The following is a 57,671-nucleotide window of genomic DNA, read 5'->3' as shown; positions in this document are numbered from 1 at the left end:
TATCACCCAACTGACAGGCCAACTCAATCGGTGTGAGATTAATCACACCTCCTAAACACCAGCCAAGCTCTGTGATATGTGTTGGCGGTAGATAGTACATGTCAGCCATAGACGCGCGAATCACTGGGGCAAAATCCCATTGCGTCTGTACTTTTACAGACGGGTGTATGCGTCCGTTTGCAAATATATGCGCTGGTGACGTTATTTGTTCGTCAGCCAGACCTGATGCAGAATTTGGTAAATTTGCTAAGCACGGCGGCGCAAATAACAACTCTTGCAGTACAGGTTTTTTATTACATAAGCCATCAGCAGGTGCTTGATACAATCGACTGGCAATGATAGCTATCTCTGGCGTTGTTTTACCAGCAGCGCTACCACTATCACTAGCAGCAAACTGCGACAGCTCATCCAGCCAGTACTGCTCGTTATCGATACGAAACATTGCCAACTGCTGTAGCTCATTTAACAGTCGCTCGTAACTGTCTGCTTGACGTTGTCCTTGTCCATTATCCCTTTGCTTTGATAACCGCCAACGTTTGAGTGCATGTGTCATATAGCGCAGCTTTAGACGTTTATTGGCTTCATCTGGCGCGACATGTCTGATGGCAGTGATGACACGATATAATTCACGGCTGCACATCAATGCTTGCAAATCTTTAGGGTCAGGCGCAAGGTGTACTAAGTAGCAGATAAACTCCCACCGCAAGTACCAACGATAATGTCTGGCGTCAAATCATGCGCTGCTAGGGCTGCATAACTGCCCAAATAATAACCAAAACGTGAGCCTCCGCCTGAGAAAAGCTGAACACGCTCATAAGGTTTAACCAGCTGATTATTCATCTATCACTCATCATCAGCTGGTACAGTTTTAATCGCTAATGACACGGTAAATATCCCAAAGCGATCGATACGCATCGTGACTTTCTTAAAGCCTGCCCGCTCAACCAATTGATCCATTTCCGCCTGCGAACGGCAACGCATCACCCAACTACTGCCACGGTGATTGTTTAGTGTTTTACTGATAAATTCCTGTTCAGGGTGCCACGGTTGGTTGGTATAAATCAGATAACCGCCCGATTTTAAACTGTCATAAATACCTGCCAAAGCCGTCGCTGGTAGCGCATTATCAGAGAACAACTCAAACAACCCAGAAGCAATAGCAAGATCTGATTTTTTTAGTATCGGTGCTAGTATCATTCGTATGTGCATTGATATAACTGGAAGGATCAAAGGCATCCTTCTGACTGGTCACTACTCGATCAGCAATCACTAACTGCTGTGCTTTTGCTTGCAGTGCCTGAATATTATGCATCTCATAATCACGCAATTCAGCATACAAATCTGTAAATTCTGTCAGCAGATCAAACGCATAAAAACCATGCCCACTAGCGATATCTAACAGTTTTGGTTGGTATGATTTATTGCTGCTTTGATTTTTATCTTCGATATCTGCAAGTGCTAAGCGTGCCAACTCCAATATATGCTCACGGCGAATACGAATACCTTGCCAGCCGATATTATTTAAATAAAACTTATCGACCGCCTGTCCAAACTTGTTCTGACCGCTGGGCTGATTGTAATAGACGTGATCCAGCGAGTGACCTGAATCAAATCCATGCTCAAGCCCTGTAGCAATTGCATCGCTGACATGACCAAATTTCTGCATCGCAAAACGGGTAATTGCAAAGTTTGGATTGAATGGTTTAATCGCCAAACGATCCACTTTATCCTTACTGGCACTGTTTAAGTGAGCCGTACTCAAATCAGGGGCTTGGACTGGTGTGCTAAATATTTCCTCAGCAAACTCAATACAGTCGGCAAAGACATCGGCTTTATTGGTCTCATGAAAGATTGCGTGATAGCTATCTGGATACAACTGCCAGCGTTTAATCGGTGTGTTAATCGCTTCATAAAACGTACGCTCAGCCTGCTTATCGACCACATAATCCTTGCCCGCACACAAGACGAACGTCGGTACGGTAATGGCACCTGCATCATCAAGTAAACGCTGACCCGTTGCATGAGTGTCGATGAGTAAGTCGGTCGAGATACTGTTGGAGATTAACGGATCAGCATTATAAGCCTGCTGCGCGTCTTTATCATGAGTCAGTACTTGTGCTTTAACGTAGCTGCTGACACGTGACATCAGACCTAGCGTACGCGCCACCTTCAACGACGGTATGGCAAAGGGCAAATACAAGCGAATACTGAGGGCAGGCGTGCCAAGTATCATCCCGCGAATATTTGGCGCATAATCGTGTACCCATGCTGCTGCCAACACTGCGCCGATACTGCTAGCGACAATCAATGTATCCTCGATAGCAATGCCTGTTTGCCCAATCACCAACTGGACGAAACCCTCTAAATCTCGCTCAAGCTCAGTGACGCTCTCTGCATGATCTTTGATACCGCCTGAGCGACCATTGCCGCGTGCATCCCAAGCAAATACTTGATATCCAGCTTTTGCAAACTGCTCTCCTAGCTCTGCCAATCGTCCTGAATGCTCATGTCCTCGGTGTAATAAGATAACTTGGCGCAACGGTTGGTTGGCTTGCTTGATAGCTGATTTTTTCATGTCTTCTAAAGGCGTCGTTAGCAATAGCGATAATAAATAGCCGTGCCGTCATAAGCGTTATAACAGCTCTCACCATTGATGATTTTAGATGCAGGCAAATCAAAACCAACACTGGCCTGTTCTTCGAATTTTTGACTATCAACGGTTGTGGTTGGCATTTCTTTGAACTCCAATGGGCGAGCGTTATCAGTAGAAGTATTTGGTAAAACAACAGTAAGAGATAGTGAGTTGTTTGTTGACTCACCCAGTACGGATCGCAGCTCAGGTGGGTTGCGCATTAAGTATAACTCTGTCATATAACGTAGTCGATTGAGACAGGTCTTTAATAGCATTATCTCTGTTAATATAAATAATTGACCCATTCTGATAGCAGGCGAAGACGACTGCGTTTTAATACCTACTGGCGCTTTGGCCTAATACCCATAAAGGCACCAAGCACCCCTAGTATGAAAGCGCGATCGCTTTTGCCTAAAGGCCCTTGGTTAGCACGAACATCTAACATAGTATTACTAGTAACGCCTAACAGTTCGGTGCCAATACTAAGGGCTATCAGACCAGTGATATGATGCTGAGAAGTTGATATGTTCGTTGGTAAGTTGGCTATTACCGTTTGCCGTTCTTTGTTATTGATATGAGGGGTCAGAATATGAGGCGCCAGACTCGCTAATAGAGCCGTATCGGCAACCATATCACCTACCTCGTTTAACACGGCTCCTAGCGTTGATGCCTGGCCATGTTCACGGGCCATCATGCCATCGATGGCATTGAGTGCCATACGTACAAACAATGATGATGGTAATAAAAGCCACAGCCGCTGCTGTTCAGCCGCTGGTTTGGCAATGATATAGGCAGTACCGATACTTAATAAAACAGCGGATACTGTCACTTGATTAGCGGTAACATTTTGCTCAACCAGCGCATTACTTATCGGGCGTAGTTGATTTTGAAACTGAGTTTTGAGCTGATATAGCGACATGAGTTTAGCCAAATATTTTCAGTACTTTAATGTAGCAACAAAAGTTTATAAGGTAAAGAATTACAAAGCGCTCAAAAACGTTCAAACATTTTGAAAAAGATATTTATTAACATCATTATAATCGTCCAGTTTTTCCAGTTTAGCCAACAATGAGCGATGATTTACAATGAATCTCAGTGGCTCATATCAATACTATTAACCTTATATGGTACAATCTTCAGCTTCTTAAAAACGCCTTATTAAAAATGCTGCGAGCCCTTTATCATGGAAAGCCTAGTCACCCTTGTTCTGGTATTAATGCCAATGTTTATTGGCTTTGCCATTCCGTCTAACCCTACTATGACAAAATTGGCCGACAAAGGTCTATCATACTTGGTATTTATTATCCTAGCGTTGATCGGTATTGAGCTGTCTCAGGTAGAAGGTCTAGGTAATCAGTTGGGTGAAATTGCGCTGTATGTCACCGTCCTATCAATATTAACAATTGGTTCAGGTTTATTTGGCTGATGTTGTTCGATCACCTGCGCCCGTGGCATGCCAAAAAACCAAGTGTAAAATCCAAAGAGCATCGTGTGAGCATTCGAGGTAGCTTGGCGCAAGTGGTTTGCGTGGTGATTGGGATGGTGATTGGCTATTTCTTGCCTGCTGATTATATGCCGCCCGAAAACTCTATGACTGTCATGCTGATGATTTTGATATTACTGGTCGGTATAGGCTTAAAAGGATCGGGCATCACCTTAAAAGAAGTATTACTGAATAAACGCGGCGTAGAAATGAGTGTCATCTTTACGCTAGCGGTATTGGCAGGCGGGCTTATCTTTGCACTACTATTTACTGATGTGTCATGGACGAAAGGCTTAGCACTATCGTCAGGGTTTGGTTGGTACTCGCTATCAGCGATTGTCATGACCGATGCTTATGGCGCGGTTTGGGGTAGTGTCGCGTTGTTTAATGACTTGGTACGTGAGTTCTTTGCGTTAATCTTTATTCCGGTATTTATGCGCAAATACCCTTCTGCCGCGGTTGGGCTTGGCGGTGCGACCAGTTTAGACTTTACCTTGCCTATCATTCAGCAGTCAGGTGGTCTAAAAGTCGTGCCACTAGCGATTAGTTTTGGCTTCCTAATTAATATTGTCTCGCCAGTGCTGATGGTGTTCTTTTCGGCGTTGGGGTAGTTTCCTATATCCCACTCGCCTGCTTCGCAAACAAACGCATCAATGGCTTGATTTTGCTGACTCGGTACATACCCTCATTACGTATCTGCTGCACAGGACGCAATTGGGCAAGCGACCCTGCAAATAACCAGTTAAGCGCAGAAAAGCTGTGCATCATTAGACTATTATGCGGACGGCGCGAACGCTCATAATGACGTAGCGTTTGATTGCTACCCCAAAGCGTACCGCCACTACGGGTAAAGTCATGCTTTAGCTGCTCACATAATACTTGCACGTCCAGCATACCAAGGTTCAGTCCTTGGCCTGCCAGCGGATGTACACCATGAGCAGCATCACCGATCAGCACCAAGTTATCAGCGACGTAGCTTTTCGCTTGCTGAGCCGCTAATGGAAAACTAGCGATAGACTCAATCTGATTAATCGCACCCAACTCGTAATTGCTGGCAGCTGCTAACTTATCAGCGATAAAACGATCTTCTTCCTCTATCAACGCTAATGCTTGATTGCGCGGCAATGTCCATACGATCGACTGCCAATGCTGCGGGCTTGCTTTATCAACATCGGTTATATCTGCTAATGGCAATAGTGCCAGTGTACCCGTCGGTAGCATAGCTTGGCGTGCAGTTGCCTGATGCGGTTTCTCAGTCTGAATCGCACAGCAAATTGCGGTTTGATTATAATCAAGCGTATCTACGCCAATCCCTGCTTGCTGACGGACAAATGAACCGCGCCCATCAGCGCCAACTAATAGACGTGTATCAATCGCCTCGCCATTGTCTAGAGTTACACGGTAGCCTTGCTGCGCCCCTAGCCAATCCATATCAATAACTTTATGACCAGCGATAAGGGTCAGATAGTCACTGACATCAGCTTCATGCAAGCGTTGCCATAATGCGTGCTCGATAACAGCAGGCTCAACCATACTACCTAATAATATAGGCTCATAATTTTTACTGCTATTATCCTCGGCGCCGCTGTCTTCACTTTCGCCAAATAATAACTCACCCATCCCATTGAGCTGCCATACCTGCATTTGCGAGTAGTCTGCTTTGCGTTTAGAGGCGGCAATATGTTGCCAAGCGCCAATGTCTTCAAGTAAATTAATACTAGCCATACTAAGTGCATAGACACGTGCATCACGTTTGCTAAGTACATGTTGCCAAGCCGATTCATCACGTGCAGGACGAGCATCGATCAACGTCACTGGCATTTTGTCTTGTGCCAACTTTAGAGCAAGCGTTGCCCCAACGATACCGCTACCGATAATCAACGTATGGTTGTTCTTCATAAGGTGTCTCTCAATATTGCTCAATATTAGAATGATGATTATCAATCTTAATTACAGTTAGTTGATTCAGTTTAAGAGAGAAACAAGGCAACCGAGTGCAGATGTATAGGCAATACTTCAAGCGAGGTTAACGCTGTCACTCTTTTAAAGAGGATTTAACTATAGCACTATGATTTTAGACCCATCGCATAAGTGGCGACTAGTGGTTTAATATTTGGCAATTTATCAAAGGCCAACAAAGCCATATTTCGTACCAGCTTAATCGCTGGGTTAGGATGCGTGAAGCCATGTACTACCGCATCACAAAAACGAATCACTCGCTTCTGGTCGGTTTGACGTGCTTTCTCATAACGTTTTAATAACTGTGCATCACCGATATCTGCGCCTTTGAGTATTTGTGTGTTCAGCATCTGTGCCAATACATGCGCATCTCGCATACAGAGATTAAAGCCTTGACCAGCGACAGGATGCAGAGTGTGAGCTGCATTGCCCATAATGACGCAGCGCCCTTCTACTTGCTTATCCGCTAGTACGCGGGTCAATGGATAGGCGCCGCGGCGACCTGCAGTTGTGAACTTGCCAGCGCGTTGACCGAAAGCTTGCTGTAGGGTCTGCAAGAAATGGGCGTCGTCTTCTAAATACCTGGTTTCTTCACCTGTTGGGCATACCCATACGACAGAGCGTCTGTAGCCTTGTTGATACTCGTCATTGCCATCGCCCTCTGGATCGGTCAGTGGGAGCACAGCAAGTGGGCCAGCTGGACTGAAACGCTCAATCGCTGCATGCTCGTGTGGCGTATCTGTCTCTACTACGCCGACGATGGCCGTTTGCTGATAGTCATACGTGGTTGTACCGATATCTAGTAATTGGCGTACTGTAGAGTCGCGCCCATCACAAGCAACTAATACGCTAGCTTGCAGCTGCTGCTCGTTTTCGGCTTCATCATTGTAATTAAAGCTAAGCGTCACACTATCGGCCTGCTGTTGGACAGCCGTCACATTGGCATTATCTATCAAGGTAATTAACGGCTCCTGCTGCGCGGCTAATAAAAGTTTACGACCCAGCCAAGCGTTTTCGATGACTTGCCCAAATGACTCAACGCGCTCTTCTGCTTTATTTAGCTGCGCGCGCCCAAAGCTGCCTTGCTCACTAATCTGTACAGTGTCGATACGGCAGGCATGGCTCTGTAACTCATCCCACAGTCCAATCTCTTGATATATTTGTACCGTGCGCCGCGATAAAGCCGTATTGCGACTGTCTAAATAATGGCTGCGAGTACTATCATCCGTTGGACTGATGGTTGGATAGCTGTTTTTTTCTAATAAGGTGCTCGCAATACCGTGATGGGCCAATAGCAATGCAAAGGACAAACCAACATGACCACCACCCGCGATAAGCACTTGCTGGTCAGTTATCGCTTCTTTCTTTTTAGAGATGCTGTCGAACTTTTTAGGTATGTTGTCAGCATTGGATAAATGTGAATCAGTATCTTGCATCGTTATTTTCCTATTATAATCTTTTGGACAAGCAATTTATTAATGATAGATAGCCACTCGTCACTGACTTTATTTTATAATTTTTATCATTTCACTACTGTTGTTAGATAGCTTACAGCAACCTATGGTATCGCCCATAGATTACCACAAATTGTCTATTATGCCGTGGTCTTAACCGTAGACAAATCGTTTCTTTACTCTCATCATAAACGAGGTTTATTTTTATAAAAATCAAAAATATTAATATGATTAAAGCGCTATCACATGGTGGGTAGCGATGAATTATATAGAACTGACAGCAACATCGAATCAATCTATAGAAAATCGCTGTAGAGTTGCAATCAGCATACAAAAACAGCGTTATCTATCTGATGTATGGCTTGAAATTTAAAAATTCTCTACCATAATGAAGGCAAGACTTTCATTACTTTCATTTACGACCTTCCACAAAAACAACAATAATATCGCCGTCATTTTTATCATCTACAATCTTTGTAACACCTAAAAAACTGTAACGCCACTAACTATTTTATCTCTGCAACCCGCCACGCAATTAAAACCAAATCATAGCGTCGGGTACACAATAAAAGGATAATCGCTTGACTGATTCCATGAGCCGCCGTATAAAGTTTGAATCATTGACCCCAGCACAGCTAAAAACCGTGCTTGGTGAATACAACAATCACATGAAATATATCCAAGAACGCCTCGATATTAAAATCATGCAACGCCAAGGCGATTTTTGCCTGAGTGGCGATGTGACCAATGTTGAACGCGGTGAACGTATTATCTACAAAATGGTAGATGAAGCACAGAACACCAAAGACATTAGTGCAGAAGAGCTGCATCTCATCATCCAATCTAGCCTCTCTCGTGATGAAGACATCGAAGAAGACGAGCAAGACCATGATGATATGGAATATGATGAAGATTTGGATGAGGCTAGCGAGTTTACGCCCATCAGTTTACGTACACGTAAGGGTCGCATCGTTCCGCGTGGGGGCAACCAACAGCGCTATGTAAAAAACGTCCTGAGCTCTGATGTGTCATTTGGTATTGGGCCAGCTGGTACGGGTAAAACGTATCTAGCAGTGGCTTGTGCCGTCGATATGCTTGAGCGTAATGAGATTGAGCGTATTTTGCTAGTGCGTCCAGCAGTAGAAGCTGGCGAAAAGTTGGGCTTCTTGCCAGGTGATTTGACCCAAAAAATCGACCCATACTTACGCCCATTATATGATGCGCTCTATGAGATGATAGGCTTCGAAAAAGTCGGTAAAATGATTGAGCGTCAGATTATCGAAGTGGCGCCGCTTGCCTACATGCGTGGTCGTACTTTGAATAACTCGTTTGTCATTCTAGATGAAGCGCAGAACACCACACCTGAACAGATGAAAATGTTTTTGACCCGCTTGGGCTTTGGCTCACGTGCCGTCATTACTGGGGATATTACTCAGGTGGATTTGCCACGTGGTCACAAGTCAGGCTTGGCCCAAGCAATGGATATTCTAAAGGATATCGAAGAGATTCATATCACAAAGTTTGATTCAAAAGACGTCGTACGACATCAATTGGTACAACAAATTGTTGAAGCCTATGACGTATTTGATGAAGAGCAAATGGCTTTAGAAGAAAAACGTAAGTTTGAACGTATTAAAGAACAAGAGCGTAGACAAGCCGTCGCTAATGCAGCAGCCAATCTGTAGTAATTAAGCTAATCACTGAATTACAGTCATTTGCTATAAGCATTTATATTGCATAAGAAAACCGGATTACTAAAAGTAGTCCGGTTTTTTCTTACCGACAGTTTATTGAATTTAGCTCTTTCACTACTAGTCGCCTACCAGTAACTTAGCTATAGTAGCCTCTATACATTCTATACATTGGCCTCTATTTATTGGCCAAAAATTTAGCAATGAAAGACAATAATTAAGCTACTTTTATATTAAAAGAGCTGGCAAATAAATCACCTAGAAGATGCAGCCTTAAAAACGCATTTATTTATAATAAAAAGGACAGCAATATGAGCCAACCTGACAGTACTAATTTCGATGACAAGATTGCTAGTAATCATGCCAGCTTAGCAGCACTTGATATCAGTGCGACCGACAGTATTGATGATGAAATATTAGATACTTTTTATAATCGCGAGCATTTACTATCAGTCATGATGGCGACTTTAGAGTATATAGACGGTCGTATTAATAATGGTCTGACCTTACCCTATTTTGCAGATATTGAGCCTGAGCTGTGGCAGGAAAAGTCTAAAACGCTAGATATATATATTACTGATGACGTCGAAGGCCGCGCTCTAAATCTAGAAGCACGTGGTAAAGACTATGCAACCAATATTTTGTCTTATCCAAGCGAATTACCTGCGGCCGTCATTGAGCTGATGCCAACGTTGCCTCTTGGAGAGCTGATTATCTGTCATGAAGTGATGGTACGTGAAGCGGCTGAACAGGACAAAACCGTGGCGCAACACATCAGCATTTGCTAGTGCATGGCGTGCTACACCTACTGGGTTTTGATCATGAGCTCGGACAAGCTGAGCAAGATGAGATGGAGCATTTTGAAATTGAGATTTTGGTAGGCCTAAACCTACCAAACCCTTATGTCTAAACTAGCACTGCTTTATAAAATAGCCTTTTAACTATTAGGCAGCTACTCATTAATCTTTAGTTAATGGCAACTTTTGCGCTTGACCCATTTGGTTGATCATATGATCCAAGCCTTTAACATGGACACTGCGCTGCGGGAATGGAATCTCGATTTCTCATCATCTAGAGCTTGCTTGAATTGCTCTAGTAGCTCGCATTGCATCGACCACCAATCGGCATTGGTTGTCCAAACGTTTAGGGTAAGATCTACTGAGTTGTCGCCTAGATTGGTCACTCGTACGATAGGCTCAGGATCAGTAAAAGCCAATGGGTTATTTCTTGCCAGACTTAACATCACGTCTTTAGCCGTTTTGATATCAGCATCATAGCCAATACCGACAGTGATATCGACGCGGCGATTGGGTAGCGCTGTATAATTGACTACAGGTGAAGTCGTGATATCGCTATTAGGAATGATGATATCGTGATTGTTAATGGTTGTCAGATGGGTATTAACCAAAGTAATCTCAGTCACCGTACCTGTGTAGCTACTAATCTGTACATAATCGCCGCGTACAAACGGGCGAAATGTCACAATCATAATACCAGCGGCAAAATTTGATAGCTGGTCTTTTAGTGACAAACCAACGGCAACAGCGGCACCACCTAAGATCGCGACGACCGAAGTAGTCTGTACACCGACTTTGCTAAGTGCAGCTAAAATCACCACGACCAGTAGTACGCCATACAATAGACGACTTAAAAAAACTAGCAACTGTCTCGTCCAGATGGCTACGCGTCATCAAGCGATCGGAAAAAGCGACTGCCTTTTTGGCAAGCCAACGTCCAACGATAAATATAAGTATTGCTAAAGCGACTTTAATGACCAACTCTAGGGCATTGCTCGTTAAGGTAGCGACATCGACGGTAAAACCTAAAAATTCCATACTGACTCTTTATTTTATAGCTGTGTGTTATGAACTTGGGTATCTGTAATGATAAAAAATAGTGCGTTAAGCATCATTCTTAACAGTTGTGTTTTCAGTGACATTTTTTTCAGTAACTTTAATTTCAGCAACTTTAATTTCAGTAGCTTTTTTTCTTAGTGCTTGTCTTCTTAGCACCTGCCTTCTTAGTGCTTAAATACGTTAACCTTAGTACGTTACTTCGACTGTATCACTATAGCGGTAAGTACGTATCAAGCGCAGCTCGACGATATCGCTCATGTCTTCGGTGAACTTACCAAAAGGTGCTGCTTGTCGTACCGACTGTTTGGCCGCTTCATCCAATATCGTAGAGTTTGAGCTTTCAAGCAGTCGAATGGCTTTGATATTACCGTCGTTACTGATGATAACCATAAGCCGTACTTCACCCGTAATACCTTGGGCACGCGCTTGCACAGGATAGTGCAAGTTGCCCACTCGCTCGACATGCTCACGGAATGTATTGATATAGTCTGCTGCCGCACCCCGTGTGGTCGAATTACTATCCATCGTCACGACTTTGGATTTGGTTGCGTAGACCTGCTGACGCTGAGATAGCTGAGCTTCTAAGGTGGCAATCTGCTTACGTAGCCGCTCTTCTTGCGCCATTGCATCATCTTGCGCTTGCTCGCTGTCATTATCCGACTCTACAGTGGCCTGACGCCAACTTAACGTCGTACGCAGATAACTCTCTTGATAACGCTGCTGACGTACTTTACGCTGTAAATTAACGATGTCTTGAGTCTCACTCATTTGCTCAGCAGACATTGCACTTAACTGATTGTTCTCTTGTCTGAGCTGCTCTTCTATTGTACCGCCGCCCTCTTGTGAAGCGTTGGCAATAAAGTGTGCATCTTCATTGGGCTTCATATTGTCGGTCAGCACCTTTGCCACATCTTGCATCATAGCAGCTGGGTCTTTTCCTATAGAAAAGCTAATCCCAAAAATAATCAGCACATGAACAGCCACCGCAATAACAATAGCGACAGGCAAGCTTATATCGCGCTTGGGCGCTTGCGCCGAAAAATGATAGCTCTGTGAGTCTTTTATATAGGCCACAATGAATCTCAGCTTGTGAGCACATCAGTACAAAGCACTATTTAACAAGTGTTGTAACGATAGGCATGATTTATACTGGCGCTATCATAACACGACATAGAATTATGTCGCCAGTATAAGCGCTGAGACGGCATTTTGACATCTGCCATACAGTATTGGTAACCTTATCCGCTAATTGAAAAACATGCATTTGGGAATATATAAGGCAGACGAAACACTGTCTATACCAAATGAATTGCTACAAAACGCATGTGTTCATTTTGAAGCCACTGTATTTGTTATATACTGCTTTATCACAATAGAATTAGTAGCAAGATACTTTGCAACAATCAAAACTGTGCATCGTCTTAATTAGGCACAGTAGATGATCAAGCAGCACAATAAGTGCAGATTTACTGTGCACTAGTATCAGAGGTCAGTTTTTCGCTTTTGCTACCTATCAGTATAAAAATTACTAATGGTCGTAGATATTTAGAAATTATAGATGATTAGCTTTCGTTCAAATTAACGATAGCATGCAAAGTTTGTTTAGCCATTTTTACGTCACCGATTGAATGACGCGCCCTATAAGGATAATAAGTTTGAGTGACTTTGATAACGTGAATAATTCAGACAATTTTGATGAGTTCTTCGAGAGTATTGGCTATCGTTTTGACGAGTCATTCGGCAGTGGTTGGGAGCGTATCGCCCAATCGGTTAAAGATATCTATAATAAGACGACGGACAAGTTCGAAGATGAGTTGTCATTGCCAGTGGCACAGACTTACGTTAATGATGCACTACAAAAATTCGTCACCGACAATGTAAAAGCCATTTTAGAGCTACGTGTCGAGATGCATGATGACTGGTTTCGTTTGTACTGCACTGTCAATGCAGGCGGCATCTATGCCGAAGTAGCAAGTAACTTTAGCCTAGTTCACGTCCAGCTCGATCGCAATGTGCAGCGCTTTGTATTTGGTCAGCAAACTTATACCGATATATTAAATCTGCGCTGCGAATCTTTCGTGAAACGCCAAGGCGTCAAACTGGCAATTTGGTTTTATCATAGCGTCCTCAAAAAAAGACCCTTTAGGCTTCATTCTGTCGTACGTTAATATTGCTCGCGCAAAAGACGAAGTGATTTATCTCGATATCCATCGTTGGTTAAAAAAACAATAAGAAAATCATGAGTACCTTGTATAAGGTACAGATAAATTATGGCGAGCTAGAAGAAGAGCAAATGATTTTAAAGGCTCAAATCAACTATCGTGATTTACTGGCGGCCAGCAGTAACGAAGATATCATCGGTGATGATGATGATCCTGAATTGATGCAAGGGCCTATTAACCCTGTAGACGATGCGACTGAGCCAAGCCAAGAGTAAGTCGCTAATGCTTTATCGCATAAGACAATGTTTTATCCCATAAAAAACGCTGCTTCTTAAAGGTTATTGGCCTTATAGATGCAGCGTTTTTTATTAAAGTCGTCAACTACCAGTAGTTCTCTACGGCAATATTACCCTCACCTCGGCGATTCATCACCAGTCCCAATGTCTTTAATGCCTCTTTAGTATCTTCTACCATGTCTGGGTTGCCACATAGCATGACATGCGTAGTATCAATATCTAATGCGATACCCGCGCGCGCTTGCAACGTACCCTCTAGCAGTAGCTTTGGCAGACGTTCTGACAATGCACCTTCGACAGGCTCACGAGTGACGATTGGGATAAAGATAAGCTTTGCTGGATTATCAACCAGCGTACCGAAGTCTTCTTGTAGGCTCTCTATTTTCTCAACGTAAGCAAGTTCATCGAGCGAACGTGCGCTATAAGCCAATACAATGTGCTCGTAATCTTCCCATGTCTTTAAATCTTGCAGCATCGATAAGAATGGTGCTAAACCAGTCCCTGTTGCTAGCAGCCATAAGTCTTTTGGCAATGGCTTTTGGTAACGTGCTAATGTCAAAAACCCAAATGGCATGGTATTAAGCAGCAGTTCATCACCCACTTGTAAATGCTGCAATTGCGAGGTAAATGCACCGTCAGGAATTACGATAGAGAAAAACTCTATTACCTCATCAAATGGTGAAGAGACAATCGAATACGCGCGAAAAACATCTTCATTCAATGCACTATCAGCAGTTTCATCACCTGCCTCAATCTGTTGATAATATTTTAATTGACTAGGATTGACGCCCAAGCGTACAAACTGCCCCGCTGTAAACTTAAAACTATCGGGACGACTGACGGTAAAGCTAAATAAATTTGGCGTCCATGTAGTTTTACTGAGCACCGTTACTGTTTGAATATTATCACTCATAATTATTCGTCACTTATACTTTATTAAACTGTATTTTTATAAGATACCTTTGATAGGTAAAAGAAAATAAATACCAAAAAGGTAAGCATAAAAAAAGATGCGCCAAGCTTATCATAAAGCTGGCGCATCTTGGTTTTTTAACCGTAACAACAGATAGATCGCAGCGACTTATCTGTTGTATTAACTCAGCGACATTACCAAATGCGAGCCAAACTTGCCCACTCAATCATACTATTTGGCAAGATACCAAAGAATAGAATAATCGCCGTCACAGCAATGACCATGATACCACCGGTACGAATACCCCATTGCCCAGACACGTCAAACTCGATGAACTGCTTAGGACGTTTGAACAGCGTGAGTAAAACGCGTAAGTAGTAGAATAGACCAATCGCACTGCCCAAGATAATCATCGCAGCCAAGAACCAGTTGGTGCCTTGTACCGCAGCTAAGATAGCAAATAGCTTAGTGATAAAGCCTGCCGTCAACGGAATACCAGCCAATGACAACATCATGATAGTCATGACAGCGGTCAATAATGGACGACGCCAGAATAGCCCTTGATAATGCGTCAACTCATCAGCTTCACCAGATAAGCGATACGGACTCGACATCAACGTCACTACACCAAAGGCACCGATAGAGGTAAAGGCATAAACCGCCATATACATACTAGAGATACTATCAGCGGCCGAGCCAATGCTGACAATCACGATCATCACATAACCCATATGGGCAATAGATGAGTAACCGAGTAGACGCTTGAGACTGGTTTGACGTACTGCCAACAAGTTACCTACCAAGATAGATAAAGTTGCCATGACCATCAATAGCATCTGCACTGATGGTAATGCCAGCAAAGCAGTATCGATTAAGAAACGCACGGCTAGTGCCATCATCGCCACTTTTGATACTGATGCTAAAAAGGTAGCGATAGGCGCTGGTGCACCTTCATAAACATCTGGTGTCCACATATGGAAAGGGGCAGCTGAGAGTTTAAAGGCGATACCAAACATCATCATTGCCGCACCCAATATCAGTAGTGGCGACTCAAAGATATTGCCTAGCACCATGCTGATTGGCTTAAATGCCAGTGAGCCTACTTCTGCATAGATAAAGGCCATACCCATCAGCAACGTTGCTGATGCAGTCGCCGACAATACCAAATACTTCAGTCCTGACTCAAGTGACTGGTTGCGCATATAAGTATAAGCAAGCAAACCATATAGCGGTACTGACAGCATCTCTAGGCTCATAAAGAACGCTGCCATATGCTGCGCAGTTACCATTAGCAGTGCACCAATGATCGATAGCAACATGAGCAAGTACAGCTCTTCTTTATTGTCTTTGAGGTTGGCCAGATACGCATAAGACAGCGTACAACAAGCCAAGGCACAGATAAAAATCACCACCATATTAAACTGAGCAAAGTTATCTATAACAAATAACTGCTCAGCGTTTGGCGCGATAGATCCGCTTTCAATCACACCGATCATCTGCCCGATAAGGTAAATAGACCAATGTTTAAGCCTGCCACCGTAATCGTACCAGTGACCATGTGCGAGCGTTTAAAGGTAATCGCGATCATAACCGTCAGTACCGTAATCACTACGGCGATAATCGGCGCGTAAGGCAACAATCCTATCAAATCATTCATCGTAATATCATTCATGACTTAACGTGCCTCCATTACATCAAGCAGCTGCGACGCATCTACCTGTGTCACTTGACTGTATATATATGCGTTATTGATCCACTGCATTGCGTGACTTGAGGTATCAAGGAACGGCTGTGGGTACAGTCCAAGCCATACCAAACCAGCAGCTAGCATCAGTAGTAATGACAGCTCGCGCTTGCCCAAATCTTTTAATTTACGTGCAGGTAAGCCATGTGACTTAGTCTCTCGCTCTGCCAATGCGGCGATGTTGTTTTCACCAAATAGTGCGCGATGAATCAAAATAAGCGAATAAAGACCTGCTAATACCAAACTGAATGTTGCAAAAACAACGAATACTGGATACTGAGCAAATGAGCCAAACAAAATCATGAACTCGCCAATGAAGTTACCCGTGCCAGGAATACCGAGCAGCGCGGCACAGAAGAACATCAATATCGGTGCGTAGTAGCGGAACTGCCCCCACATACCACCCATCAAGGTCAAATCGCGTGTATGCAGACGCTCATATAGCTGTCCTGCCATGATGAATAGTGCGGCTGAACTCAAACCATGAGCAAGCATCTGAATCATCAGACCTTGCAAGCTGAGCAATGTTCCCGCATAGATTGCTAGTACCACAAAACCCATGTGCGAGATACTGGTATACGCCAGCAAACGCTTCATGTCGGTCTGCATAAACGCGAGCCAAGCACCGTAGAAGATACCAATCGTCCCCAAGGTAATGGCAATCGGTGCAAACTCTTGTGACGCTACTGGGAATAGCGGCAACACAAAACGAATCAAACCATAGGCGGCAGTCTTAATGAGCACACCTGCCAAATCCACCGAACCTGCCGTTGGTGCCTGCGCATGCGCATCTGGCAACCAGCCATGAAAAGGTACAATAGGCAACTTCACCGCAAAGCCAATGAAGAAGCACAGCATGATTGGATATTCCCAGCCGCCAAGTGACGTACCGAGCAAGTCATTATAGTTAAAGCTCACTACCCCTTTTTGGGCGTAGCTGATAATGACCAATACCAAAATACCGATGAGCATGATAAGCCCAGACGCTTGGGTATAGATAAAGAACTTGGTGGCCGCGTATTCTTTGGTTTTGCCAACCACATCATGACCCCAAATCGCGATCAAGAAGTAGATAGGAACCAGCATCATCTCCCAAAAGAAGAAGAATAAAAACAGATCAATGGCTAAGAAAACACCAATAACGCCGCCCAAACTCCATAGCAAGTTCAGGTGGAAAAAGCCAACGCGGCGCTGAATCTCATTCCACGAACAAGCAACAGCTGCCACACCAAGTAAACCTGTTAGGGCTACCATCATCAGTGACAAGCCATCTAGCGCTAAGTGAAAGCTAATACCAAAGCTCGGTATCCATGGCACACTAAATTCTGCTACCCAAGGCACTGCAGCATCTGGTGCAATGACCTGCTGACTCATACCGCTAAAATCGCCCTGCTGCCAAAGTACCAATGACAACGCAAAGGTCAACATCATACCGATCAAGCAATCCAGCGCGGCAGACGTTTATTAAATCGCTCTACTACCCAGCATAGCAATCCTGCAATAAAAGGAATTACGATTAATGCTGGTAGCATCCACGTTTGTTGTAACTCAATCATCTTTACACCACCGTCATCATTACCAGCACCAGCAATACAGCCATACCCAAGCCAAAGCTTGTGGCATAACCTCGAAGAGACCCTGTTTGCGTCGCAGACAATATTTTATTACCAGCTAAGGCCAGCTTAGGTAACAGCAACCACGTTTTATCGATAGGGTCGGCTTTTAATAAGCGGCCGATGAATAAAAAGGGTTTTACAAAAATCACATCATATAGCGCGTCAAAACCTAGGCCATGATAGCACCAGTGATATAGCGCCCCACCAATACGTGAGCGCTTAAAGCTAGTGAGCAAGCGACCTTTATTGACGACATACAACAGTGCTGCCAATATCAAACCTGCTGCCATGGCACCCATCGCGATATACTCTGCGGTGTGCTTAGCATGTGCTTGACCGGCAACTTCTAATAGATGACCAACGCTCTCTGGCAACACTCCGTCTAATGGTGGCGTAATCCAAGCACCAACGGCAGTAGATAGCACTAGCAACACCGTCAACGGTAACCAATAAGACACCCCTGATAGTTTATGCGCATGAGTTTTTTCTTCGCCAAAGAAGATAATCCAAATCATACGGAACGTATAAATTGCGGTTAAGAAAGCACCGAATACACCCATATAGAATAATACTAGATGACCTGTGGCATAAGTCTCCCAAAGAATCGCTTCTTTAGAATAAAAACCAACGGTAACCCAAGGTATGGCAGCGAGTGCACCGCCGCCGACGATATAACACCAAAATACCAATGGGATCTTTTTGCGCAGACCACCCATCTTAAAGATGTCTTGCTCGTGATGTACCGCAAGGATGACCGCACCTGATGATAAGAACAGCAATGCTTTAAAGAAAGCATGCGTCATCAGATGAAAAATAGCCCCTTGCCATGCGCCCACGCCCAATGCTAAGAACATATAGCCAATTTGACTCATGGTCGAATAAGCAAGGATACGTTTAATGTCTGTTTGCGCGAGCGCACAGAATCCAGCAACGACCAATGTCAACGCCCCTACGCCGCCAACCCAATACAACAAGATACCTGGGGTCAGCTCAAACAATGGATGTAAACGAGCAATCAAATAAACCCCTGCCGTGACCATTGTTGCCGCGTGAATCAATGCCGATACTGGTGTTGGACCTGCCATCGCATCAGCAAGCCATGTATGTAGTGGCAACTGGGCTGATTTACCCATCGCGCCGCCGACCAACATCATCGTGGTAAGCATCATCGTTGGGTTATTAACATCGAACACTTCTGGCGCGCGCGTAATAATCTCTTGAATATTAAGCGTACCGAATTCGCGGAATAATAGAAACAAACCAAAGGCTAAGAACACATCACCGACACGCGTGACGGTAAAGGCTTTCATCGCCGCGCGGCCGTTGGCTCTATCATGGTAATAATAACCAATCAATAGGTACGAACAGATACCCACGCCTTCCCAACCGAGATATAGCAAGAACAAATCATCTGCGAGTACCAGTAACAACATACTGGCCACAAACAAGTTCATATAGCTAAAGAAACGAGCAAAGCCAGTGTCGCCTTTCATATACCAAGAGGCAAACAGATGAATTAAAAAGCCAATCCCAGTGATAACACCTGTCATGGTCAATGCAAGACCATCAAAGCTCAAACCGAAATGTGGGGCAAAATCGCCAACTTGGAACCACGTCCATAGCGGAACGTCAATTACCGTTCCAGTTGGATTGGTGGTCAAAAAGGTATAGCTAACCACTAGCGTGCATAGTGCTGATAACAGCATGCTACCCACGCCAACAATCGCTGCGACCATCTCTGATAATTTGTCGCGCATAAAGGCTAAAATCAAAAAGCCAATGAGCGGGAATATAAAGGTTAATGGTAATAAACTCATGACATCATCCTTTCATCTCATTGGCGCTATCGACATCGAGATGCCCACGCTGATGATAAAAACGCAATAATATTGCCAGACCAATTGACGCTTCAGCCGCAGCCAAGGTCAAAATAAAGATAAACATAATCTGTCCGTCTGGATCGACCCAGCGACTACCTGCCACTACAAATGCCAATGCTGCCGCATTCATCATGATCTCAAGACTCATTAGCATAAATAGGAAGTTACGTCGTACCATGACGCCGCACAGACCGATGGCAAATAAAATACCTGCCAAAATCAGTCCATGGCTCATGGGTATCATACCCAGTACATTTTGCGCCTCAGCAACTGGCTGTACTAAGCCTGCCATCTCGTGGGCAAACGGCACGTTTGACACATCTTGTGCCACGCTTGCTGCTAGTACCATTAGTCTGACTCCTTGCGCGTAACTTTATTCGCACCTACTTGACTACCTGCTTTCATGCCTACCTTCATACCTACATAGTCATGCGGGTCAACATCTTTATATTCGTAAGGCTTAGCCATTTCTACGCCATCATGCTGTGTAAGCGTACTATCATTGTCGTATTGTTTGATACTGCCTACGCTTGGCTTGAAATTTTGGCTATCATTACCGATGACCTCATCGTCAACTGTCTCTTTACCTAAATGATAAGCGGCGACCAAGGCTGCTAATAATAGCAATGCTGCTACTTCAACCAGCATAATGTATTTGGTAAATAACACCGTACCGACTGCTTTGGCAGAGATAGTCGTGCCACCCATCATGACAGCTTCATCATGATTGAGACCAATCATCGCATAGACACAACGGCAATGATTATCGTCAATCCTGTCGGTATAGCAAGTGCCTGCATCGAGCCAACGCTCTTCGCGCTCGTCATTACTCATGCCCAAATTAAGCATCATGATAACGAAAACAAATAGCACCATAATGGCACCAGCATAGACAACAATCTCTAATGCTCCTGCAAACGGCGCACCTAATACAAAAAATATCCCAGCAATTGCTAACAACGACACAATCATCGATAAGATAGCATGCACTGGATTGGCCTGAGTCACTACGCGCAGACTGGCAAATACTGCCACTGCTGCAAGCGAATAAAACCCAGCCAGTTCAGGATGGTTCAAAATATTCATCATGGTAGCAAGCTCCTTAGATCAATCGGTGCAGACTCATTTTGTGCTGCGCCTTTTGGTTTATCTGCTACCGCCATACCTGTCACACGATAATAGTTATAATCAGGGTATTTACCTGGTCCTGAAATGAGCAAATGCTCTTTTTCGTAGACCAAGTCTTGGCGCTTATATTCACCCAGCTCAAAATCTGGGGTCATTTGAATCGCTGTCGTTGGACAGGCTTCTTCACACAATCCACAAAAGATACAGCGTGAGAAATTGATACGGAAAAACTCTGGATACCAGCGTCCATCTTCACGCTCGGCTTTTTGTAATGAGATACACCCTACCGGACAGGCCACCGCACACAAGTTACAAGCGACACAGCGCTCGTCTCCATCAGGATCACGCGTTAGGACAATACGTCCACGAAAACGCGGCGGTACAGGTACCGGCTCTTCAGGATAAAGGATGGTGTCACGCGGTCTGAGCGCATGACTATTGACCATCCACATGCTGCGGACAATGGTAAATATACCAATGACGGTCTTTTTTTTATGGTAGTAAACATGGGATTATTATCCTTATCAGCTTTACCCTAGTTCATCAGTGATGGCTAGTAATGACTATAACGTTGGGGAAAAGATCAAAATGACCGCAGCCGTAATCAACAGATTGATCAAGGTTACGGGCAGACATACTTTCCAGCCAAAGTTCATCACCTGATCATAACGCGGACGCATGAGTGAGCCTCGAGCCAAAACAAACATGGTCATAAAGAACAGCGTTTTAATCATGAACCAAAAAGCTGGTGGAATAAATGGAATATCTAAATTGAACGGCGCAAGCCAACCGCCAAAGAACAAGCAAGTCATTAAGGCAGAAATCAAGACAACGTTGACATACTCACCAATGAAGAACATACCAAACTTCATGCCAGAATATTCGACATGATAACCTTCAGCCAGTTCTTGCTCTGCTTCTGGTTGGTCAAATGGATGTCTATGCGTCACGGCCACACCAGCCACGACAAAGGTCAAAAAGCCAAAAAAACTGCGGAATGATATACCAGCCGTCTGCTTGTGCTTCGACAATGGCACGCAAGTTAAATGAACCTGTTAGCGCAACAACGCCCATCAACGACAAACCCAAAAACACTTCGTAACTGATTGTCTGTGCAGCTGAGCGCAAACCACCGAGTAGCGAGAATTTGTTGGCAGAGGCCCAACCACCGAACATCACTGCGTAAACAGCAATACCTGCCATAGCAAAGAAAAACAGAATACCAATATCCCAATCAACCACGCCAAGCGTTGGCGAGATAGGAATAATGGCAAATGAAGCAAGGCAGTAAACATTGCGACTGCAGGTGCCAACGTGAACATAAACTTATCGGTAAAGTTTGGTGTCCAATCTTCTTTAAAGAAGATTTTGAGCATATCGGCGACTAACTGCAACGAACCAAAAGGCCCGACACGGTTTGGACCATAACGATCTTGCCATAAGGCCAACATACGGCGCTCATAGATAATCATCATCGCGGCAACCAATACCACGACCAAAAAGATGACTAGTGATTGACCCACCAAAAACAGAATAGACCAAGTATCAAAGCTCATGCTATTGGCCAAAAAGCTTGGCACATCAGGATAATACGGGTAACTTGCATATTACACCTCCTGTGTGGTGGTCGGCGCTGCGTTTATTTGCGCTGTGTCATTATCATTAATCATATCGTTAGCCATGCTACCCATCATCGTTACTGGTGCATCCACTTTACGTACCGATGCTGGCATTGATGGGTGAATGATACTCACCTGCCCAACGGGGTAACCGATACAGCCTTCTGCCAAATAACCGACCAGCTGTACTGGCAAGGTAATTTGTTGCTTATCGATTTCAATCGCCAAGTAATCACCAGCAGCGATATTCCAGTCTTTGGCATCGTCTATACCAATACGCCATGCTGCAACGGGTAGTTGCTCTGCAACGATTGGGCTACGTGATGCCATCATTGAGCTGGCATAGATATTATGAATTGGTACCAGTTTGGCTTGGCCTTGCTGTAAGTCAGTTGTATTCGAAGACATCGCTTCTGGCGCCACATATTGACGAGTAGCTAGGCGCTCTAGCTGATCGAACAAACGCACACCTGGATCACCATTTTTCAGATGACCGCCGACTTTGTCTTGATATTTGTTCCATGCTTGCGGTGAATTCCAACCTGCCGCATTAGCAAAAGGAATCATCGAGCTTGGCGTTTCTTTGCCGCTATAACCTTCCATTGAGAAAGTTAGACCAGTGTCCAAATCTTTCGGCTGCATTGGCTCGTGCACTGAGATTGGCGCACGCATAGCAGTACGACCTGAATAACGACGCGGTTGACGCGCGATTTTCAGACCCGTTATACGGTAATCAGCATCAGGCGCAGCGCCTTTGATACCTGCAAGTTTAGGATGGGTGGCAATCAATGCATTGATAACATCATCTAGCTGCGTCCAGTCGACATCACGACCTTCAATGCTGCTATGCACAGCATGTATCCAGCGCCAGCCTTCTTTGATACTACTCATTGGATGGTAGTATTCATTATCATAAACTTGGAAGAAACGCTGGGCACGACCTTCAGCAGATATCAGGGTACCATCCGCCTCTGCAAAGCTTGCCGCTGGCAAGACGATATCGACGTCTTTATGCCAATCAAGCAACTGATGATCCAATGCAATGACCGTTTTGTCCGTCAATAGCTGTGTCAATTTGGTTGCATCAATCGCATCAGTCAACTGATTTTCTGCTACCACAACCACGTCATAATCGGTGGCGAGTAGCTCTTCAACTGAACGACCTCCAAGCATACAGACACCCATGCTATTGGCATCAGGAACCGTTAGATAGATACCTGCTTGTGCCTGATACTTATCATTAATTTCTTTTAATTCAAGGTTTTCAGCAGGCTCACGCTCGACATCATCCTGCGCTTCTGTATTTACGCCCGTTTCAGGTTTGTTTGGCTTAGCAGATAAATCTTGGTCTTCTTCAGGTTGGTCATTAGCCGCTTTCGCTTGGGCTGCCTGTACTTTGGCATTATGTGCCTCGACCTGCTGTTGCTCGGTCGCTTTAATTGCCGCGCGTTTTTGGGTCAACGCTTGGGTAATCTGTGCTGCTGCTTCTATCAATGCGGTAGACGACAGGCTACTACCTGACACAACCAATGGCTTATCGGCTTGGATCAAGTCATAAGCGATTTGCTGAGCTAAGGCTTGCATACCATCAGTATCAGTATCAGTGTCTTGCTCAGCCGCTTGCGGATCTGCTATGTCTGCTAAATCGTCAGCAAGGTTTGCAATCTCATCAGCGACTATGAAGCCAAGTTTAGTGATGTCTTCAGGTGTCGCCACCACACTCACTTTACTGATATCTTCTAGCTTAGTCTGTGTCACATCGATGACATAGACTGGACTTAGCGCATCTTGAGCGATACGCTTAACAGGTTCAGCAAGCCAAGGTTGCGTTTGCAATGCCGCTGCCATTTTAAGCCCTTCATTTTTTGCCGCTTGGCGTACTGATAGTGCGACTCTTGATGACGTTTGCGTGATATCTTCACCCAACACCAATACGGCATCATGTGCTTCAATATCGGTCATGCTAGGGTTATAAATGCCTTCCGTGCTAAGCACTTCGATACATTTATTGACCAGTGCTTGCTGCTGATGGTTCAAACCTGTTGAAAAGTTATCAAAGCCAACCAGATTTTTTTTAGCGCAAAGTTAGTCTCTAAACTGGCACGCGGTGAGCCAATCCCGATGACTTTTTTTTATCTTTGATACGTTTGATGGTTTCATCAAGTGCGTAGTCAATATTGATTTTGACATGCTTATCATTGATACGTTCAAGCGCTTGCGTTGGACGATCATCACGATTCACATAGCCATAACCAAAACGGCCACGGTCACATAAGAAATAGCGGTTTACTTCGCCGTTATAGCGGTTTTCGATACGGCGCAATTCACCATATCGCTCGCCCGGTGAGATATTACAACCAGCTGAGCAACCATGACAGATGCTTGGCGCATACTGCATGTCCCATTTACGGTTGTAGCGCTCAGAGTGGGTTTTATCAGTAAACACACCGGTTGGGCAGACTTCAGTCAAGTTACCTGAAAATTCGCTTTCAAACTGACCATCTTTATCACGGCCAAAGTAAACGCGGTTGTTTGAGCCATAAACGCCTAAATCTTCACCACCCGCATAGTCTTTATAAAAACGTACACAACGATAGCAAGCGATACAACGGTTCATTTCATGCGCGATGAACGGGCCAAGCTCTTGGTTATGATGTGTGCGTTTGGTAAAGCGATAGCGACGACGGCTGTGACCTGACATATACGTCATGTCCTGCAAATGACAATGCCCACCTTCTTCACAGGTTGGACAGTCATGTGGATGGTTGGTCATGAGTAGCTCAACCATCGACTTGCGGAATGCTTTGGCTTCATCGTCAGTGACCGAGATGTACATATCATCGCCAGGAGCGACCATACAAGACATCACAAGGCGACCGCGACCCGCTTCCATATCTTCTTTATTTTGGAATTGTTTGACCGCGCACTGACGGCACGAGCCTACTGAGCCAAGGGCTGGATGATAACAAAAATACGGCACATCAATGCCGAGTGATAAGCAGGCTTGTAGCAAGTTATCTGCGCTATCTACTTCGACAGTGGTTCCATCAATATGTATGACTGCCATGCCGCTCTCCTTATTTCACTACTGGCTGTTGGTTGGCTGCAGCATCAATAACATCGACACCAACCGCCTGCGCGATTTTTTGATCAAACTCTGGACGGAAATATTTAATCGCACTCATTAGTGGTTCCATCGCACCTGGGGCATGCGCACAGAACGTTTTACCAATCCATAAATCACGCGTCAGGCCTTCTAGTTTTTCTACATCGCCCACTTGCCCTTCACCATCATTGATGGCGGTAAGCAGCTTGACACCCCACGGTAGACCATCACGGCATGGTGTACACCAACCACATGACTCGCGCTGAAAGAAAATCTCAAGGTTACGTAGTAATGGCACCATGTCTTGTGATTCATCGACGACCATAATCAGACCAGTACCCATACGGCTACCAGCGTTTTGAATGGTGTCAAAATCCACCACCACATCCAAATGTTCTGCGGTCAAAAAGTCAGTCGAGGCGCCGCCCGGTAGCCAAGCTTTCAGTGTTTTACCATCTTTCATACCACCCGCTAAATCTTCAATGATTTCGCGAGCTGTATAACCAAACGGTAATTCCCAAAGGCCTGGATCATTAACCAATCCTGAGCAACCGAATAGTTTGGTTCCTGGCGTTTTACTTTTGCCTTTAATTTCAGATAACGACTGATACCATTCAACGCCATGATTCAAAATCGCTGGCATATTGCATAAAGTTTCAACGTTATTAACAACGGTTGGACGACCCCATGCACCAGAGATTTGTGGAAACGGCGGCTTGGTACGTGGGTTAGCACGGCGGCCTTCTAGACAATTAATTAGCGCTGTTTCTTCACCGCAGATATAACGTCCAGCGCCCGTATGCACATGCAAGTTAAAGCTAAAATCTGAACCTAGAATGTTAGCGCCCATGAGATTGTTGGCTAAGCACTCTTCGATAGCAGCGACCAAACGCTCAGCCGCTAAGATGTACTCACCGCGAATAAAGATATAACCGTCAGTGGCACCAATCGCATGAGCGGTAATGAGCATACCTTCGATCAGCTGAAACGGCAGACGCTCCATGAGCAAACGGTCTTTGAATGTACCCGGCTCCATTTCATCAGCATTACAGATGAGGTAGCGAGGTAAACCGTCTGGCGGCGACATAAACGACCACTTCAGACCCGCGTTAAAACCTGCACCGCCACGACCTCGAACATTGGCCGCTTTAATCATATTGCCAACGTCTTTAGGCGACTTAGATAACGCTTCTCTTAGACCCGTAAAGCCTTTTAGAGACTCATAAGTAGCTAAATCAAGCACGGCATCATGATGTGCTAAACGCCAGGTCAAAGGCTTGGTTTCGCTAGTGGCTGTCGCTTTATCACCATAGATTGGAACACGCTGTGCATTTAGCTGGCTTGGCGCTTGGCCTTGACCGCGACGAGCAATTTGCTCTGAAATCGTTAAACTCATGCGTATAGCTCCAATAATTGCGCGACCTCAAATGGCTGGACAGGGCCGTAAGTGTCTTCATCAATCAGTACCGCTGGTCCCTTATCACAGTTGCCCAAGCAGCAAATTGGCAATAGGGTAAAACGACCATCAGCAGTGGTTTGACCATACTCAATACCCAGCTGCGATCTAATCTCAGCTGACAGCGCCTCATAACCTGTCAAATAACAAGCCACAGAGTCACATATGAGAATCACATGGCGACCGACAGGTTGGCGATAAATACGGTTAAAGAAAGTCGCAACCCCATCCATATCTGACATCGGGATATCTAGGATATTGGCAATGGCATTTGCTTGCGCATCATTGACCCAACCGTTGCGCTTTTGCACGATTTTTAGCGCATCTAGCGAGGCGGCACGCGCCTGTGGGTAATGGTGCATAAACTCATGAATGGCAGCAATTTCATCACTAGTGAGAATGCTTTCCACATCTACTTTTGGCATTTTGTCGGAAACAATTTTCATAATCTTCTGTCTTTCCTCACTCATCCTGCTCTATCACAAGCCAATATCAGTATGATTAAAACTGTGGTTATATTGGCGAGTGACAGCATTTTGGTGTGCCATCAGGCAATAATATATTGATGAACAAATACTTTTGAAGCAGCGGCTCTAACGATCACAATCCGCCATCACAATATCAATCGATGCTAGGTACATAATGGCATCAGAAACCAGCGAGCCATTGATGACCGATGGCATCTGTTGCAAATGCGCAAATGTCGGCGTACGGATACGGGTACGATAGCTCATCGTGGCCTTGTCTGAGGTAATGTAATAACTGTTCAGACCTTTGGTCGCCTCGACGATCGTCGTACATTCGCCCGCTGGCATCACAGGACCCCAAGATACTGAGATAAAGTGGTTAATCAATGTCTCAATATCGTTCAAGGTACGGTCTTTCGGCGGTGGTACCGCTAGTGGATGATCCGCTTTGTAAGGGCCTTGTGGCATATTGTCCATACATTGACGGATGATACGTAATGACTGACGCATCTCTTCGACTTTGACCATACAGCGATCATACGCATCACCGTTGTAACCGACTGGCACTTCAAAATCGTAATTCTCATAACCCATGTATGGACGCGCTTTACGCAGGTCGAAATCAACGCCTGTCGCGCGCAGACCAGCGCCCGTCACGCCCCAAGCAAGTGCTTGCTTAGCATTATACTGAGCAACCCCTTGGGTACGGCCTTTGAGTACGCTGTTTTGTAATGCCGCTTTGACATACTCGTCCAAGCGTTTTGGCATCCAATCTAGGAACTCACGAACCAAACGCTGCCAGCCACGTGGCAGATCAGCAGCGGTACCGCCGATACGGAACCAAGCGGGGTGCATACGATAACCAGTCACGGCTTCGATCACGTCGTAGGCCTTTTGGCGATCGGTAAACATATAGAATACAGGGGTCATACCACCCGCATCCTGAATGAACGTACCGACGAATAGTAAGTTATTGGTAATACGGAAGAACTCGCTCATCATTACGCGGATGGTTTCAGCGCGCGGCGGAATCGTAATTCCAGCAAGCTTTTCGACCGACATGATGTACGGCAGCTCATTCATCACACCGCCAAGATAATCAATACGGTCGGTATAAGGAATAAATGAGTGCCAAGTTTGACGCTCAGCCATCTTTTCTGCACCGCGATGGTGATAGCCGATATCAGGAATACAATCGACGACTTCTTCGCCATCAAGCTGTAGCACCAAACGGAACGCACCGTGAGCAGAAGGATGGTTAGGACCGATGTTTAAGAACATAAAGTCTTCATCACGACCTGAACGCTTCATGCCCCACTCTTCTGGGACGAAACGCAGGTTTTCTTGCTCGTATTGTTGCTTGGCCGTATTCAAGAAATATGGGGTAAATTCCGTCGCACGCGCATGATACTCTTTACGCAGTGGATGACCTTCCCAGTATTTCGGTAATAAAATACGGGTCAAATGCGGATGACCTGTAAAGATGATACCGAACATGTCCCACACTTCACGCTCATACCAGTTGGCATTTGGCCAAATATTGGTGGCGCTCGGTACATTGACATCGTCTTCGCTCAGCGCGACCTTGATACGTACATCACTGTTGCGTTCAAGCGACATCAAGTGATAAAACACCGTAAAGTCACTGTCAGGCAACCCTGCGCGATGCTGGCGTAAACGCTCATCTATCGCTGACAAGTCAAATAGCATGACATAAGGTTTAGGCAGTTTGCGCAAGAATAAGAGAATATCTAATAAATCAGCACGCGCCACCCAAACCGTTGGAATCTCATCCACAGTCTGCTGCACGACAAATTTACCAGCATACTTTTGCTCCAGCTCTGTGATGACTGCTGGGACGGGCTTGATCTTAGGATCTATGTTTTCGACTACCGTGACCATGAATGATGTATTCCTTCATTAATCATAACTGAACTATGTTAGTCATAACCGAACTATGTCAACCATAACTGAGCTATGTTAATCATAACCGAACTATGATGAGGGCATAAAATATTGAAACTGTTGCTATAAGTCTAAATGCTGTTTGAAACTTAAATACTGTCTGGGCTACGCAAGTTTTTAACAGCGATACGATCTGCCTGCTTACGGTCACGCTCAGGCGTCATTTGCGGCTGATAGACACCCTGCTCATTAACATGGATACCTAGCGGACGACGCTCTTTAGTAATAGATTCCTGTAACAACATCAAACCCTGAATAAGCGCTTCTGGACGCGGCGGACAACCTGGCACATACACATCAACAGGAATAATCTTATCGACGCCTTGTACGACAGAATAAATATCATACATGCCGCCCGAGTTGGCACAGGCACCCATAGAGATAACCCATTTTGGCTCAAGCATTTGCTCATACAGGCGCTGTATGACAGGGGCCATCTTAACGAAGCAAGTACCAGCGACGATCATGACATCCGCCTGACGAGGCGAGGCACGAATAACCTCTGCCCCAAAACGTGACAAATCATGAACGGCGGTTAAGGTAGTAGCGTATTCAACATAACAGCAAGAGGTACCAAAGTTAAATGGCCACAGTGAGTTCTTACGCCCCCAGTTTGCTGTTGAATGAACAAGGTCTTCGAGACGACCCATAAAGACGTTTTTATTCACTTCATCTTCGATAGGATCGTTGACCGTTTGACTGGTCTGTGCAGGATAGGTATCTGCATCGGGGTTGGCTTTTGTTAATGTGTATTTCATAACATACAACCTTCATATTAGGCTTGGCGTGGCAATCATCTTGCTCGCGCTGTCGCCATAATTTTATTATTAATAAGTGGCTAATCATCAGCGATCATTAATACAAACAGAACTGACGCTTTCATGCTTTGCTGCTCGTTTTTGCAAACGCTATAAGCTGAGCATCAACTGCTATTAACGTTCAGTTTTGTCCTGCTGAGCAGAAGTCGCAAAATCCACAGAAGTAACGTTACCCGTGGTATTAATATGATCGATGTTTTGTAGATGACGACGATTGGTCTCAATATTGTTTGAGACATTGATTTGACCGGATGACTGCGCTGGCACTTTACCTGTCGGATCAACCATTAGCTCATGAGCGCCATCAAACTTGGTGATGTCTGCCAGATTAAAGCCTGCAGGCGCCGCATATAAGCGTGCTTTTTTGCGTAGCTTGTCAGCAGGTGCCCAGTTCATCGCACCCAAGCTCAGCTCGTAAATCAAACCGATAATCAGAATAGTGATAAACGTGCCAGCGGCGGCAAAACCAAGCCAACCCGCCTCGCGTACCGACACAGCATAAGCGTAGAGATATAGCGCCTCTAAATCAAAAATCACAAAGAAGATTGCGACCAAATAAAATTTGGCAGACAAACGAATACGGGCGTTGCCAGATCCGACAACACCCGCTTCAAATACTTCTTCCTTTTGTGAGCCTTGAGAGCGACCGCCAAGTAAGCGCGGTACGACCAGCATAAAGACAACTAGCCCAATGGCGGCTAAGATAAAAGCAATGGCTGACCAATTAAAAGCAGACATGATAATACGTGCTCCTCACCCAATCGAGTGTTAGACACAGCGCAAGCACTGACCCACTCAGGCCATGTTGCGACAGGTATAACGCAGACGAAAACACAAAGTGACTTCATTTAAAAAGTGACTTTATTTAAGTAATTGTCACTGCACTTCAGCAACTGTCACTGTGTTTAAGTAACTGTCATTGAGTCACATGTTAGGTATTTTGCTGGTAACAACCAATTATCAAGCTTATTGACGACGATGTCAGACGTGACCAACTGTAGAGATTCCGGTATGCGCGCGGATAAAGCTGGTCGCCCAACGCATCTTCTAACAACGTAAGATCAACGTATTAAATCAATATCATATCTGACTGCTTACTTAATTGATTTAATAGCTCATTACACGTGGTCAACAATGACGTGACAACTGGCATAAATTATTTACGTACTATACGCATATCAGTGCCTAAAAGCTAGTTTTTAACTGTATTGAACGGTCACTTTCTGTGTAAAAAAAATGTGTTTTTTTTACTATGAATTATGATATAGACCTTACCTTATATTAACCCCAAATCCGTACTTTTGGCTATGAGCAAACACTGCCACGCTATTTGTCAAAAATCAAGTGTCCGAATACCCCACTTTCATCACCCAAGTCCTCCCCCAAAGTGAGCATTTTTGCTTTATAATGACCCACCAGATTTTTATGATATGCCATCATCAAACCTTCAACTCTATTATTCTTATAATAAAGATTATTAAAATATCGCAACGATACGAATGTTGATGATGCACGCTGCGTTTATCTATCTTTGTCATATCAGCGCTACCCTCTTTTTTGCTTTTGTCTTACAGGTCACGTTATGAGTCAACTCAATCCCAAACAATCCGAGGCCATGCTCTACGTATCTGGTCCATTACTTGTACTTGCAGGTGCTGGCTCCGGCAAGACCTCTGTGATTACGCGTAAGATTGCTTACCTAATCCAAGAGTGCGACATGCCAGCTGAGCGCATCACCGCCGTGACCTTTACCAATAAAGCGGCACGTGAAATGAAGGCGCGAGTAGCAAATTGCTACCAAGCGAAAAAAAATGCGCGGGCTAACAGTATCGACCTTTCACCAGTTCGGCCTACAGTTTTTGCGCTATGAGCTGATTCATACCCCGCTAAAGGGTAACTTCTCTATCATGGACAGCGACGACAGCAAGCGACTGCTGATGGAGCTGATGATGCGTGACAACCTAAGTGGCGCTGAAAGTCGTGAGTTGGTCGGTAAAGCCATCAAAATGATTTCTGATTGGAAAAATGACTTGATCGAGCCTGATAAGGCGATGGAAACGCTAGACGATCCAGAAGACATGATTTTCGCCACGCTATATGCGCTTTATGAGCGTAACTTGCGTGCTTACAATGCGGTCGATTTTGATGACTTGATTGTATTGCCAACCAAGATATTGCGTGAAAATAGAGAACTGCGTGACAAATGGCAGAACCGTATTCGCTATTTATTGGTCGATGAGTATCAAGATACCAATACCGCCCAGTATGAGATGATTAAATATTTGGTTGGCCCGCAAGGTCGCTTCACCGTGGTGGGTGATGATGACCAATCTATCTATGCATGGCGCGGGGCAAAGCCTGAAAACATGGCACTGCTAAAAGAAGATTTTCCGAAGCTGAAAATCGTTATGCTTGAGCAAAACTATCGCTCAACCACGCGTATTTTGACCTCTGCTAACGCCGTCATTCTAAATAACGAGCATTTATTCGAGAAAAAACTTTGGTCAGATAAAGGTCAAGGCGAAAAAATCCGCATCATCAATTGTCGTAATGACGATGATGAATCAGAGCGCGTCGCCAAAGAAATCGTCACGCACAAGCTGCGTTTTGGCAACGAGTGGGAGCAGTATGCCGTACTGTACCGTAGTAACTTTCAGGCACGTATGCTAGAGGCGCAACTGCGCCAGTTGCAAGTGCCTTATAAATTGTCAGGCGGTCAGTCGTTCTTTGCGCGTAGTGAAATCAAAGACATCATGGGCTATCTACGCCTGATTTTGAACCCCGAAGATGACAGTGCGTTTTTACGTATTATCAATACACCTAAGCGCGGTATGGGACCAGCCACGCTAGAAAAACTTGGTTTATTTGCGCAGGAGCACAGCATATCGCTGTTGGCCTCTTGTACCCACGCTGGTCTGACTCATGTATTGCCGTCAAAGGCTTATGGTACGATAAAAGAGTTTGGTGAATTTATCGAGCACTATACGCGTGAGCTTGATCAACACCCAGACCCTGTACCGATTGTACGCCAGATGATTGATGAGACAGGTTATATTGACTTTGTCCGTAGCGATGCCAAAACGCCGCAACAAGAAAAAAACCGTATTGATAATATCGATATGCTCTATACCAGTATTCAATCTTTGATTAATCGCGCCGAAGAAGACGAAGATCGGACGATTGATACCATCATTCGTAAGCTGGTATTGCTTGATATGCTCGAGCAACAGCAAGAAGAAGAGAATACCAACAAGGTCAACTTAATGACCTTGCATGCGGCAAAAGGCTTGGAGTTTGATTTTGTTTATATCATGGGGCTTGAGGAGGAGATGCTGCCGCATCGCAACTCCATTATGAGTGAGACGGTCGAAGAAGAGCGCCGTCTGATGTACGTGGGCATTACTCGTGCACGTCGTGAGCTGACATTGACCCTAGCGACCCAGCGCCGTGCTGGCGGACAAATGCGCGTTACCTCAGAATCAAGATTTTTGGATGAGTTGCCTGAGGATCATATTGATTGGCCTGCCAAAGCGAAAAAGAAAAAAAGCGACCAAAGACCCAGAAGCTGTTGCTGATGAATATCTGGCCAATATTCGAGCGTTACTGGGCAAGCGTTAATCTTAACCAAAACATTTAAGCACTTAAGTAAACGCTTGCGAAAACACGCTTTAGACTGCGCAAAAGGCGATTGTTATAATCGTCATTGTTATTGTTCTTTATATACTATAAAAAACTGACTGTAAAAACTTGGAACACTTATGCCTACCCCGACGCCCAATCAGGAACGAACTGCCATGCTGTCAGGAGACTATAATTCGGCTGAATATAGTGCCGAATACAAGCTTCTGTATCTGCAGGGGTTGGTTGCTGACAAAGCATACGAGGCCATTACAGAGTTTTTGGAAAAGCAATCCGAATACGAGATTGCCAACCTATTAGAGTCCTTCCCAACTCAAAACCGTCTGTTGATTTGGGCGCAGGTGCCAGAGCATATCAAAGGTGAGGTACTTGCCGAACTAGATGTCGATACGCGCCAGCCGTTGATGGAGAATATTTCTTCTCAAGAAATCTCCTTGTTTACCCAAGACCTTGATGCTCAAGACATCTCTGAGATTTTGGATACCGTCACTGAGAGCGTACGTACCTCAGTCATGGCAACGCTGGACGAAGAGACGCGGGTCCAAGTCAATAAGCTTGATACTTATGCTGACTGGGAAGTGGGTAGCTATATGGATCCCGATATTATCCAGATAAGGGACGATATCTACCTAGCAGATGTACAAGAGTGGCTGCGTGAAAACGATGACCTGCTCGATGACGAGAGCCAAGAGCTGCTCGTTGTCGATCAAAGCCAGCAATTGCTAGGGCTACTGAGTCTAGTAGATTTAATTAAGCATAAACAGAATACATTAGTCTCGGAGCTGATTGATACTGCCATTACAATTAATGATCGCTTGGATATTCAAGATGCAGCCGCGATTTTTCGTTCAGAAGACATCCGCTTTGCCCCCGTCATCAATAGCCATGGCGAGCTGGTTGGTCAACTAAACGGTGAAGACATCATGGAGATTATCCAAGATGATGTCGACAGCACCATGAAAAACCTCGCTGGTGTTAGCAAGATGAAGAGCTGTTTGCCCCCATCCTAACCAGTGCTAAAAGCCGTAGCGTTTGGCTAGGTATCAATTTATGTACTGCCCTTTTGGCCGCAGCAGTGATTGGACAGTTTGAAGAAGTATTGGCACAAGTCGTGGCGCTAGCGATATTGATGCCAGTGGTCGCCAGTATGGGCGGTATTGCTGGCTCGCAAACGCTGACGGTCGTTATCCGCGGTATGGCGATGGGTCAAATCGGTGGTTCTAACCGTGTCTGGCTGTTGAATAAAGAGCTGTGGTGGGTGCGATAAACGGTATCATCTGGGCGATAATTATGGCGTTTATTGCTCAGTTATGGTTTCATGATATTAAGATCAGTGCCGTCATCGGTTTTGCCATTGCAATCAACATGACTGCAGCTAATGTCTCGGGTATCAGCATACCGCTGATGCTGAAACGAATGAATATCGACCCTGCTCTATCTGCTTCGGTTATCCTAACGACCGTCACAGATATCGTCGGCTTTATGTCCTTTTTAGGATTGGCTAGCGTGCTGATACTTTAGTTGATTGCTGAATTGCTGAATAATTAAAATATAGAATTGTTATTTGTATAAAAATGTCGAATAAGACTTATTTAGACCATAGTTCAAGGCCTTAGTTTAAAATCATAATTTAAAAACCATCAAATCGTTAAGTGAGTGTGTTATGCAAGCTGTACAAGTTAAAGTGGTAAACCCTAAAATTACTGAAGATAAAGCGTTTTCTTTACCAACTCGTGCCACCGATGGCAGTGCAGGTATTGACTTGCGTGCTTGTATTGACGAGCCATTGACGATTAAAGCAGGTGAAACCCATTTAATTGGTACAGGTCTTGCCGTTTATATCCAAGATCCTAATTATGCAGGTATGATTTTACCGCGTTCAGGTCTTGGTCATAAGCACGGTATCGTCTTGGGTAACTTGGTTGGGTTAATCGATGCCGACTATCAAGGCGAGCTGATGGTTAGTATTTGGAACCGCAGTGGGGATGATTTTATTCTTAATCCAGCTGAACGTATGGCACAGTACATCGTAGTACCTGTTGCCCGTCCTGAGTTTGAAGTGGTTGCAGAATTCAGTGATGAAAGCGTACGCGGTGCGGGCGGATTTGGACATTCAGGTCGTCAATAATAGCTATTTTGACGGTCAATTCTGCTAGTAATTTTTAGATAGCCTTCAAGGTTTTGCTTAAGCTATATATAAAACCTTGCGCTATTAATTTTTATTTATCATTGAACATCTACCACGGTTATAAGGAGAGTAAGCAATGCCACCTTTTGCGGCGCAGCAATCCTTATTCCGTGCTTATGATATTCGCGGTGCCAACCAGTATTTCACTAGCAGTTTTATACAAGCGTTAGGCCATGCTTTTGCTACTCTCTACAATGCCCAAGATAGCCAACCGACTCAAAACATCAGTACTAATACTTCTGTTGAGACTAAGCAGAATGTTGTCGTTATTGGTTATGATATGCGTATTAGTAGTGAAGCCATTGCACATACACTCTCTACTGTATTAGCTCAGCAGGGTTTACGCGTAATCCAGTTAGGTCTGATTACCACGCCAATGATGGCATTTTGGGCAATGCAATATCAAGGACATGGCATAGTCGTAACAGCGAGCCATTCTGCTAAAGACATACTAGGCATCAAGTGGTTGGTGAATAACAAGTCCCCTAGTAGCTCAGAGATACAGACGCTTTATCATCAGCTAACCGATCATCATAGTTGTCACGCTTATCCCGATAGCCAAGCTAACAATTCTGCCTTGCGTTCAGAAAATATTGAAAGCATTGATAATAACCATGACTCAAAATTACCAAGCGACCTACTTGAGCAACTACCTACTGATCAAGTAGCAAACGTTTATATCGATGCTATTGCACAGGTATTTGAACAATTATTTCAACATAATCACTCGGCAACTAAAGCCAATCAGAAAAGCGCTTATAAACTTGATTTGGTCGTGGTTATTGACTGTATGCATGGCGCAACTGGGAGCATTGCTCAACGCCTGTTTGAACGTTTTTGCCAACAGGTCATTTTTCTCAATGACATACCCGATGGCAATTTCCCCCTTGGTAATCCAGACCCCACCGAACCAAACCGCTTAAACGAATTGCAACGAGCCGTTGTTTTGCATGCAGCAGATATAGGCTTGGCGTTTGATGGCGATGGCGATCGTTTGATGATCGTTGATAACAACGGCAAGATAGTTACGCCCGATCATTTGCTCTATCTATTGGCACGTATTGCTATTACTGAGCACCCTAACTCTCTTAACGACTCTTTATTAGCATCTGAAGTTCTTTTTGATATCAAGTGCGCCCATCATTTACCAAGACTATTATCTGAGCTTGGTACTACACCTGTGATTAGCAAGACTGGCAGCAGCTTTATGCGCCAGCAGGTACAGCATCCTGACAATCAGATTGTCTTCGCTGGTGAATTATCAGGGCATTTCATCTTTAATGACAGCCGCTTTATTCCCTACGATGATGCGATGTATGCTGCATTACGGTTGCTGCATTGGCTTGACCAAACTCATAATGATATTAATGATAAAAAAACCGCTAGCAGATATCATCCAAAGCTTACCCACTATAGTCAGTACTGCTGACCATTACTTGCCAATGCCGCAAACGGCTATTACCGACTGCTCACTCGTAGAGCAATTAACGAGATTTTGTCATTACTTGCAGTATCTAGTAGATATGTCTACTCATACTGATTCTTCATCTAATCAGCAATTAAAAGATACTTGCCTGCCTGCCACGACATGCAAGTCATCAGTGTGTACTTGCGCTACCGCGAAAGCGCAAATAGCATTAAAACAGACGCATGAATTATTACCTATGGGAACTAAACTGAGCTGTATCGATGGTGTGCGTTTAGATTTTGCGCATGGCTTTGGCGTACTGCGTCAATCAAATACCAGCAATAGCCTGACCGCGCGCTTTGCAGGTGACAGTGTGGATGACCTAAAAGATATTCAGGATACATTTGCCGCTTTATGCCGACCATTTAACGCAGCGCTAGCAGAACAGATTCTTGCTATTCCTGTGGAGTAGCCTCATAAAACATATAGCTGTCTCATTAGACATAATAGAAAAACAACCAATTTAAACCCGGCCCTTAGGAGTTTGTAATGACGCTTAATTTAGATGATGCCAAAAACACCGCTGAAGTATTGACCACTGCTCTACCCTATATCCAGCGTTTTGTTGATAAACTCATCGTCGTAAAATATGGCGGCAACGCCATGACCGACCCTGAGCTTGAGAGCTCGTTTGCTCGCGATATTGTGTTGCTAAAAACCGTCGGTATGCATCCAGTAGTCGTACATGGTGGTGGCCCGCAAGTTGACAACCTGCTAAAAGAGCTCGGACGTCAATCAGATCGTATCGATGGCATGCGCGTCACTGACAAAAGCACCATGGATATCGTAGAGATGGTCTTGGGCGGTAGCGTCAACAAATCGATTGTTAGCTTGATTAATAAACATGGCGGTCGCGCGATTGGTCTTACAGGTAAAGATGCCAACTTGATTCAAGCAAAAAAACTGATGATGGAAAAAATTGGCGCAGATGGTATCGCTGTACCAGTTGATTTAGGATTTGTCGGTGATGTAGTAAGCGTCAATAAAGACGTGATTAACATGCTCATTGCGTCTGATTTTATCCCTGTAATCGCGCCACTTGGCGTTGACGCTGAAGGCAATACCTATAATATCAATGCTGACCTCGTTGCAGGTAAAGTAGCAGAGTTTTTACAAGCAGAAAAGCTGATGCTATTAACCAACATTAAAGGCGTATTGGGACGTGACGGCGAAGTGGTCACTGGGCTAACACCCAAGAAAGTCGATAGCTTAATCGAAGATGGTACTATCTCAGGCGGCATGATTCCCAAAATCCAATGTGCGCTTGATGCGGTACGTAGCGGCGTCAAAAGCGCGGTAATCGTTGATGGCCGTGTCCTCATGCGACCTTACTTGAGATTTTTACCAACGAAGGGGTTGGTACGCTCATTAGTCGTGAGATAGACTCATCGTTGAGCTAGTAGAACGCAACCGTAACTGACATTAAAAAGCCTGAGCTTGGATACCAAGCTCGGGCTTTTTAATGATTCATGATTGCTTTAATAATCGTTAATAAGCACAGAACTCAACCGAGCTATGGCTACTGTTGCCATATACTTGCATGTAATGATTGCCTTTATTTTCGGTAAAATAAGAGGTTTCATTATCATAGCGATCAGCATCTAAGCGCCCTTTAGGCCCTGAAACGTATGCGACACTTATTTGGTCATCGCCCACATTACGAATCACTAAGTTTTGCTCAGGTAGCAACCATAAGCGGAACAACTTACCATCTTTGATGTTACCGGTAAAACTGCCGCAATAGCTGTCTTTGGCAAAAGTAATCTTAGTAGATGAGTCAGCGGCTTGGACGCCTGTTATCATCAAAGAGGCTGTTGCAAGCGTGGCCATTAATAACAACTTTTTCATAGTCTTATCCTTAACCATTATAAACAAGCAAACTTAATTCCATTCATGAAATCATAGTTTATAACGTGCCAAAGTGACAGCTCTTTTATGAAAAATTTGTATTAAATTCGTCTTCGTTAAAACCGCAAAGCAGTACTGGCTGACCTTGGGTTTTATCATCGCATTGACCCTCAACCATCGGACGTTTGATCATACTGGTATTTTCCACGAGTAAATCTATCGCAGCATCCACATTGGCATCTGCCGCTTGCTTTTGGCTATCCTCTAACTTACGCCATGTGGTACCACGCTTGTTGAGCACTTTATCGATGCCTAGTTCATTCACCCAGCGCTGGATACTCTCTTTGTCGATGCCTTGTTTTTATAATCATGAAACTCATAGCTGACGTTTAGCGCGTCAAGCTTAGTAAATGCTTTTTTCATGGTGCTACAAGATTTGATACCGTAGATAGTGATGGTCATAGAAACTCCTCATGAATGTTCATTGATCTGTTTATTATACCGAAGGATGATGAGATGTAGACAACCCATCCCGCTAAAGTCACTTTTAATCCATAAACCTCATGAGCAAATACATCATATCGTCGCAATTTTTACCAAATTACGCTATGCTATGGCATTGTCAAATTCCCCCTATTTTTATTAGTATCAACCAATTTCGAGCCGACTATGAGCAACGCCGTGACAGCAGACCAAACAGAAAACAACTATTATAACCCTCAAACGATAGAAGCCGCGCAGCAAACCAAATGGGCCACTGACAAGCGCTTTGAAGTAAGCAATGAGCCAAGCGACAAGCCAAGTCGTTACATGCTGTCGATGTTCCCTTATCCAAGTGGTAAGCTACATATGGGCCACGTACGTAACTATACGATTTCTGACGTATTGAGCCGTTATTATCGCCTAAAAGGCTATGAAGTCATGCAGCCGATGGGCTGGGATGGTTTTGGCTTGCCAGCAGAAAACGCAGCGATTGCTAACCAAACGCCACCTGCTGCATGGACATTTGCTAATATCGACAGCATGCGTGCGCAGCTTAAATTGCTAGGCCTGTCTATTGATTGGTCACGTGAATTTGCCACTTGTAGCCCTGAGTATTATCAGTGGGAGCAGTGGTTATTTTTGCAGTTGTACAAAAAAGGCTTGGTCTACAAAAAGCTATCGACGGTCAACTGGGATCCTGTTGACAACACTGTTTTAGCAAACGAGCAGGTCATCGATGGCAAAGGCTGGCGTAGTGGTGCTGCGGTCGAAAAACGTGACATCCCTATGTACTACTTCAACATCACTGACTATGCTGATGAGCTATTGGATGATTTGGATCAGCTAGAAGGTCACTGGCCGTCTGAAGTACTAACCATGCAGCGCAACTGGATTGGTCGTAGTGCCGGTATGGAAGTCCACTTCCCTTATGAGCTTGCTGGTGAAGAAAACACCTTAGATGTGTTCACCACTCGTCCTGATACCTTGATGGGTGTGACTTATGTTGCTGTTGCCGCAGAGCATCCACTTGCACAGTATGCCTCTGAGCAAGATGACGCAATCGCTCAATTCTGTGCATTATGTAAAAAAAGGCTCAGTAGCTGAAGCTGATTTGGCCAAAGCTGAAAAAAATCGGTATGGATACAGGCTTAACTGTGACGCATCCTCTGACTGGTGAAGAAGTGCCAGTTTGGGTTGCCAACTATGTGCTAATGAGCTACGGCTCAGGCGCAGTCATGGCAGTACCTGCTCACGATGAGCGTGATTATGAGTTTGCGGTTAAGTACGACCTACCAATCAAACAGGTCATCAATACCCCTGAAGGTTACTTTGATGAACTAAAAGCAGATGCCAAAGCAAACGATAGTGAAGTAAATCTTGCTTATACTGAGCGCAACACTTTGGTTAACTCAGGTGAGTTTGATGGTCTAGATTTTGAGCAAGCGTTTGAAGCAATGCTAGCCAAACTTGAGCCAAAAGAGCTGGCTAAGAAAAAAATTCAATATCGTCTACGTGATTGGGGTGTCTCTCGCCAGCGCTATTGGGGCTGCCCGATCCCAATGATCAACTGTGAGCATTGCGGTACGGTACCTGTTGAAGAGCAAGACTTACCAGTTGTGTTGCCAACTGACGTCGTACCTGATGGTCGCGGTAACCCACTTAAGAATATACCAGAGTTTGTCAATACCACTTGTCCTAAATGTGGCAACCCTGCTGAGCGTGAGACCGATACCTTTGATACCTTTGTAGAATCTAGCTGGTACTATGCACGTTTTTGCTAGCCCAAATGATGCACAAAACATGGTCAATAAGTCTGCTGCCAATAAATGGTTGCCAGTCGATCAATACGTGGGCGGTGTCGAGCATGCGGTGATGCATCTGTTGTATGCACGCTTCTTCCATAAGCTCATGCGAGATGAAAACTTGGTTACTGGCGATGAGCCATTTGCCAACCTAATGACGCAAGGTATGGTACTCGCTGGTACGTTCTACCGTGTCAACGCGGATGGTAGTACGACCTATTACTTTGCAGAAGATATCGATATTGACTTCAACGAACGCGGTCAACCCATTAAAGCTATCTTGAAGTCAGATGGACAGCCAGTGACGATTGGTAAAATCGAAAAAATGTCTAAATCAAAGAACAACGGTGTCGATCCACAGCTGACTATTGATAAATATGGTGCTGATACGGTTCGTCTATATACGCTATTTACTGCGCCTGCGGATCAAACGCTTGAATGGTCAGACGACGCGCTAAAAGGCCCTTATAACTTTGTGAAAAAAAGTATGGCGCATTGCTACCGACCATATGCAAGCGCTAACGGCCGCCAATATCAGCATAGATACGCTTAACAGTGCTACCTTGAACACAGACGGTCTAAGCAAAGAAGCCAAAAATTTACGCCGTAAAACGCACGAAACGATTGCTAAGATTGACAGTGATTTGGGTGATCGTTTGGCACTGAACACACCTGTATCAAGCCTGATGGAACTTGCTAACGAGCTGACTGGCTTTAACGCAAGTAATGAGCAAGAGCTACACGTCAAACACGAAGCACTGACCAATCTGTTGATTATGTTGTCTGTATATGCGCCGCACGTTGGTGAACATCTGCTTGAGCAATTGGGTCTTGACACCTTGACCCTAGACTACCCAACCGTTGATGAAAGTGCGTTGGTACAGGACATGATCACGATGGTGGTACAGGTCAATGGTAAGATGCGTGGTAAGATGGATGTGGCACCAAACAGCGATCCTGAGCAGCTAAAAGAGCAAGCTCGCACCATGGAAAGCGTGGCAAAATTCATCACGGGTGAAATCAAAAAAAGAAATCGTCGTTCCTAACAAATTGGTTAACATCGTGGTTGTAGGCTGAGGTATCTTGAGCTAAGTATTTTAGGCTTAGTGCTCTAAGCCTTCTTATCATATGAGGATAGCGTTTATGTCATACAAGCATCGAGCTGAGCAGGCGCAACCAGAATCAAGCGCATACAGCCTAGCTAATAAAAAGTCCCAGGGCCAAAAGCTCGGAGCAGTCTTACTTGCTACGCTGCCAATGTTCGCCGTGGTAGGTGCAGCCGCTGCTCTTAGCGGCTGCGGCTTCCAGCTGCGTGGCTACGACTCAGCGATGCTGCTTGACGTCGAAAAAACAGCGGTCATTATCGAAGATAATCGCACCTCATTCCCGCTGAAACTACCATTGACGCGTCGCCTAAAGACGTTAGGTGTCGATGTTATTAGTAATATGAGCTCAGAAGAAGTTGCTCGTAATAACCAACAAGCAGGGGCTGAGACTATTGCCGCTATCGATATCCGTAATGTACGTTTTAAACGTTACGAATTGGTTGGGGTATTAACAGAGATTCGCTTGGTACTATCAGCAGATGTCAGCTATCAAACGATGGAAAATGGTAAGCCTGTAACCCTGAGCAATCCCATTCAAGTCGAGCGAAGCTATCAGTACAACGAAGCATCTGTTAGTACTGACGATCAGCAAGGCGATCAGACTCGCGATTGGCTCTATGATACTTTAGCTCGCCGTATCACGGATCAATATGTGGCGATTTCGCTACCAAAAGTTGCACCTGCTGCCAAGCAGTCTGTGCAGATGAATAAAGGTGTGACACCAACCGTTGTCGTCGTACCACAACCGTAATAGTTAGTCGTTCTGATTATCAAACGATACCATTTCTAGAAATATGAGTAGCAAACTAAGCGAGCGTAAGTACTACTTTAAGTAAGCTGAGCTAGCTTACTACTGTTAAGCATATTTTTGGAATTGGTATTACATGCTCATCAACCTGTGTAACACCACGCTATGCAAGATACTTTCATAAAAGCCTACCCAAAACTACTGCAGCCTTCCGTTGGAGTAGCAGGGCTATGGCTGGCGCACGGTGACGAGCCACTGCTGAGTCAATGGTTGATAGATGCGCTGCGTCCACACTGGCGCGCACAGAACTATGCAATCAAACGTATAGAGCTAATTTCTGTCAAAAGCTGGCAAGAAGTACTGTCTGAGCTTGGCAGCCAGTCTCTATTCGATGATGCCAGCGCTCTAATCGTGACGGGCAATCATAAACCTGACAAAGCAGTTATCACCGAGCTGGAACGTTTTGCGATCGAGGCACAAGCGGGCACACACGGTCATAGTGTATTGTGGCTTACACCTAAGCAAGACAAACGCAGCCAGAGCAGCAAATGGTTTGCTCCTTTTGCGCAATATGGCAATGTCATTGATTGCAATTTATACAATGAGCAGCAGCGCCAACAGCTACTACAAATACAAGCTCAGAAGTTTGGCTTACGACTGTCTCAAGAGGCTTGGCAGCTACTCATGTCACACACTGAGCACCATCTACTCAGTGCTTATCAAACGCTATGGCGCCTGTCTTATCTGTTTGCACCGCAATTAGCCGCTAGTGATAATAATGAAGATAACTACCAATCCAATAACTTTACGCAGCCAGTAAATAACGTGGCACTGGATATTGCAGACCTACAAGCAGCGTTGGTCAGCGATGCGCAGTTTAGTGTGTTTGATTTGTCTGATGCGATGCTCTCGGGCAATAGTACGCAGGTCGCCAAAATTATGTTCCAGCTAAAGTCGACCGATGAGCACTACTTTAGTGCTTTGGGCTATCAGCAAAGACATGCGTCAAATCATTCAACTTATGGACGGTCAAGACCCTCAAGCATTGGGCATTTGGCGTAGTAAACAAGGGTTGTACCAACAAGCCTGCCGCCGTCAGTCAAAAACGCACACGGCCGAATGGCCTGCCCTGCTTTACCGCTGTGACCAAGCTATCAAAGGACTTATTCGTCAGCCAGCATGGGAGCTATTATTACAAGCGGCATTGGAGCTTGCAGGTAAGCGTTTATTTGCGATGCGCTAAGACAGACCCGCTTGTCACCACCTTTTATTGTTTTTCTTATTAACAAGTTATCCATCTCTTCTCTTACTGATTTATACATTTAAACGCTGTAAATTCAGATTCTACTACCCTATTTTGTTCTCCTATAATCTCCGTTTTATTGATTTTTAGTAAGCATTTCTTTTCTGTACCTGTCTCTGTTCTTCTACCTTAACCTTTCGTAAACTAATTTCCATTCCCTTTTGTAGATGAAGTCTCTACTATATCTACACTTGATTTAATTGTGATTGGATTGTTGTCATGCGCAAAATAAGCAAAAAGTCTGCTATCAAATGGGGTGTCATCACCTTAATTATCGTAGCATTAGGGGCTTTGGCCTATACTTTTTTTAAAACCAGAAGAAGCCACACCTAATTATTTAACCGCAACCGTTGAAGTCGGTGATATTGAAAACAATGTCATGGCATCTGGTAAAGTAAAAGCGTTAAATACCGTCGATGTAGGGGCACAGGTATCTGGTGAAGTAAAACGCCTGTACGTTGAAGTCGGTGACGAAGTCAAGCAAGGCGATTTGATTGCGCAGATTGATCAAGTGACTCAGAAGAACAGCCTGAGCAATGAACAAGCCAGTCTTGAGCAAAGCGAAGCCGCGCTACAAAGTGCGCAAGCAGAATCGTTGAGCAAACAAGCCAGTCTAAAAAGTGCCTATGCTGATCTTGCCAGCCGTCAGTCTGAGCTCAAACAAGCACAGTCTGACTTTGCGCGTTTGCAAGACTTAGTCGCTATCGATGCTATCTCACAACAAGAATATGACACGCAAGCGACCAGTGTCGAGACTGCAAAAGCAGCCGTTGCCAATGCACGTGCGGCTATCGACACAGCTAAAGCCGCGATTGCCACAACAGAAGCCAATATCAACAGTCAGCAAGCAGCATTACGCAAATCACGAACCAACGTCAGTACTGCTGAAGAAGATCTAAGCTATACCACGATTCGTGCACCAATATCAGGTACAGTCGTTTCTATTACGACTGAGCAAGGTACTACGGTCAATGCTAACCAAACGGCGCCCACATTGGTGACGCTAGCGGATTTATCGACCGTGCGTATCAACGCGCAAATCTCCGAAGCTGACGTTATCAATGTCAGTGCTGGTATGCCTGCTTATTTCAATATTATCGGTAATCCAGACAAACAGTATGATGCGACATTAACCGCTATCGAACCTGCCCCAGAGCAGATCAGTAGCACCAGCTCGACAGACGCTGCTATCTATTACGTCGGCTACGTAGAAGTACCAAACCCTGACCGCTTGTTTCGAATCGATATGACGGCACAGATATATATCATCGTCAACGAAGCCAAAAATACTCTATTAGTACCATCAACAGTGATACAAGAAAAGCGAACTAAAGAAAAAGGCAAATCAACAACGGGCAAGTTTGTACGTGTATTAAGAGATGACGGAACCGTAGAAGAGCGTACTGTAGAAGTCGGTATTGATAACCGAGTAAATGCGCAAATCTTAAGTGGTTTGAAAGAAGGGGAAGAAGTAATCATCAGTGAAGAGAGCGGTAAGAAATCAGATAGCGGCCGCGTACCTGGTGGACCTCAAATGTAACTTGTGCTTTGACTATGTTGAGTAAGAAAGGCTTGCTAAAAACATAGCAGCCCTTTCATAACAACACTATAACGCTTATTAGCCTTTATTAAAGACACTGCTATGACTATATCTCAATCTCCTAAACCGTCGAGTGAAGATAGCTCTGAAAGTAGCACGGCTCAAAACTTAGGGTCACACACTTCTGCTAATCGCTCAAGCAACTCAGCAAAAACCAATACCGCTACCCACTCTGCATCAGGCAAGCCCATTATGGAACTATCTGGCATTATCAGAGAGTTCCCTGCTGGTGAGCAAACCATTCGCGTCTTGCATGATATCAATCTGACGATTCACCAAGGTGAGATGGTCGCTATCATTGGACAGTCAGGCTCTGGTAAGTCCACCTTGATGAATATCTTAGGTTGTCTAGATCAAGCCACTGCTGGTGATTATAAGATTTATGGTCAATCCGCCCGTAAGCTTGATGCCGATCAGCTAGCAGAACTGCGCCGTGAGCACTTTGGTTTTATTTTTCAGCGCTATCATTTGCTTGGTGATATCAGTGCCAAAGACAACGTCGCCGTCCCTGCCGTGTATGCGGGCATGGATACCGAGGCACGCACCAATCGTGCTGAGAAGCTACTAACTGACCTCGGCCTTGGCAATAAGGTCAACAATCGTCCCAATCAGCTCTCAGGTGGACAGCAGCAGCGTGTTTCTGTCGCTCGTGCACTGATGAATGGTGGCGATGTTATCTTAGCAGATGAGCAACTGGTGCCCTAGACAGTAAGTCTGGCGAAGATGTCATGGCGATTTTGCATGACCTCAGCGCACAAGGTCATACCATTATCATGGTCACTCATGATCCAAAACTAGCAGCACAAGCGGAGCGTGTGATTGAGCTCAAAGATGGCCATGTCATCGCTGACTATCAAACTGAGCATTATAAGCACACAGACAAAAAACCAGAATCTATCCTTGGCGAGCATCGAAAAAGTGCCTTTGGTAGTTTTATTGATCGACTGCTTGAAGCTTTCAAAATGTCTTTGCTTGCCATGCGCGCGCATAAGATGCGTACTCTACTAACTATGCTCGGCATTATCATCGGTATCGCTGCGGTCGTATCTATCGTAGGTCTTGGACAAGGCTCTCAGCAGCAAATCCTCGCCAATATCAGCTCGTTAGGTACCAATACCATTACCGTCAATGATGGCTACCCTAGAGGCGATCCTAGACGCCGCTATAATGATGACAATTTGACACCAGAAGATGCAGAGGCGGTCGGCAATCAGCCTATATTATCAGTGTCAGCCCTCAGGTAAATGCCAGCTCTAGTGTCCGCTATCGTAATATACAAGAGGATGCTACCGTCAATGGCGTTGGTGAAGACTATCTAAACGTCACTGGTGAGACATTAACATTGGGCCAAGGGTTTGATGCAAAAAGCATTACATTACGTAGTCAAGATATCATCATCGATGACAACGCTAAACAGACCTTTTTCTCAGATATTGATAATCCTGTTGGTGAGGTGATACTGGTTGGTAGTGTACCTGGACGCGTAATTGGCGTCCTCGAAGAGAGCGATGGTGGCTTTGGTCCCAGTGTGACGACGCTACCATCTATATGCCTTATACAACGGTGATGTCGCGCGTCACTGGTAGTACCAATATCGACCGCTTTGTGGCGTTGTTAGATGACAGTATCTCTTCTAGTGCCGCAGAGACGGCCATCTCTGATTTAATAGAGAGTCGCCATGGTAAAGATGACTTTGAGCTGCGTAATTCAGACTCTATTCGTCAAACAATCGAGTCGACGACAGGCACGATGACCCTACTTATTTCATCAGTCGCGGTCATTTCATTGATCGTCGGCGGTATTGGGGTGATGAACATCATGCTAGTCTCTGTCACCGAGCGTACCAATGAGATTGGCGTACGTATGGCAGTGGGCGCGCGTCAGAGCGATATTATGCAGCAGTTCCTCATTGAGGCCGTTCTGGTCTGTATCTTAGGGGGACTGATTGGTATCGGACTGGCATTTGCCATTGGCGAGCTGATTAATAGTGTGGGCGGTGATAATTTTAAAGTTATCTATTCATCAACCTCTATTATTGCCGCTTTTGTTTGTTCGACGTTAATTGGCGTAGTATTTGGATTCTTGCCAGCACGTAATGCCGCCAAATTAGATCCTGTTGAAGCACTTTCTCGAGACTAATAATCGATTATTAGTCTCGCTTTAGCCAAAAATAGAGTAGTCAATATCGATACAATGACGAAAATTTAAATAAACTGGAATAAATTGGCAATTTTATAAGAGAATTACACTTTTTTTATCATGTGGGGTTGTAATTGTCATAATAATATATATAATGTGCTCTCACGTTTAGGGATACAAACACTTTAAACGTTAGGGCTGTTAGCTCAGTTGGTAGAGCAGTTGACTTTTAATCAATTGGTCCCGCGTTCGAGTCGCGGACAGCCCACCATATTTAGTTTAATCTTTATTAATCGTTCTACCCTATCCGGTAGTAGACTAATAAAGATAAATTTAAAAGACATCGTTAAGATGTTTAGTTTTAGAAAGTTCTTTAGTTAGAATTTTCTCTTGCAGAGTTAAAAAGCATTGCTTTTTTATATACTCTTCAGGGCTGTTAGCTCAGTTGGTAGAGCAGTTGACTTTTAATCAATTGGTCCCGCGTTCGAGTCGCGGACAGCCCACCATATTTAGAAAGCCCAGTTACTATTTTAGTAACTGGGCTTTTTTTCGTCTGGACTTTTTAAACGTTGTTTTTTTAGCTATTAGTTTCTTAGCTTTTATATACCTCTATTTATTATGCTTACGTTTAAACAGTCGAAAGTTATCTCTCTTGCGCCATAGTAGTTTATGTCTGATCGTATCTTTGATAGTACGTGGGTGCTTGGGTGCATGAGCGATAAACTCATCAAACTCTGCCTTACTCATCGCCAGCTCTCGACCATGTGCCATCATCACCATTGACGGTTGTAATGCTCTGATTTTTTTTAACGATTGAACATAGTCTTTAGGGTAGTAAACAGGAAATGGTGCTACGAACTTATGGCGCAACTTAATGATTAAATCAGCAGTGTACACTTCACGACTCGGTAGATGAAACAAAGACAAATCACGATCCGTGTGACCTGGAGTCTCTAGTACTTGCCACTCATCAAAGTGTGGCACAAGCTCACCATCTGTGACGGTGATATCTGGTTTCAGACTTGCCGAGTAATATAGGTTTTTAAGTGGGCGTCCTTGACGTCTGGCCACATAATATCCTAGATGTATATCTACGAAGTGCATCGTGCGCCCACCAATACCGCTATACCACTGCTTTTTCTTATCAGCTGAGACAATCAGACAGCCTGTCTTTTCTCGAAACTTATTCGCACCGCCTGCATGATCCGGATGCATATGCGTGACCACTACTACTTTTAGGTCAGTAATGGGTCGTTTTAACGTTGTCTTAATATAGTCAAGTACCATCGGCACATCAGCACGGCAGCAGCCATCTAACAGCATTATTTTATCTGGATATACTGCCAGATAACTACTCTGGATATATCCTTCTAAGCGTACAATTTCACATAGACTCATTGGTGTTCCCTACCTCATTCGTCATTATTATTGTGAGGCTTTTGTTCAGTTTTATAGCCAATCTTTAGTATAGCGCCCGTTACCACAAATAAAATGACTTTGAGTGAACGCTTGTGACTATATACAGAAGCCATGCGGCATAAAGAGACGATGCGGCTAACAATTAACTATGGACAACTTACTGCTCATAACAGCATGTATGGTTCTATCCATGATAATTCTCACCTTATTAATAAAAAGCAAAAACCCAGCGCTTAGGCTGGGTTTAAGGAAACACTTAATATCTTATTTGTTATCTTAGATAATTTGTAAATTACCTACTCATCGACTATGCAAGATCACGAACCTTTGGCTCACGTTCCCATAGACGAGACTTAGCATTACTGATAAAGGCATCTAACTCAGCCAATGGCGTCACAAACTCGTCTTTTTCAACTGGTAGTTTACTTAGGATAAATTCATCAGTCGCACCACAATAGGCGATGGCTTTGCAATGATTGTACGCATCATTGAACCAATCTAACGCAGAGCTGTCTTTTGCGAGCTTTTTAGCTTGATCAGGCATGATGATACTAACGACGGCATCAAACATCACTGATGGACCACCAGCAAGGCGCTCATCAGCTTGTATGCGTGTACCATCATCCAATACGACTTCTTTATTAGGCGCTACGATTTTGACACTAGCACCCTGCGCTTTAGCAGCATCTTCGAACTTTTTAACTTCACTACTATTAGAACCTTCTGCAACTAAGATACCAATCATACGACCTTTTAGGCTATCAGGCGTTAGGCCAATAGTTTGTACCGCTTTAGAGATTCCTAAGTCTTGAACAGGTGCAGCCGCGTCAGCTGGCTCTGGTAGCTCCATACCCAAGGCCGTTGCTACGCGATTGGCCAAGTCTTCATCGATATGGATCAAATGGCTAAGCATACGCGTACGTACATGGGCTGTGTCTACTTTACCTAGCTCAAACGCATAAGCGGTTGCGATATGTGCTTGCTCAGTTGCTGTCTGACTACGGTAGAACATACGTGGCTGACTATAGTGATCTGCAAAGCTCTCGTCACGTACGCGACCTTTTACGCCATCATCTAGTTGCTCATGGAATGAGTTGAAACCACGTTTAGCGCTTTCACGAGGACGAGTTGGATCTAGGCTTTGTGGCTCATAGAGTACACGTGTCTTAGGTACCTGCATTTGCATATGACCATCTTGCTGATTATTAGCAAACGGGCATTTCGGTGCATTGATAGGAATCTGGGCAAAGTTTGGCGAGCCTAGACGTGATAGCTGCGTGTCCAAGTAACTGAATAGACGACCTTGCAATAGTGGATCATTACTAAAATCAACACCCGGTGGCAGGTGCGATGGGCAGAATGCTACCTGCTCAGTCTCTGCAAAGAAATTATCAGGATAGCGGTTCAGTACCATCTTACCCACGACTTTCACTGGTACTAATTCTTCTGGAATCAGCTTGGTCGCATCTAGATGGTCAAATGGGAATTCATTGGCTTCTTCTTCAGTAAATAACTGTACGCCAAACTCCCACTCAGGATAGTCACCATTGTTGATTGACTCAAATAAGTCACGACGATGATAATCAGGATCAGCACCTGAGATTTTCACTGCCTCATCCCATGTAGTTGACTGTACGCCCAATACTGGCTTCCAATGGAAACGTACAAAGGTGCTCTTACCGTCTTTATTGATTAAGCGATAGCTATGAATACCGAAGCCTTCCATCATGCGTAGGCTACGTGGCAGACCGCGATCACTCATCAGCCAAATTAGATTGTGCATGGTTTCAGGGCTTAACGAGACAAAATCCCAAAACGTATCATGAGCAGAAGCTGCTTGCGGGAAACCACGATCTGGTTCTGGCTTTACCGCATGAATCAAATCTGGAAACTTCATCGCGTCTTGGATAAAGAAGATTGGCATGTTATTACCAACGATATCCCAGTTACCTTCTTCTGTATACATTTTCACAGCAAAACCGCGCACGTCACGTGGCGTATCTTTTGAACCTTTGTTACCCGCTACCGTTGAGAAACGCGTAAATAGTGGCGTTTGCTTACCCGTTTCGGTCAATACTTTGGCAGTCGTATATTCTTCTAATGACTCTGTCAGCTCAAAATAACCATGTGCTGCGCTACCACGAGCATGGACGATACGCTCAGGGATACGCTCATGGTCAAAATGATTGATTTTTTCACGTAATACAAAATCCTCTAACAGCGTTGGCCCACGTGAGCCTGCTTTTAGAGAGTTTTGGTTATCAGCGATGGCCACACCTTGTTGCGTAGTTAATACTTTGGTGTCGTCACCTACGCGCTGATGGGTTTCACCACCATTGCCACGTTCCGTATTCATGTCTTTGGCGGGATCAGTATGATCGATATTATTATTCATAAAAAGTCCTAGCTAATAGATTGAGAGTGCTCTTTTAAATCATTAAAAGAGTGCCTACACAGGTTTGATATCCTTTGAGATAGTGGTAACTTCATCTGTCATTTGTTTATCTGTGTTTATAGCATTGTCGAGCGTTAAATTGATACCGCACTAAAATTCATAAAGGAATAATAGGCTTAGGAGTCATACTACCCAAAAAAATAAGTCAAATATAGTTGCGTATATAGTAAACCTTGTTGATGTTTGGTTAAGGTCTATAGACGCTTTAAACCAGCTGCTTTAGATGGCCTTAAATGAGCATAAACATTAACAATAGAATCTTGTAATGTAGTTATTCTTTAAGGTATGCTTTTTATGCAGTACAAGAGACTATTGATAAATAAATTGGCAGGGTTTTAGCCTTATATTTATCTTTTTTTATGTCGTTGGATTCAAATAATTTCGATACAACAAAACCGAGCGCAAGCTATACCTTAGTATGGTTAGCGAAGATGACGATGTAGCGGATTTATAGGGGTTTGATGATGCGACTATTTTTTATATAACTATAAGGCTACCTACCATGTTACCAACTCTAAGCTCCCCGATTAAAAAAACCTTATCACTCATTGCTAGTAGGCGCGTCAATGAGTCTAATGGCATTAACGTTCAGTCAAACGGCTGCTGCTATCACAACCAAAAACGTGACCTACACGGTCGATGACCAAGCATATGAAGGCTATTACTCCAAAGCGGACAAAGCTAACGCACCTTTTATCTTATTGATTCATGATTGGGATGGTCTAACTGACTATGAGCGCAAACGTGCTGACATGTTAGCGGCTGAAGGCTACAACGTATTGGCAGCCGATATGTTTGGACAAGGCATTCGCCCTACTTCTATCGAAGAAAACAAACGCCTAACTGGGGAGCTATATGATGACCGTAATAAAATGCGTCGTATCTTGGCAGGGGCATTAACAGCAGGACAACTACAAGGCAATGATGTGCGTAAAGGCACGACTATGGGTTATTGTTTTGGCGGTACGGTCGCGTTAGAGCTAGCACGCTCAGGTTTTGAACAAAAAGCCTTTGTACCTTCACGGTGCCTTCGATATTCCAACTGGTCAAAGTTATGACAAAACTACGGGAGAAATCCTAGTATTCCACGGCTCTGCTGACCAATCTGTCTCGCTAGAGAGCTTTGCGACTTTAGGCAAGACATTAGAAGCGGCTAAGATACCTCACGAGATGGTCACTTATAGCGGCGCACCACATGCCTTTAGCGTGTTCGGTAGTGATAGATATGATGCACGTGCAGATGAGCGCTCTTGGAAGCGTTACTTGGATTTTTTAGCAGAAGAATATAAATAACCTAACAGCACAAATTAAATAAGTAATAATATAAGCAAACCCAAACAAAAAGACACCTCAACAAGATCTGATAACGATCCATTAAGGTGTCTTTTTATTTATTTAGTTTTTGCTGACGCTTTAAAAAAATTAGCGCTTCTGAAATACCAATAGCTGATTATTGGCAGGCATCGCATACGTTTTTCTGAGTTGTAGATAATGAGCATTTGCTAGATTAACGACATCTTCTTTATCGCGAATGCCGCTGTCAGGATTACCTGCTCTCAACATCCTATCAAATCGTTGATTGCCCTCACTGGTATATTTACCATGCTCATTAAAAGGGCCATATACAATCAGCTTACCGTCAACAGGTAGCGCCTCACCAGCCAATGCAAATAATCGCTCTACCAAAGCCCGACTAATGATATGCAAAGTATTAGCCGTAAATATCACATCATAAGGTTTGGCTATATCACTGCTATTTAAATGATTACTATCTAAATGACCACCAACAGGTACAGAGTCATGCGCTAAATCAAACGCTAATGGTGAATATAGATTGGGTGCAGGATACGCATTGTGCCAAGCGATTATAGGACGGTGATTACTAATGACATCACTGGTTTGCCAAGATATCTCAGGCAGATTAGGAGCAAAGTAAACACTATGCTGACCTGTCCCAGAGCCAATCTCTAGCACATGACTAAAGCCTTGTAGCTCTGTTTGAAGTACTTTTAGAATAGGCTGCTTATTATTTTCACACGCTTGAGAAAACGGCAATGCAGAAATATCTACTTTACTATTTGAATTATCACTATCCAGATTATTGTCATGCATCACTATCCTCCCAGACCGTTTGTTATGCTCTCAGTATTGATAGCAGTAGATGAACAAGCACTGTCTATGACCGACCTAATGCCCGCCAAACAACTAGACTACTAGTAAATACCTGCCTCTACCCCAGCAGCAAGCGTCATAGCAAGCTCTTCTACTTGCTCAGCAAAACTGTCTTGCCAATCGCCTTGTAGTATCAGCGCCTCTTGAATCCATGACCAACGTAGCCCCGTTGTAATCGTTTTGAGCGCAAGTTTAGTACCTGTACCATCATGCCCTGCGCGTATATATACCGCAAATGGCATGCCCTGCTTCTCTTCTAGCACGGGATAATAGCAACGATCAAAAAAATCTTTGGTCAGCCCTGCCATATACGCTAGATTTTCAGTCGTACCTAGCAGTAACGCATCAGCAGCCAACACATCCTCAGGCTGCGTATCCTGCGGTGATTTCAAAATGACGTTGATATCTATATCAGGATTATTCGCACCGTCATAGGCTGCCTGCACCAATTTCTGAGTATTAGGCGATGGCGCATGAGCGACAATGAGTAGAGTCTTAGTAGACATATCAGGCGTCTGTGCCGTTGTTAAATACTAAGTTTTGAGTAATGGCAGGATCCAAGCTATTACCTACTGGGCAGGTCAATGCGGTTTTATAAAATCGTTTTAAGGTGCTCTCATCCAATGCCTTAGAGAAATTGACCACGACATGTATTTCACTCACACGCCTTGGTTTGGCAGCCATGACTTTGGTAACTTCTGCAGTCGTACCTGAGATATCGATATCCATCGCTTCGGCTTTGATACCAATGATCGTTAAGATGCAACTGCCCAAGCTGGTCGCTAGCAAATCCGTCGGGGAAAACGCTTCACCCTTACCATGATTGTCCGTCGGTGCATCAGTAATGATTTGATTATTCGACTGTAGGTGAATAGCTTGGGTACGTAAATTGCCTTGGTAGGTTACTTTTGAGGTAGTCATAATCTTGCCTTAGTTTATTAAACTAGCTGCCTGAGAAATAAAGATGCTGTGATAGTTATTTGATAGATGCTAAGATAGCGAGCATTTGTGCAAAAATTAGTTCTGTAAAGGAAATTGTAATATGTATGTGTATGAGCTCTCAGAATACCAAGTTTATCAATTAAAATCGATAGACCCAGCATTAGGTGGTAACTGGAAAACCATTCTTATCAGTATTTTGCCGCAGCTCGATATACCCAGTCGTAAAAGTGTGTACGAAAAAATATTATCAAAAAGGAACATTAGCCCAAATTTTACTTATATCATTCCAGATGATTTGAGAAGTTTGTTATCTAAAACAGCAATTCGTCATCGAGAGCTAAAAGCAATTGCTATACAGATGTTGAAATTTATTGAGTCCAAGCCGGATTCATATGATGCTATTGAACTTGCTGATAAAGTAGAGGCGATGATCGATTATCTTAACCGTATTGATATAGGTGATCATATTTTAGACCAAAAAAAAGTCGTGAAAGTATAAAAAAAGCATTTTTATACGATTTAGCATTTTGGATCGATAATGTAAATCTTATAGTACAACCTGGTATAAGGCACTTAAATACTGATATCGTAAAAACATACTTTAAAGAAGTATTTATTAAGCAAAAGATTCAGGGGCGAGACTTTCACGCATGGGACTCTACTGACATAGACTTTCAGGAACAAGACAACTTACCCGATATTATAAAAAGAGAGGCAAAGCGTAAAAAGTTCTTTGTAATTGAAAGTGAGCGTTACTGGTTTTTAATAGGTATTGCCGATAAATCAAGACAAAATCCTTATTCTATTAAACGTTTTTTTTGCATGAAGATGGCGGTAGTAATGATCTATTTGTATATCTGACACACGTTGTCATTAGAAAAGAGCTTATAGATGAAGAAAGTTATATACGACATGTTAAATACTGTACAAGTCGACTATATACTTTGGATGCTGGTGTATCGGACACAATTATCAAATTTATAGCAGAAGCACAACATCTCTGTAAGACACAAATTATACCTCTACTCAAAAAAAGAATTGAAAAAAAGACGGCGAAGAGACAGAGTATCATATCAGTAAGCGTATGAATGACTATGAGCACCAAATCACAATTTCGATTTTGAATAAATTACCTAATATAATTAATAATGCAGTCACTGATAGTGATGATCGATACTATTTATTTTATTATTTGACTAAAATTTTTAATAAACTTATAGATAATCTCCAAAACTTTCAATTAAGACCTATCGCTACATACTCTTCTAATGTAGAAATTATGATTGCCAGGCTAATTAGCTTCAAATACTTTCTAGATACGATTTATGATTCATTAGAGGATAAAAAAATTTGAGATTAAAAATTTCACTAATGCTTCTAAAGAAATAATTGCAATTGTTAAGGAAGCTTTCGATAGTACTGAACAGAACCTGATAAAGTTGAATCAATTAGAAGAAAAATTAAAATTTTATCTTGAAACTAAGGAAAATGGTAGTATTTGGCAAAAAATAAAGGTCGGTTTCCCACCAAATTATACTTTAGAAGATGTGGAACATTCAAAAAATGAAGCGAAAAATGAGTTTTTTCTGTCCATAATAAATTTAGCTAAAAAACATAATGATAATATTGTTTACGTAGAATTTGACTGCAATGAAATCTTAAATGAATACTATCGTCACTATGCCATTGCTAATGAAAAAATGGCAATAGCACGACTACCAAAAGTACTACGATTACCTGAAGATAAGAAAACATTTAATATTCAAAAGACTAATGAAGCAATTCATCACAACGTATTTATATTCGACAAGAAACATGTATCGTGATCTGTTGTTTTATATATTTTCTAGACAAATTTTTCGTATAAGAGTCTTATTTGACTATCATAGGGAAAGTTCATGAACTCAATTACTAGTAGCTTTTCAGCACCAATCTACAGACGAAGAAAAGCCCTCATCGCGTGAGCGTTGGGGGCTTTATCTAGAATAGAGAGCTGACAAACGAGAAAAGCGCCATTAAGGCAAAGCAAGAGCTATCTACAGGCATAGCCTTCCGTCTTGCGCTACGGACGACTTTCTCCCAGACAGTCGTTACTCCTTGCTCACCCTTAAATA

The 57,671-nt window shown here is 44.0% G+C and carries 38 protein-coding genes, 2 tRNA genes and 14 pseudogenes (1 of these 54 running past the window's edge); 22 read left to right on the top strand and 32 right to left on the bottom strand.

Annotation, left to right across the window (positions count from 1 at the left end; genetic code table 11):
* The 6 genes from TT11_RS11270 to TT11_RS11245 form a co-directional block, all read right to left on the bottom strand.
* Positions 1-706, bottom strand: partial view of a hypothetical protein gene (locus TT11_RS11270; protein ID WP_261870504.1) — the 5' portion only. It extends 353 nt beyond the left edge of the window; 706 of the gene's 1,059 nt are visible here — the first part of the coding sequence; its start codon is at positions 704-706; the stop codon falls past the left edge of the window.
* Entirely contained in the window at positions 679-840 is a 162-nt protein-coding gene (locus tag TT11_RS11265) for a patatin-like phospholipase family protein (protein WP_261870503.1), read from the bottom strand. Before TT11_RS11265 ends, TT11_RS11270 begins: the two co-directional genes overlap by 28 nt.
* Before the next feature lie 3 nt (positions 841-843).
* Positions 844-1,146: a class I SAM-dependent methyltransferase family protein gene (locus TT11_RS11260; protein WP_261870502.1), complete on the bottom strand. Its 303-nt coding sequence runs from the start codon at positions 1,144-1,146 to the stop codon at positions 844-846.
* The gene (locus TT11_RS11255; RefSeq protein WP_261870501.1) at positions 1,139-2,575 is read right to left on the bottom strand and encodes a bifunctional alpha/beta hydrolase/class I SAM-dependent methyltransferase; all 1,437 of its coding nucleotides are present in this window, start codon (positions 2,573-2,575) and stop codon (positions 1,139-1,141) included. The genes TT11_RS11260 and TT11_RS11255 overlap by 8 nt, the downstream gene beginning before the upstream one ends.
* A gap of 17 nt (positions 2,576-2,592) precedes the next feature.
* On the bottom strand, positions 2,593-2,871 hold the full coding sequence (locus TT11_RS11250) for a hypothetical protein (protein ID WP_261870500.1): 279 nt from the start codon (positions 2,869-2,871) through the stop codon (positions 2,593-2,595).
* A 101-nt stretch (positions 2,872-2,972) separates the two neighbouring features.
* The gene (locus tag TT11_RS11245; RefSeq protein WP_261870499.1) at positions 2,973-3,551 is read right to left on the bottom strand and encodes a CDP-alcohol phosphatidyltransferase family protein; all 579 of its coding nucleotides are present in this window, start codon (positions 3,549-3,551) and stop codon (positions 2,973-2,975) included.
* 264 nt (positions 3,552-3,815) lie between these two features.
* Between TT11_RS11245 and TT11_RS11240 the strand changes: the two are divergent.
* Positions 3,816-4,726 (top strand): annotated as a pseudogene (locus TT11_RS11240) (lysine exporter LysO family protein).
* A gap of 4 nt (positions 4,727-4,730) precedes the next feature.
* Here TT11_RS11240 and TT11_RS11235 read toward each other — a convergent pair.
* Together TT11_RS11235 and TT11_RS11230 are read right to left on the bottom strand one after the other, a co-directional pair.
* On the bottom strand, positions 4,731-6,014 hold the full coding sequence (locus tag TT11_RS11235; protein WP_261870498.1) for an FAD-dependent monooxygenase: 1,284 nt from the start codon (positions 6,012-6,014) through the stop codon (positions 4,731-4,733).
* A gap of 167 nt (positions 6,015-6,181) precedes the next feature.
* Positions 6,182-7,510: a UbiH/UbiF/VisC/COQ6 family ubiquinone biosynthesis hydroxylase gene (locus TT11_RS11230; RefSeq protein ID WP_238068119.1), complete on the bottom strand. Its 1,329-nt coding sequence runs from the start codon at positions 7,508-7,510 to the stop codon at positions 6,182-6,184.
* A 599-nt stretch (positions 7,511-8,109) separates the two neighbouring features.
* Here TT11_RS11230 and TT11_RS11225 point away from each other — a divergent pair.
* Both TT11_RS11225 and ybeY read left to right on the top strand, forming a co-directional pair.
* A complete protein-coding gene (locus tag TT11_RS11225; protein ID WP_179798643.1) occupies positions 8,110-9,213 on the top strand; it encodes a PhoH family protein in 1,104 nt (367 codons plus the stop codon).
* A 317-nt stretch (positions 9,214-9,530) separates the two neighbouring features.
* Positions 9,531-10,129, top strand: a pseudogene (gene ybeY / locus TT11_RS11220) (rRNA maturation RNase YbeY).
* A gap of 96 nt (positions 10,130-10,225) precedes the next feature.
* Here ybeY and TT11_RS11215 read toward each other — a convergent pair.
* From TT11_RS11215 to TT11_RS11205, 3 genes are all read right to left on the bottom strand, one after another.
* Positions 10,226-10,882 (bottom strand): mechanosensitive ion channel family protein, encoded by a 657-nt coding sequence (locus tag TT11_RS11215; protein ID WP_261870497.1) that lies wholly within the window; start codon positions 10,880-10,882, stop codon positions 10,226-10,228.
* Positions 10,815-11,054: a hypothetical protein gene (locus tag TT11_RS11210; protein WP_261870496.1), complete on the bottom strand. Its 240-nt coding sequence runs from the start codon at positions 11,052-11,054 to the stop codon at positions 10,815-10,817. The genes TT11_RS11215 and TT11_RS11210 overlap by 68 nt, the downstream gene beginning before the upstream one ends.
* Positions 11,055-11,261: 207 nt before the next feature.
* Positions 11,262-12,149, bottom strand: a complete 888-nt coding sequence (locus tag TT11_RS11205) for a TonB family protein (protein WP_261870495.1) — start codon at positions 12,147-12,149, stop codon at positions 11,262-11,264.
* Between the two features lie 581 nt (positions 12,150-12,730).
* Here TT11_RS11205 and TT11_RS17320 point away from each other — a divergent pair.
* Together TT11_RS17320 and TT11_RS17315 are read left to right on the top strand one after the other, a co-directional pair.
* Positions 12,731-13,243 carry a hypothetical protein gene (locus tag TT11_RS17320; protein WP_370587839.1) on the top strand — a complete coding sequence of 171 codons (513 nt, stop codon included), beginning with the start codon at positions 12,731-12,733 and terminating at the stop codon, positions 13,241-13,243.
* A gap of 71 nt (positions 13,244-13,314) precedes the next feature.
* The gene (locus tag TT11_RS17315) at positions 13,315-13,512 is read left to right on the top strand and encodes a hypothetical protein (RefSeq protein ID WP_370587838.1); all 198 of its coding nucleotides are present in this window, start codon (positions 13,315-13,317) and stop codon (positions 13,510-13,512) included.
* A 106-nt stretch (positions 13,513-13,618) separates the two neighbouring features.
* On the opposite strand, the gene TT11_RS11195 is transcribed toward TT11_RS17315, so the two are convergent.
* From TT11_RS11195 to ndhC, 14 genes and pseudogenes are all read right to left on the bottom strand, one after another.
* Positions 13,619-14,446 carry a ferredoxin--NADP reductase gene (locus TT11_RS11195; protein WP_261870494.1) on the bottom strand — a complete coding sequence of 276 codons (828 nt, stop codon included), beginning with the start codon at positions 14,444-14,446 and terminating at the stop codon, positions 13,619-13,621.
* Between the two features lie 194 nt (positions 14,447-14,640).
* A pseudogene (locus TT11_RS11190) lies at positions 14,641-16,118 on the bottom strand (NADH-quinone oxidoreductase subunit N).
* Between the two features lie 3 nt (positions 16,119-16,121).
* Positions 16,122-17,746 (bottom strand): annotated as a pseudogene (nuoM, locus tag TT11_RS11185) (NADH-quinone oxidoreductase subunit M).
* A 2-nt stretch (positions 17,747-17,748) separates the two neighbouring features.
* Positions 17,749-19,623, bottom strand: coding sequence for an NADH-quinone oxidoreductase subunit L (nuoL, locus tag TT11_RS11180; protein WP_261870493.1), 1,875 nt, complete (start codon positions 19,621-19,623; stop codon positions 17,749-17,751).
* Between the two features lie 4 nt (positions 19,624-19,627).
* Positions 19,628-19,936, bottom strand: a complete 309-nt coding sequence (gene nuoK / locus TT11_RS11175; RefSeq protein WP_025653102.1) for an NADH-quinone oxidoreductase subunit NuoK — start codon at positions 19,934-19,936, stop codon at positions 19,628-19,630.
* Between the two features lie 98 nt (positions 19,937-20,034).
* A complete protein-coding gene (nuoJ, locus tag TT11_RS11170) occupies positions 20,035-20,775 on the bottom strand; it encodes an NADH-quinone oxidoreductase subunit J (RefSeq protein ID WP_261870492.1) in 741 nt (246 codons plus the stop codon).
* Complete coding sequence (nuoI, locus tag TT11_RS11165) at positions 20,772-21,266, bottom strand: NADH-quinone oxidoreductase subunit NuoI (protein WP_261870491.1); 495 nt, start codon at positions 21,264-21,266, stop codon at positions 20,772-20,774. The genes nuoJ and nuoI overlap by 4 nt, the downstream gene beginning before the upstream one ends.
* A gap of 111 nt (positions 21,267-21,377) precedes the next feature.
* Positions 21,378-22,370, bottom strand: a pseudogene (gene nuoH, locus TT11_RS11160) (NADH-quinone oxidoreductase subunit NuoH).
* Between the two features lie 51 nt (positions 22,371-22,421).
* Positions 22,422-25,500: pseudogene (gene nuoG / locus TT11_RS11155) on the bottom strand (NADH-quinone oxidoreductase subunit NuoG).
* Positions 25,501-25,510: 10 nt separating this feature from the next.
* Positions 25,511-26,935 carry an NADH-quinone oxidoreductase subunit NuoF gene (gene nuoF / locus TT11_RS11150; protein WP_261870490.1) on the bottom strand — a complete coding sequence of 475 codons (1,425 nt, stop codon included), beginning with the start codon at positions 26,933-26,935 and terminating at the stop codon, positions 25,511-25,513.
* Positions 26,932-27,441 carry an NADH-quinone oxidoreductase subunit NuoE gene (nuoE, locus tag TT11_RS11145; RefSeq protein WP_261870489.1) on the bottom strand — a complete coding sequence of 170 codons (510 nt, stop codon included), beginning with the start codon at positions 27,439-27,441 and terminating at the stop codon, positions 26,932-26,934. The genes nuoF and nuoE overlap by 4 nt, the downstream gene beginning before the upstream one ends.
* Positions 27,442-27,588: 147 nt before the next feature.
* The gene (gene nuoC / locus TT11_RS11140; RefSeq protein ID WP_261870488.1) at positions 27,589-29,364 is read right to left on the bottom strand and encodes an NADH-quinone oxidoreductase subunit C/D; all 1,776 of its coding nucleotides are present in this window, start codon (positions 29,362-29,364) and stop codon (positions 27,589-27,591) included.
* Between the two features lie 152 nt (positions 29,365-29,516).
* Positions 29,517-30,185: an NADH-quinone oxidoreductase subunit B family protein gene (locus TT11_RS11135; protein WP_057758923.1), complete on the bottom strand. Its 669-nt coding sequence runs from the start codon at positions 30,183-30,185 to the stop codon at positions 29,517-29,519.
* A 174-nt stretch (positions 30,186-30,359) separates the two neighbouring features.
* Positions 30,360-30,983 carry an NADH-quinone oxidoreductase subunit A gene (ndhC, locus tag TT11_RS11130; RefSeq protein WP_102091044.1) on the bottom strand — a complete coding sequence of 208 codons (624 nt, stop codon included), beginning with the start codon at positions 30,981-30,983 and terminating at the stop codon, positions 30,360-30,362.
* 844 nt (positions 30,984-31,827) lie between these two features.
* On the opposite strand from ndhC, the pseudogene TT11_RS17310 reads away from it, so the two are divergent.
* The 6 genes and pseudogenes from TT11_RS17310 (at position 31,828) to argB (ending at position 38,940) form a co-directional block, all read left to right on the top strand.
* Positions 31,828-33,863 (top strand): annotated as a pseudogene (locus tag TT11_RS17310) (UvrD-helicase domain-containing protein).
* Positions 33,864-34,003: 140 nt separating this feature from the next.
* Positions 34,004-35,405: pseudogene (gene mgtE, locus TT11_RS17305) on the top strand (magnesium transporter).
* 142 nt (positions 35,406-35,547) lie between these two features.
* Positions 35,548-36,012 (top strand): dUTP diphosphatase, encoded by a 465-nt coding sequence (dut, locus tag TT11_RS11100; RefSeq protein WP_201555960.1) that lies wholly within the window; start codon positions 35,548-35,550, stop codon positions 36,010-36,012.
* Positions 36,013-36,148: 136 nt separating this feature from the next.
* Positions 36,149-37,501 (top strand): phosphomannomutase/phosphoglucomutase, encoded by a 1,353-nt coding sequence (locus TT11_RS11095; RefSeq protein ID WP_261870484.1) that lies wholly within the window; start codon positions 36,149-36,151, stop codon positions 37,499-37,501.
* Positions 37,440-37,952 (top strand): hypothetical protein, encoded by a 513-nt coding sequence (locus tag TT11_RS11090; RefSeq protein ID WP_261870483.1) that lies wholly within the window; start codon positions 37,440-37,442, stop codon positions 37,950-37,952. The genes TT11_RS11095 and TT11_RS11090 overlap by 62 nt, the downstream gene beginning before the upstream one ends.
* A 77-nt stretch (positions 37,953-38,029) precedes the next feature.
* A pseudogene (gene argB, locus TT11_RS11085) lies at positions 38,030-38,940 on the top strand (acetylglutamate kinase).
* An 88-nt stretch (positions 38,941-39,028) separates the two neighbouring features.
* Here the strand turns inward: argB and TT11_RS11080 are convergent.
* Together TT11_RS11080 and TT11_RS11075 are read right to left on the bottom strand one after the other, a co-directional pair.
* On the bottom strand, positions 39,029-39,388 hold the full coding sequence (locus TT11_RS11080) for a hypothetical protein (RefSeq protein WP_238053291.1): 360 nt from the start codon (positions 39,386-39,388) through the stop codon (positions 39,029-39,031).
* A gap of 85 nt (positions 39,389-39,473) precedes the next feature.
* A pseudogene (locus tag TT11_RS11075) lies at positions 39,474-39,850 on the bottom strand (Spx/MgsR family RNA polymerase-binding regulatory protein).
* A gap of 207 nt (positions 39,851-40,057) precedes the next feature.
* Here TT11_RS11075 and leuS point away from each other — a divergent pair.
* The 7 genes and pseudogenes from leuS to TT11_RS11040 all read left to right on the top strand — a co-directional run bounded on the left by leuS (position 40,058) and on the right by TT11_RS11040 (position 49,075).
* Positions 40,058-42,750 (top strand): annotated as a pseudogene (gene leuS / locus TT11_RS11070) (leucine--tRNA ligase).
* A 66-nt stretch (positions 42,751-42,816) separates the two neighbouring features.
* A complete protein-coding gene (locus TT11_RS11065; protein WP_261870482.1) occupies positions 42,817-43,530 on the top strand; it encodes a hypothetical protein in 714 nt (237 codons plus the stop codon).
* A 162-nt stretch (positions 43,531-43,692) separates the two neighbouring features.
* Positions 43,693-44,770, top strand: a pseudogene (locus TT11_RS11060) (DNA polymerase III subunit delta).
* A gap of 279 nt (positions 44,771-45,049) precedes the next feature.
* A pseudogene (locus TT11_RS11055) lies at positions 45,050-46,370 on the top strand (efflux RND transporter periplasmic adaptor subunit).
* A 252-nt stretch (positions 46,371-46,622) separates the two neighbouring features.
* Positions 46,623-48,569, top strand: a pseudogene (locus TT11_RS11050) (MacB family efflux pump subunit).
* Between the two features lie 195 nt (positions 48,570-48,764).
* Positions 48,765-48,840: transfer RNA gene (locus TT11_RS11045), tRNA-Lys, on the top strand.
* A gap of 159 nt (positions 48,841-48,999) precedes the next feature.
* Positions 49,000-49,075 (top strand) — tRNA-Lys (locus tag TT11_RS11040).
* Positions 49,076-49,178: 103 nt separating this feature from the next.
* Here TT11_RS11040 and TT11_RS11035 read toward each other — a convergent pair.
* Positions 49,179-49,967 carry an MBL fold metallo-hydrolase gene (locus tag TT11_RS11035; RefSeq protein WP_261870481.1) on the bottom strand — a complete coding sequence of 263 codons (789 nt, stop codon included), beginning with the start codon at positions 49,965-49,967 and terminating at the stop codon, positions 49,179-49,181.
* A 328-nt stretch (positions 49,968-50,295) separates the two neighbouring features.
* Complete coding sequence (locus TT11_RS11030; RefSeq protein WP_261870480.1) at positions 50,296-52,383, bottom strand: catalase; 2,088 nt, start codon at positions 52,381-52,383, stop codon at positions 50,296-50,298.
* Between the two features lie 626 nt (positions 52,384-53,009).
* Between TT11_RS11030 and TT11_RS11025 the strand changes: the two genes are divergently transcribed.
* Positions 53,010-53,501: a dienelactone hydrolase family protein gene (locus TT11_RS11025; protein ID WP_261870479.1), complete on the top strand. Its 492-nt coding sequence runs from the start codon at positions 53,010-53,012 to the stop codon at positions 53,499-53,501.
* Complete coding sequence (locus tag TT11_RS11020) at positions 53,455-53,736, top strand: dienelactone hydrolase family protein (protein WP_261870478.1); 282 nt, start codon at positions 53,455-53,457, stop codon at positions 53,734-53,736. Before TT11_RS11025 ends, TT11_RS11020 begins: the two co-directional genes overlap by 47 nt.
* A gap of 129 nt (positions 53,737-53,865) precedes the next feature.
* On the opposite strand, the gene TT11_RS11015 is transcribed toward TT11_RS11020, so the two are convergent.
* The 3 genes from TT11_RS11015 to TT11_RS11005 all read right to left on the bottom strand — a co-directional run bounded on the left by TT11_RS11015 (position 53,866) and on the right by TT11_RS11005 (position 55,536).
* Positions 53,866-54,555, bottom strand: a complete 690-nt coding sequence (locus TT11_RS11015; protein ID WP_261870477.1) for a class I SAM-dependent methyltransferase — start codon at positions 54,553-54,555, stop codon at positions 53,866-53,868.
* A 101-nt stretch (positions 54,556-54,656) separates the two neighbouring features.
* Positions 54,657-55,121: a flavodoxin family protein gene (locus TT11_RS11010; protein WP_160021552.1), complete on the bottom strand. Its 465-nt coding sequence runs from the start codon at positions 55,119-55,121 to the stop codon at positions 54,657-54,659.
* Between the two features lies 1 nt (position 55,122).
* Positions 55,123-55,536 (bottom strand): OsmC family protein, encoded by a 414-nt coding sequence (locus TT11_RS11005; RefSeq protein ID WP_165597480.1) that lies wholly within the window; start codon positions 55,534-55,536, stop codon positions 55,123-55,125.
* A 121-nt stretch (positions 55,537-55,657) separates the two neighbouring features.
* On the opposite strand from TT11_RS11005, the gene TT11_RS11000 reads away from it, so the two are divergent.
* Complete coding sequence (locus TT11_RS11000; protein ID WP_261870476.1) at positions 55,658-56,056, top strand: hypothetical protein; 399 nt, start codon at positions 55,658-55,660, stop codon at positions 56,054-56,056.
* A 940-nt stretch (positions 56,057-56,996) separates the two neighbouring features.
* Positions 56,997-57,383, top strand: a complete 387-nt coding sequence (locus TT11_RS10995; RefSeq protein WP_261870475.1) for a hypothetical protein — start codon at positions 56,997-56,999, stop codon at positions 57,381-57,383.
* The last annotated feature ends 288 nt before the right edge of the window (positions 57,384-57,671 follow it).

The sequence above is a fragment of the Psychrobacter sp. JCM 18901 genome (assembly GCF_000586435.1).
Classification (GTDB): domain Bacteria; phylum Pseudomonadota; class Gammaproteobacteria; order Pseudomonadales; family Moraxellaceae; genus Psychrobacter.
Note: the sequence above shows the minus strand (reverse complement) of the source record. Positions and strands in the feature narration are given on the sequence as shown.

Coding starts and splice junctions, on each gene's coding strand:
- TT11_RS11265 (WP_261870503.1), bottom strand. CDS start 840: ATGAATAATCAGCTGGTTAAACCTTATGAGCGTGTTCAGCTTTTCTCA.
- TT11_RS11255 (WP_261870501.1), bottom strand. CDS start 2,575: ATGAAAAAATCAGCTATCAAGCAAGCCAACCAACCGTTGCGCCAAGTT.
- TT11_RS11250 (WP_261870500.1), bottom strand. CDS start 2,871: ATGACAGAGTTATACTTAATGCGCAACCCACCTGAGCTGCGATCCGTA.
- TT11_RS11245 (WP_261870499.1), bottom strand. CDS start 3,551: ATGTCGCTATATCAGCTCAAAACTCAGTTTCAAAATCAACTACGCCCG.
- TT11_RS11235 (WP_261870498.1), bottom strand. CDS start 6,014: ATGAAGAACAACCATACGTTGATTATCGGTAGCGGTATCGTTGGGGCA.
- TT11_RS11230 (WP_238068119.1), bottom strand. CDS start 7,510: ATGCAAGATACTGATTCACATTTATCCAATGCTGACAACATACCTAAA.
- TT11_RS11210 (WP_261870496.1), bottom strand. CDS start 11,054: ATGGAATTTTTAGGTTTTACCGTCGATGTCGCTACCTTAACGAGCAAT.
- TT11_RS17315 (WP_370587838.1), top strand. CDS start 13,315: ATGAGTACCTTGTATAAGGTACAGATAAATTATGGCGAGCTAGAAGAA.
- TT11_RS11195 (WP_261870494.1), bottom strand. CDS start 14,446: ATGAGTGATAATATTCAAACAGTAACGGTGCTCAGTAAAACTACATGG.
- nuoL (WP_261870493.1), bottom strand. CDS start 19,623: ATGAGTTTATTACCATTAACCTTTATATTCCCGCTCATTGGCTTTTTG.
- nuoJ (WP_261870492.1), bottom strand. CDS start 20,775: ATGATGAATATTTTGAACCATCCTGAACTGGCTGGGTTTTATTCGCTT.
- nuoI (WP_261870491.1), bottom strand. CDS start 21,266: ATGTGGATGGTCAATAGTCATGCGCTCAGACCGCGTGACACCATCCTT.
- nuoF (WP_261870490.1), bottom strand. CDS start 26,935: ATGAGTTTAACGATTTCAGAGCAAATTGCTCGTCGCGGTCAAGGCCAA.
- nuoE (WP_261870489.1), bottom strand. CDS start 27,441: ATGAAAATTGTTTCCGACAAAATGCCAAAAGTAGATGTGGAAAGCATT.
- nuoC (WP_261870488.1), bottom strand. CDS start 29,364: ATGGTCACGGTAGTCGAAAACATAGATCCTAAGATCAAGCCCGTCCCA.
- TT11_RS11135 (WP_057758923.1), bottom strand. CDS start 30,185: ATGAAATACACATTAACAAAAGCCAACCCCGATGCAGATACCTATCCT.
- ndhC (WP_102091044.1), bottom strand. CDS start 30,983: ATGTCTGCTTTTAATTGGTCAGCCATTGCTTTTATCTTAGCCGCCATT.
- dut (WP_201555960.1), top strand. CDS start 35,548: ATGCAAGCTGTACAAGTTAAAGTGGTAAACCCTAAAATTACTGAAGAT.
- TT11_RS11095 (WP_261870484.1), top strand. CDS start 36,149: ATGCCACCTTTTGCGGCGCAGCAATCCTTATTCCGTGCTTATGATATT.
- TT11_RS11090 (WP_261870483.1), top strand. CDS start 37,440: ATGATAAAAAAACCGCTAGCAGATATCATCCAAAGCTTACCCACTATA.
- TT11_RS11080 (WP_238053291.1), bottom strand. CDS start 39,388: ATGAAAAAGTTGTTATTAATGGCCACGCTTGCAACAGCCTCTTTGATG.
- TT11_RS11065 (WP_261870482.1), top strand. CDS start 42,817: ATGTCATACAAGCATCGAGCTGAGCAGGCGCAACCAGAATCAAGCGCA.
- TT11_RS11035 (WP_261870481.1), bottom strand. CDS start 49,967: ATGAGTCTATGTGAAATTGTACGCTTAGAAGGATATATCCAGAGTAGT.
- TT11_RS11030 (WP_261870480.1), bottom strand. CDS start 52,383: ATGAATAATAATATCGATCATACTGATCCCGCCAAAGACATGAATACG.
- TT11_RS11025 (WP_261870479.1), top strand. CDS start 53,010: ATGAGTCTAATGGCATTAACGTTCAGTCAAACGGCTGCTGCTATCACA.
- TT11_RS11015 (WP_261870477.1), bottom strand. CDS start 54,555: ATGCATGACAATAATCTGGATAGTGATAATTCAAATAGTAAAGTAGAT.
- TT11_RS11010 (WP_160021552.1), bottom strand. CDS start 55,121: ATGTCTACTAAGACTCTACTCATTGTCGCTCATGCGCCATCGCCTAAT.
- TT11_RS11005 (WP_165597480.1), bottom strand. CDS start 55,536: ATGACTACCTCAAAAGTAACCTACCAAGGCAATTTACGTACCCAAGCT.
- TT11_RS11000 (WP_261870476.1), top strand. CDS start 55,658: ATGTATGTGTATGAGCTCTCAGAATACCAAGTTTATCAATTAAAATCG.